Annotated in this window: 57 protein-coding genes, 1 tRNA gene and 4 pseudogenes (1 of these 62 running past the window's edge); 44 read left to right on the top strand and 18 right to left on the bottom strand. The window is 26.6% G+C overall.

Annotated features, from left to right (window positions below; translation table 11 throughout):
• The first annotated feature begins 229 nt into the window (after positions 1–229).
• Positions 230–1,306 (top strand): NAD(P)-dependent alcohol dehydrogenase, encoded by a 1,077-nt coding sequence (locus tag JG676_RS02015; protein WP_200217164.1) that lies wholly within the window; start codon positions 230–232, stop codon positions 1,304–1,306.
• Between the two features lie 112 nt (positions 1,307–1,418).
• On the opposite strand, the gene JG676_RS02020 is transcribed toward JG676_RS02015, so the two are convergent.
• The 5 genes and pseudogenes from JG676_RS02020 to hsdR all read right to left on the bottom strand — a co-directional run bounded on the left by JG676_RS02020 (position 1,419) and on the right by hsdR (position 9,359).
• Positions 1,419–2,912, bottom strand: a complete 1,494-nt coding sequence (locus JG676_RS02020; protein ID WP_200217165.1) for a type I restriction-modification system subunit M — start codon at positions 2,910–2,912, stop codon at positions 1,419–1,421.
• Positions 2,913–3,071: 159 nt separating this feature from the next.
• Positions 3,072–3,362: pseudogene (locus JG676_RS09180) on the bottom strand (Fic/DOC family N-terminal domain-containing protein); the annotation flags it as partial.
• 119 nt (positions 3,363–3,481) lie between these two features.
• The gene (locus JG676_RS02030; protein ID WP_246801780.1) at positions 3,482–4,741 is read right to left on the bottom strand and encodes a restriction endonuclease subunit S; all 1,260 of its coding nucleotides are present in this window, start codon (positions 4,739–4,741) and stop codon (positions 3,482–3,484) included.
• Entirely contained in the window at positions 4,731–7,049 is a 2,319-nt protein-coding gene (locus tag JG676_RS02035) for an AAA family ATPase (RefSeq protein WP_200217166.1), read from the bottom strand. Before JG676_RS02035 ends, JG676_RS02030 begins: the two co-directional genes overlap by 11 nt.
• A gap of 3 nt (positions 7,050–7,052) precedes the next feature.
• Positions 7,053–9,359 (bottom strand): EcoAI/FtnUII family type I restriction enzme subunit R, encoded by a 2,307-nt coding sequence (hsdR, locus tag JG676_RS02040; protein ID WP_246801781.1) that lies wholly within the window; start codon positions 9,357–9,359, stop codon positions 7,053–7,055.
• Positions 9,360–9,705: 346 nt separating this feature from the next.
• Between hsdR and fdhD the strand changes: the two genes are divergently transcribed.
• From fdhD to selD, 5 genes are all read left to right on the top strand, one after another.
• Positions 9,706–10,488, top strand: a complete 783-nt coding sequence (fdhD, locus tag JG676_RS02045; protein ID WP_200169848.1) for a formate dehydrogenase accessory sulfurtransferase FdhD — start codon at positions 9,706–9,708, stop codon at positions 10,486–10,488.
• Entirely contained in the window at positions 10,481–11,218 is a 738-nt protein-coding gene (locus JG676_RS02050) for a winged helix-turn-helix domain-containing protein (protein ID WP_200169849.1), read from the top strand. The genes fdhD and JG676_RS02050 overlap by 8 nt, the downstream gene beginning before the upstream one ends.
• A 72-nt stretch (positions 11,219–11,290) precedes the next feature.
• Positions 11,291–13,393: a methyl-accepting chemotaxis protein gene (locus JG676_RS02055; protein WP_200169850.1), complete on the top strand. Its 2,103-nt coding sequence runs from the start codon at positions 11,291–11,293 to the stop codon at positions 13,391–13,393.
• 86 nt (positions 13,394–13,479) lie between these two features.
• A complete protein-coding gene (gene yedF, locus JG676_RS02060; protein ID WP_200217168.1) occupies positions 13,480–14,052 on the top strand; it encodes a sulfurtransferase-like selenium metabolism protein YedF in 573 nt (190 codons plus the stop codon).
• On the top strand, positions 14,049–15,089 hold the full coding sequence (gene selD / locus JG676_RS02065) for a selenide, water dikinase SelD (RefSeq protein WP_200169852.1): 1,041 nt from the start codon (positions 14,049–14,051) through the stop codon (positions 15,087–15,089). Before yedF (JG676_RS02060) ends, selD begins: the two co-directional genes overlap by 4 nt.
• Positions 15,090–15,254: 165 nt before the next feature.
• Here selD and yedF (JG676_RS02070) read toward each other — a convergent pair whose 3' ends face one another.
• Genes yedF (JG676_RS02070) through yedE form a run of 3 tightly spaced genes read right to left on the bottom strand, consistent with a single transcriptional unit; the run spans position 15,255 to position 17,563 of the window.
• Positions 15,255–15,482: a sulfurtransferase-like selenium metabolism protein YedF gene (gene yedF / locus JG676_RS02070; protein WP_200169853.1), complete on the bottom strand. Its 228-nt coding sequence runs from the start codon at positions 15,480–15,482 to the stop codon at positions 15,255–15,257.
• Positions 15,483–15,521: 39 nt separating this feature from the next.
• Positions 15,522–16,361 carry a pirin family protein gene (locus JG676_RS09185; protein ID WP_373563791.1) on the bottom strand — a complete coding sequence of 280 codons (840 nt, stop codon included), beginning with the start codon at positions 16,359–16,361 and terminating at the stop codon, positions 15,522–15,524.
• Positions 16,361–17,563 (bottom strand): selenium metabolism membrane protein YedE/FdhT, encoded by a 1,203-nt coding sequence (gene yedE / locus JG676_RS02080; protein ID WP_200217170.1) that lies wholly within the window; start codon positions 17,561–17,563, stop codon positions 16,361–16,363. The genes JG676_RS09185 and yedE overlap by 1 nt, the downstream gene beginning before the upstream one ends.
• Positions 17,564–17,742: 179 nt before the next feature.
• Here yedE and JG676_RS02085 point away from each other — a divergent pair.
• The 18 genes from JG676_RS02085 (at position 17,743) to JG676_RS02165 (ending at position 32,821) form a co-directional block, all read left to right on the top strand.
• Positions 17,743–17,840: transfer RNA gene (locus tag JG676_RS02085), tRNA-Sec, on the top strand.
• 19 nt (positions 17,841–17,859) lie between these two features.
• A complete protein-coding gene (locus tag JG676_RS02090) occupies positions 17,860–19,110 on the top strand; it encodes an adenylosuccinate synthase (RefSeq protein WP_200217171.1) in 1,251 nt (416 codons plus the stop codon).
• On the top strand, positions 19,107–19,535 hold the full coding sequence (locus JG676_RS02095; protein WP_200169857.1) for a flagellar export protein FliJ: 429 nt from the start codon (positions 19,107–19,109) through the stop codon (positions 19,533–19,535). The genes JG676_RS02090 and JG676_RS02095 overlap by 4 nt, the downstream gene beginning before the upstream one ends.
• Positions 19,528–20,049, top strand: a complete 522-nt coding sequence (locus tag JG676_RS02100; protein WP_200169858.1) for a MotE family protein — start codon at positions 19,528–19,530, stop codon at positions 20,047–20,049. The genes JG676_RS02095 and JG676_RS02100 overlap by 8 nt, the downstream gene beginning before the upstream one ends.
• A 69-nt stretch (positions 20,050–20,118) precedes the next feature.
• On the top strand, positions 20,119–20,670 hold the full coding sequence (locus tag JG676_RS02105; protein ID WP_200169859.1) for a DUF507 family protein: 552 nt from the start codon (positions 20,119–20,121) through the stop codon (positions 20,668–20,670).
• Positions 20,671–21,789 carry a glutamine-hydrolyzing carbamoyl-phosphate synthase small subunit gene (gene carA, locus JG676_RS02110; RefSeq protein ID WP_200217172.1) on the top strand — a complete coding sequence of 373 codons (1,119 nt, stop codon included), beginning with the start codon at positions 20,671–20,673 and terminating at the stop codon, positions 21,787–21,789.
• A complete protein-coding gene (locus JG676_RS02115; protein WP_200169861.1) occupies positions 21,786–22,442 on the top strand; it encodes a sulfite exporter TauE/SafE family protein in 657 nt (218 codons plus the stop codon). The genes carA and JG676_RS02115 overlap by 4 nt, the downstream gene beginning before the upstream one ends.
• Before the next feature lie 96 nt (positions 22,443–22,538).
• Positions 22,539–24,005 (top strand): cytochrome-c oxidase, cbb3-type subunit I, encoded by a 1,467-nt coding sequence (gene ccoN, locus JG676_RS02120; protein ID WP_200169862.1) that lies wholly within the window; start codon positions 22,539–22,541, stop codon positions 24,003–24,005.
• A 9-nt stretch (positions 24,006–24,014) separates the two neighbouring features.
• Entirely contained in the window at positions 24,015–24,680 is a 666-nt protein-coding gene (ccoO, locus tag JG676_RS02125) for a cytochrome-c oxidase, cbb3-type subunit II (protein ID WP_200169863.1), read from the top strand.
• A gap of 5 nt (positions 24,681–24,685) precedes the next feature.
• Positions 24,686–24,949, top strand: a complete 264-nt coding sequence (locus JG676_RS02130; RefSeq protein ID WP_200169864.1) for a cytochrome c oxidase, cbb3-type, CcoQ subunit — start codon at positions 24,686–24,688, stop codon at positions 24,947–24,949.
• Positions 24,949–25,815, top strand: coding sequence for a cytochrome-c oxidase, cbb3-type subunit III (ccoP, locus tag JG676_RS02135; protein WP_200217173.1), 867 nt, complete (start codon positions 24,949–24,951; stop codon positions 25,813–25,815). Before JG676_RS02130 ends, ccoP begins: the two co-directional genes overlap by 1 nt.
• Entirely contained in the window at positions 25,815–26,036 is a 222-nt protein-coding gene (locus JG676_RS02140) for a DUF4006 family protein (RefSeq protein ID WP_200169866.1), read from the top strand. Before ccoP ends, JG676_RS02140 begins: the two co-directional genes overlap by 1 nt.
• On the top strand, positions 26,029–26,130 hold the full coding sequence (locus tag JG676_RS08905; protein ID WP_234126382.1) for a hypothetical protein: 102 nt from the start codon (positions 26,029–26,031) through the stop codon (positions 26,128–26,130). The genes JG676_RS02140 and JG676_RS08905 overlap by 8 nt, the downstream gene beginning before the upstream one ends.
• Complete coding sequence (locus tag JG676_RS02145) at positions 26,127–26,717, top strand: hypothetical protein (RefSeq protein ID WP_200169867.1); 591 nt, start codon at positions 26,127–26,129, stop codon at positions 26,715–26,717. Before JG676_RS08905 ends, JG676_RS02145 begins: the two co-directional genes overlap by 4 nt.
• Positions 26,710–27,219, top strand: coding sequence for a FixH family protein (locus tag JG676_RS02150; protein WP_200217174.1), 510 nt, complete (start codon positions 26,710–26,712; stop codon positions 27,217–27,219). The genes JG676_RS02145 and JG676_RS02150 overlap by 8 nt, the downstream gene beginning before the upstream one ends.
• Positions 27,219–29,600 (top strand): PD-(D/E)XK nuclease family protein, encoded by a 2,382-nt coding sequence (locus JG676_RS02155; protein WP_200217175.1) that lies wholly within the window; start codon positions 27,219–27,221, stop codon positions 29,598–29,600. The genes JG676_RS02150 and JG676_RS02155 overlap by 1 nt, the downstream gene beginning before the upstream one ends.
• Positions 29,597–32,341 carry a RecB-like helicase gene (locus JG676_RS02160; protein WP_200217176.1) on the top strand — a complete coding sequence of 915 codons (2,745 nt, stop codon included), beginning with the start codon at positions 29,597–29,599 and terminating at the stop codon, positions 32,339–32,341. The genes JG676_RS02155 and JG676_RS02160 overlap by 4 nt, the downstream gene beginning before the upstream one ends.
• 198 nt (positions 32,342–32,539) lie before the next feature.
• On the top strand, positions 32,540–32,821 hold the full coding sequence (locus JG676_RS02165; RefSeq protein WP_200217177.1) for a DUF805 domain-containing protein: 282 nt from the start codon (positions 32,540–32,542) through the stop codon (positions 32,819–32,821).
• A 281-nt stretch (positions 32,822–33,102) separates the two neighbouring features.
• Here JG676_RS02165 and JG676_RS08910 read toward each other — a convergent pair whose 3' ends face one another.
• The 5 genes and pseudogenes from JG676_RS08910 to JG676_RS08925 all read right to left on the bottom strand — a co-directional run bounded on the left by JG676_RS08910 (position 33,103) and on the right by JG676_RS08925 (position 34,164).
• Complete coding sequence (locus tag JG676_RS08910; RefSeq protein ID WP_373563792.1) at positions 33,103–33,222, bottom strand: WG repeat-containing protein; 120 nt, start codon at positions 33,220–33,222, stop codon at positions 33,103–33,105.
• A complete protein-coding gene (locus JG676_RS08915) occupies positions 33,195–33,458 on the bottom strand; it encodes a hypothetical protein (protein WP_246801782.1) in 264 nt (87 codons plus the stop codon). The genes JG676_RS08910 and JG676_RS08915 overlap by 28 nt, the downstream gene beginning before the upstream one ends.
• 150 nt (positions 33,459–33,608) lie before the next feature.
• Positions 33,609–33,680: pseudogene (locus JG676_RS09190) on the bottom strand (WG repeat-containing protein); the annotation flags it as partial.
• Positions 33,681–33,713: 33 nt separating this feature from the next.
• The gene (locus JG676_RS08920; protein ID WP_246801783.1) at positions 33,714–33,989 is read right to left on the bottom strand and encodes a DnaJ domain-containing protein; all 276 of its coding nucleotides are present in this window, start codon (positions 33,987–33,989) and stop codon (positions 33,714–33,716) included.
• Entirely contained in the window at positions 33,937–34,164 is a 228-nt protein-coding gene (locus tag JG676_RS08925) for a hypothetical protein (RefSeq protein ID WP_246801784.1), read from the bottom strand. The genes JG676_RS08920 and JG676_RS08925 overlap by 53 nt, the downstream gene beginning before the upstream one ends.
• A gap of 530 nt (positions 34,165–34,694) precedes the next feature.
• Between JG676_RS08925 and rplM the strand changes: the two genes are divergently transcribed.
• The 17 genes and pseudogenes from rplM to traT all read left to right on the top strand — a co-directional run bounded on the left by rplM (position 34,695) and on the right by traT (position 51,393).
• Positions 34,695–35,120, top strand: a complete 426-nt coding sequence (rplM, locus tag JG676_RS02180; RefSeq protein WP_131163121.1) for a 50S ribosomal protein L13 — start codon at positions 34,695–34,697, stop codon at positions 35,118–35,120.
• 1 nt (position 35,121) lies between these two features.
• The gene (rpsI, locus tag JG676_RS02185) at positions 35,122–35,511 is read left to right on the top strand and encodes a 30S ribosomal protein S9 (protein WP_131163122.1); all 390 of its coding nucleotides are present in this window, start codon (positions 35,122–35,124) and stop codon (positions 35,509–35,511) included.
• Between the two features lie 233 nt (positions 35,512–35,744).
• Positions 35,745–39,302 (top strand): pyruvate:ferredoxin (flavodoxin) oxidoreductase, encoded by a 3,558-nt coding sequence (gene nifJ, locus JG676_RS02190; protein WP_200169875.1) that lies wholly within the window; start codon positions 35,745–35,747, stop codon positions 39,300–39,302.
• A 45-nt stretch (positions 39,303–39,347) separates the two neighbouring features.
• Positions 39,348–39,647 (top strand): transformation system protein, encoded by a 300-nt coding sequence (locus tag JG676_RS02195; RefSeq protein ID WP_200169876.1) that lies wholly within the window; start codon positions 39,348–39,350, stop codon positions 39,645–39,647.
• Positions 39,625–41,040 (top strand): annotated as a pseudogene (gene mshL / locus JG676_RS02200) (pilus (MSHA type) biogenesis protein MshL). Before JG676_RS02195 ends, mshL begins: the two are co-directional and overlap by 23 nt.
• Positions 41,033–41,653 (top strand): ATP-binding protein, encoded by a 621-nt coding sequence (locus JG676_RS02205; protein ID WP_200217178.1) that lies wholly within the window; start codon positions 41,033–41,035, stop codon positions 41,651–41,653. The pseudogene mshL and the gene JG676_RS02205 overlap by 8 nt, the downstream one beginning before the upstream one ends.
• A gap of 1 nt (position 41,654) precedes the next feature.
• The gene (locus JG676_RS02210) at positions 41,655–42,230 is read left to right on the top strand and encodes a transformation system protein (RefSeq protein ID WP_200217179.1); all 576 of its coding nucleotides are present in this window, start codon (positions 41,655–41,657) and stop codon (positions 42,228–42,230) included.
• 78 nt (positions 42,231–42,308) lie between these two features.
• Positions 42,309–43,869, top strand: a pseudogene (locus JG676_RS02215) (GspE/PulE family protein).
• Positions 43,866–45,062, top strand: a complete 1,197-nt coding sequence (locus JG676_RS02220) for a type II secretion system F family protein (RefSeq protein ID WP_200217180.1) — start codon at positions 43,866–43,868, stop codon at positions 45,060–45,062. Before JG676_RS02215 ends, JG676_RS02220 begins: the two are co-directional and overlap by 4 nt.
• 45 nt (positions 45,063–45,107) lie before the next feature.
• Positions 45,108–46,247 carry a pyridoxal phosphate-dependent aminotransferase family protein gene (locus JG676_RS02225; RefSeq protein WP_200217181.1) on the top strand — a complete coding sequence of 380 codons (1,140 nt, stop codon included), beginning with the start codon at positions 45,108–45,110 and terminating at the stop codon, positions 46,245–46,247.
• Positions 46,244–46,855 carry a pimeloyl-ACP methyl esterase BioG family protein gene (locus JG676_RS02230; protein ID WP_200217182.1) on the top strand — a complete coding sequence of 204 codons (612 nt, stop codon included), beginning with the start codon at positions 46,244–46,246 and terminating at the stop codon, positions 46,853–46,855. The genes JG676_RS02225 and JG676_RS02230 overlap by 4 nt, the downstream gene beginning before the upstream one ends.
• Positions 46,852–47,541: a methyltransferase domain-containing protein gene (locus tag JG676_RS02235; protein ID WP_200169883.1), complete on the top strand. Its 690-nt coding sequence runs from the start codon at positions 46,852–46,854 to the stop codon at positions 47,539–47,541. Before JG676_RS02230 ends, JG676_RS02235 begins: the two co-directional genes overlap by 4 nt.
• 44 nt (positions 47,542–47,585) lie before the next feature.
• Complete coding sequence (gene modA, locus JG676_RS02240; protein WP_200169884.1) at positions 47,586–48,320, top strand: molybdate ABC transporter substrate-binding protein; 735 nt, start codon at positions 47,586–47,588, stop codon at positions 48,318–48,320.
• Complete coding sequence (locus JG676_RS02245) at positions 48,317–48,709, top strand: molybdopterin-binding protein (RefSeq protein ID WP_200169885.1); 393 nt, start codon at positions 48,317–48,319, stop codon at positions 48,707–48,709. Before modA ends, JG676_RS02245 begins: the two co-directional genes overlap by 4 nt.
• Positions 48,710–49,393: a molybdate ABC transporter permease subunit gene (gene modB / locus JG676_RS02250; RefSeq protein ID WP_200217183.1), complete on the top strand. Its 684-nt coding sequence runs from the start codon at positions 48,710–48,712 to the stop codon at positions 49,391–49,393. It abuts the gene before it with no gap.
• Positions 49,390–50,268, top strand: a complete 879-nt coding sequence (locus JG676_RS02255; protein WP_200169887.1) for a sulfate/molybdate ABC transporter ATP-binding protein — start codon at positions 49,390–49,392, stop codon at positions 50,266–50,268. Before modB ends, JG676_RS02255 begins: the two co-directional genes overlap by 4 nt.
• A gap of 342 nt (positions 50,269–50,610) precedes the next feature.
• Positions 50,611–51,393, top strand: a complete 783-nt coding sequence (gene traT / locus JG676_RS02260) for a complement resistance protein TraT (protein WP_200217184.1) — start codon at positions 50,611–50,613, stop codon at positions 51,391–51,393.
• On the opposite strand, the gene blaOXA is transcribed toward traT, so the two are convergent.
• Genes blaOXA through surE form a run of 4 tightly spaced genes read right to left on the bottom strand, consistent with a single transcriptional unit; the run spans position 51,390 to position 53,989 of the window.
• Positions 51,390–52,133: a class D beta-lactamase gene (gene blaOXA / locus JG676_RS02265; RefSeq protein ID WP_200217185.1), complete on the bottom strand. Its 744-nt coding sequence runs from the start codon at positions 52,131–52,133 to the stop codon at positions 51,390–51,392. The genes traT and blaOXA overlap by 4 nt on opposite strands.
• The gene (locus tag JG676_RS02270) at positions 52,133–52,579 is read right to left on the bottom strand and encodes a GNAT family N-acetyltransferase (RefSeq protein WP_200217186.1); all 447 of its coding nucleotides are present in this window, start codon (positions 52,577–52,579) and stop codon (positions 52,133–52,135) included. Before JG676_RS02270 ends, blaOXA begins: the two co-directional genes overlap by 1 nt.
• The gene (locus JG676_RS02275; RefSeq protein ID WP_200217187.1) at positions 52,563–53,219 is read right to left on the bottom strand and encodes a ThiF family adenylyltransferase; all 657 of its coding nucleotides are present in this window, start codon (positions 53,217–53,219) and stop codon (positions 52,563–52,565) included. The genes JG676_RS02270 and JG676_RS02275 overlap by 17 nt, the downstream gene beginning before the upstream one ends.
• Positions 53,216–53,989 (bottom strand): 5'/3'-nucleotidase SurE, encoded by a 774-nt coding sequence (surE, locus tag JG676_RS02280; protein ID WP_200217188.1) that lies wholly within the window; start codon positions 53,987–53,989, stop codon positions 53,216–53,218. Before surE ends, JG676_RS02275 begins: the two co-directional genes overlap by 4 nt.
• Positions 53,990–54,128: 139 nt before the next feature.
• On the opposite strand from surE, the gene JG676_RS02285 reads away from it, so the two are divergent.
• The 3 genes from JG676_RS02285 to dcuC all read left to right on the top strand — a co-directional run bounded on the left by JG676_RS02285 (position 54,129) and on the right by dcuC (position 56,994).
• Positions 54,129–54,881 (top strand): extracellular solute-binding protein, encoded by a 753-nt coding sequence (locus JG676_RS02285; protein WP_200217189.1) that lies wholly within the window; start codon positions 54,129–54,131, stop codon positions 54,879–54,881.
• Positions 54,882–54,976: 95 nt separating this feature from the next.
• A complete protein-coding gene (pepE, locus tag JG676_RS02290) occupies positions 54,977–55,681 on the top strand; it encodes a dipeptidase PepE (RefSeq protein WP_200169893.1) in 705 nt (234 codons plus the stop codon).
• A gap of 8 nt (positions 55,682–55,689) precedes the next feature.
• Positions 55,690–56,994: a C4-dicarboxylate transporter DcuC gene (gene dcuC / locus JG676_RS02295; protein WP_200217190.1), complete on the top strand. Its 1,305-nt coding sequence runs from the start codon at positions 55,690–55,692 to the stop codon at positions 56,992–56,994.
• An 18-nt stretch (positions 56,995–57,012) separates the two neighbouring features.
• Here dcuC and pepT read toward each other — a convergent pair whose 3' ends face one another.
• Positions 57,013–57,671: the 3' portion of a peptidase T gene (gene pepT, locus JG676_RS02300; protein ID WP_200217191.1), read on the bottom strand. 574 nt of this gene lie beyond the right edge of the window; 659 of the gene's 1,233 nt are visible here — the last part of the coding sequence; the start codon falls outside the window, past its right edge; its stop codon occupies positions 57,013–57,015.

Consider the following 57,671-nt stretch of genomic DNA (forward strand, 5'->3'; position numbering starts at 1 on the left):
CTATAAAGCTTTAATTCAATTTAAGCTAAAACAATAAGTATAAATAATAAGTATAAGCTATATAGATATAGTATATAAGAATAAATTTAATTATTAAAGATAAAAATTTAAACACTCAATAAAGGAGGCATTAATTACTATAAATAAAAAATTAAGAATGTTTGAATTTATTATAAGTATAAAAGAGTATTAACAAATTTAAAAAATAAAACAATATAAAGGAGATAAAATGAAATATACTATTTTAGATAATGGACGCATACAAAGCAAAGGCTATGCAATGCTTAGTAAAGATGCTAAATTTACACCTTTTGATTTTAGCCGTCATGCCATTGGTGATAATGATATTTTAATTAAAATTTTATATGCTGGAATTTGTCATAGTGATATTCATACTGCAAGAAGTGAGTGGGGTGAAGCTATATATCCTTGCGTTCCAGGACATGAAATAGCTGGAGAAGTTATAGCTGTAGGAAAAAATGTAAGCAAATTTAAAGTAGGTGATTATGCAGGGGTAGGTTGTATGATAAATTCTTGTGGAGAATGTGATGCTTGCAAACGCTCACAAGAGCAATTTTGCGAACAAGGAAAAACAATTTATACTTATAATAGTAAAGATTGCTTCCACAATGATGAAATTACTTATGGAGGCTATTCAAATAATATTGTTGTGAGTGAAAACTTTGCCATTTGTGTACCAAAAGATGCTCCTATGGAAAAAGTTGCACCTTTGCTTTGTGCAGGAATTACTACTTATTCACCTTTAAAATTTTCCAATATCAAAGAAGGCTCAAGTGTAGCTATAGCTGGTTTTGGTGGGCTTGGTATGATGGCTGTAAAATATGCTATTAAAATGGGTGCAAAAGTAAGTGTTTTTGCTAGAAATGAAAATAAAAAAGCTGATGCTTTAGCAATGGGTGTGAGTTCATTTTATACAAGCACTGATAAAAATATCGTAAAAGAAAGATTTGATTTTATTATTTCAACTATACCAACTGCTTATGATCCTGTTGCATATATAGAATTACTTAAATTTGGTGGAGAAATGGCTATTGTTGGACTTCCTCCTTTAGAAAATGAAGTAAATATCAATATAAAAGATCTTATATTTAAAGCTGGAAAAAAAGTTTATGGCTCTTTAATAGGTGGTATTGCTGAAACTCAAGAAATGCTTGACTTTTCACTAAAGCATCAAATTTATCCAGAGATTGAACTTATAAAGCCAAACGAAATTGATAAAGCTTATGAAAATCTTACTTCAGGTAAAGCAAAATTTCGTTATGTGATTGATATGAGTAAAGAATAATTAATATTGATTAAATTTATAAAAATAAACACTCATATGAAATATAAATGATTTAAGCTTAAAGTGCTTAAATCATTTAAAATGCTCTAAAAGGAGCAAAAGTAAAATTACTTTAGACTTTTAGGGTGTTTTGTATTTTTTGTAAAAGCTGATCGGCTTTGTTTTGATTTTCTTTCAGAGTGCTTAAAATTTCTTCCACTTCGCGTAAAGCTTTTTCTTCTTTTAAATTTGGATTTTTAGCACTTAGATCATAATTTCTCTCTTCAAGCTCTTTTATACTGACTAAATAAGAATGAGGAGTAATTTTTCTTTCTTTATGGCATTTTAAAAATTCTTTAAAATGTGCGTATTCTAAAGGTTTGTTTTTAGTGAGTTTAAAAGGTGGTATAAGTTCATAATAATACACCTTATCATCATCTCTACAAATACAACTTTTTCCTTTTGAGAAGAAAAGTACATTGGTTTTTACTGCACTATAAGGCAAAAATACCCCGCTTGGCAAGCTTAAAACACACTCGAGATTAAAATTTTCTAGCAAGTCTTTTTTTACACTTATAAAGGCGTTGGAGTTTTGAAAAAGCACGCCTTCAGGCACGATGATAGCACACCTTCCGTTGTTATTTAAAGATTTTAAGATATGTTGTAAAAATAAAAGCTCAGTAGCATTTGATTTTATAGGAAAATTGTTTTGAATTTGTTCTTTTTCTTTTCCACCAAAAGGAGGATTTGCTAAAATCACTTCATATCTTTCGCTTTGTGTTATATCTGTGATTTTTTTATTTAGAGTGTTAGTTTTGATAATATTAGGGGATTTTACTTCGTGTAAAATCATATTCATCACACCCATTGCATAGCTTAGTGGAGTTTTTTCCTTGCCAAATAATGCTTCATTTTGCAAAAATTCAAGCTCTTCCACACTTAAATTTGCTTTTTTATTTTTAGTCCTATCTTCATACAAAATATGTAAAAAACTTTCCACTAAAAATCCACAACTTCCACACGCAGGATCATAAATCCTTTCTTTTGCCTTAGGATTTATCACTTCAACCATAGCCCTTATCAAAGGACGCGGAGTATAAAATTCCCCACTATTTCCTCCATCGCTTCCCATATCTTTTAAAAGTTTTTCATAAACTTCACCTAAAGCAAATACATCACTTTCTTTGCTAAAACTAAGTTCATCGACTAAATTTATAACTTCTCTTAGAGTGTGTCCGTTGGCTATGCGATTGTCTATAAATTCAAAAATCCCGCCTATTTTATACTCTATACTTTTGAAATTTTCATTATCTTTAAAGCTTTTTAGATAAGGAAAAAGTTCATTATTGACAAAACCAAGCAAATCGCTCCCGCTTAAAGCATTTTTTACATCAAGCTTACCTTCATTTGTTTTGGGTGCAGCCCATACTTTCCAGCTGAATTTTTCTTCTAAAATACTTTTATAATTTTTCGCATCTAACATAGCTTCTAGTTTTAATTCTTCTTCATAATCATCTAAAAATTTTAAAAATAATATCCAGCTAATTTGCTCACTATAATGCATCGCACCGCTTATGCCATCATCGCGTCTTAGTATATCTGTGATTTTGTCGATTTTATTTTGCATTAAAAAATTCCTTTTCTAAAAAGTTTTAAAAGTTCTATATTTATATAATAATTACTTCTACCCATTTTAATACATTCTAATATCCCTAAATTTTAAGATACTTTGAGGCACTTTGCCTAGAAACATCTAATTTTATCAAAAAATCTAATAGCTCATATCCTTTTTTAAAGCACTTTCATAGTCTTTTACTTCTTTTGCTGCCCTTGTGAGTTTGTTCTCATCAATTTGAGATAAAAAAAGCTCATCGTGTGTTGTGATGATATTTTCTATTTCACTTGAATCTTTTGCTTCTTGTAAAATTAAAGCATTGATTAAAATATTTGGGTTTGGAATGCTTTTGCTAAGTCCATTTAGTTCTGCTAATTTTCTTGAAGCTTGGATAATGAGTTGATAAATATCAGCATTTAGCTCTATTTTCAAGGGCAATTTTGGTGGTATAAATTCTTTCATAATTTTTCCATATGTTAAAATTTTTTAAAATTTTTAACATTATAAAAAGATATGTTAAAAAAATTAAAAATTTTTAACATATCAGGTCTTTGTGTTAAAACTTGGCAAATTTTTAACATTTATAATTCTCCCTTAAAAGCCTTATCAAGCAAGGATTGTTTAAGTTCTTGTAGATCTTTTATCTGTGCTTGATAATTTTGCTTTAAATTTTTTATATTTAAAGAAAGTTCATCTAAATATGAAGCAATTTGCTTTTGTTCTTCTAGTGGAGGTATAGCTATAGGGCATTTTTCTAAAACATTTAAATTTAATTTTGCAGTATGTGTTCCTCCGCCAATTTTATTATTGTTAATCCATATTTCAATAAAATGAGAATTTAGAAAATAGACCAAATAATCACTAATTATTGATATTTTAGGTTTTAAAAGTCCTAAGCTAACAAATATACTAAATTCAAATTCTAAATAGACTTTTATGGCTTTTCCTAAAGTTCCAATACGACAAATTAAAATATCCCCAAACTCTGGTTTAGCTCTTTTTGTGAGTTTATTATGTTCTTCTACTGAAATATATTTCACATCGCTTAAATCAAAAAAACCTTTAGAAATATTTTTAACAGATAAAAAAGGAATCCCTGTTTCTATATAGTTGGGTGTTTTGTGCGTCCCATCTGTAATAAAGCATATTTCTCCTAAACTTTTCCATTCCCAACCTTGTGGGAGTTTGTAGTTTTCCTTAGCATTATCTTTTAAAGGGTTAAAAGCTTTTTGTAATGCACTTTGCATTAATTCATCTAAATTTAACAAATCTTGCTCTAAAATTTTTATATTCTCATCTATTTTTGCAAAACTTTCATCTAAAATCCCCACTATCCTTTCTTGTTCTTTGAGCGGTGGTAGTGGGATTTGAATTTGTTTTAATCTTGTAATTGCCAATTTTGGTTGAGCAACTATTTTTGTAGAAGTTTGTATTTGTGTTTTAAATATATTTGATAATGTAAAAAAATACATAAATTTATTGGAAATATTGTTTTGAATATATTCTAGCTTTACAGCATTTTCTGTTAGAATAGCTCCGTTTAATTCTTTGGGAATAATACCGCTTTTTCCAATAGTTCCAGCAATGCTAATATATAGATTATCATCATAAATTTTATAATTTTTTAAAACATTGTAAGTGTTTTCATTGATAAATTTAATATTTTGTAAATTTATAGTCCCATTGTCCTGAAAATCCGCAACTCTTATATAAGCAAATTTTGTATTATTGTCTAATAAATTTTCACCCTTGGGAAGTCTTTTACCTCCTTTGATATTTGCAATTTCTTCAAGCTTTTTAACTTCCCAACCCTGTGGTAAATTTGTCATTTTATTTTGCATTGTCATTTTCTTCTATATCAAGGCTTTTTAATAATGCCTCAAATTGTTCTTTGTCTTTATTTTTAATATTTTCAATAATAATATTAATAACTTTATGTATTTCTAATAAATCTAAAGGCATTTTGGCTCTTTCAATATTTTCTAAATGAGAAAATTCGTTAATTACTCTATTAATTAAAATAGCATTCTCTTCTCCAAAAAAAATATAATATTTTGTCATTAGACTATCATTATTTGGATATTTAAAATACATATAAGTATCTAAAAATTTTCTAATATTATTTGCCAGACTATAATATGAATCTATAGTAATATTTGTGTTGTTATAGTTTTTAAAAATTTGCTCAAATAGATAATTAAATTCAGTTACATACTTACGAATATAATCAGGTAAAATTTTAATATCACTATTGTTTGTTTTTTCTATCAAATACATAAAACTTTTTTTATCATTTTTATCGTATCCTGTTAAACTTTTTAGGTATTTTAGAAAATCTAAATTATGCGTTGATATAAAAAGTTGAGAATATTTGTTATCTTTAATCTTTTTTGCAATTTTAGCTTCTATTAAAGAGAAGATAAAAAATATATGATTGTTATCTAGGCTAGAGATAGGGTCATCTATCCATATTATAGGATTTTTATCTTTAGTTTTTGCATCTTCCAAACTTGCCACAAAATAGCAAAAGGCTACCAAACTACACTCACCCTCACTTAAATTCTTAGCTTGTTTGCCATTCCTTAAAATCTCAAATTCTCCATTTAATTGTCCTTTGTCATCTTTTTTTACTTTTAACTCTAGCATATTATGTCCAAAATATGATTTTAAATATTTGTTTATATTGCTTGTAGAAGTTTCTAGATTACTAAGTTTTTCTTTATATTTTTCTATTCTACTTTCTAAAAGATCTATTTTGTTATTTTGTGTTGCAATACTTTTCTCCAAAGTATTTATATTTTGTTTTAAATTTTGAATTTCATCTTGTATAGCAAAACAATCACTATCTTTAGCAAATTTTGCTACTTCATTCAGTCTTAATTTTTCTCTTGCTTCATCTTGATTTGTTGATAATTTATTTGTGTATTCATCATTTTCTTTGCATAAATTTTCAATTTTATTTAATATTAAAAATATCTCATCTGAAAAATCATTTGTGTTTTCTAATTTTATAGGAGTAAAAACATCTTTTTGTTTTTCTTTTATTTTTTCCTCTATTTTCAATAGCTCTTTGTTATAATTCGCAATATTTGCTCCTAGCTGTTCTTTTAAGGCAATAAAACTATCTTTATAATTAGAATAAAAATTTTCATATTCAATATCTTGCAATATTTTTTTTAATTCTAGTTTATAATTTTCAAAATTATCTAGTAAATCTTTTAATTCTTCTTCAATTTTTTCTTTTTCTCCACTATCATCTTTTATGTTATTTTCAATCCAAACTATTCTTTCTAGTGTTAATGGGTTGTTGCAAAATTTACATTGCTGTGTAGATAAATGTTCTTTATGAAATTTCAAACCTTCTTCTAGCCATTGTCTTAATTCGCTTGTTAAATTTTCTTTAATGATAATTTCTTTTTCAAGAATTTCTGATGAATGTTTTAAAATACCTTGAAAATTATCTTTATTAAAAGTATTGTTGAAATTTGTATTGTGTTTTTCTTTATCTTCTAAGATTTTGATAAATTGATTTTGTTCTTCATTGTTAAGAATATAAGCGTCTTTATTATTTTTAATTATATTTAAATCTTTTTTTAATGCTGTCTTGTTGTATCTATATCCTTTCAAATAATTTGGATTTGTCGCTATCAAGCTAGCTTTTTCTGTAAATTTTTCTTCTAATTTTGTTTCTCTATCATCATTCAAAAACTCTTTTTTATCATTCTCTAATTTTTGCAATTTTTCATTTCTTGTTTTTAAAATTTTCTCTCTTTTTTCAATTATTTCTTTTATATTTTTTTGCTCCTCCCCTATGCTTTTAAAACCTTTTATATTCCCTTTTTTATCATATAGATAATTTAAGTTTTCCTTTACAAAATCGCTATTATAAACCCTAATATCTAGATTAGAATTTGTCACATCATTTTGGGTTAAAAAACTATCATCTTCTAATTTTATTTTAAAATTTCCTTCTAAAAAATCTTCATTATGTTTTTTAAGCTCAAAACTTCTAGCTATTCTTGAAAGTGTGGTTTTACCTGAATAGTTTCTGCCATAAAAGATATTAATTGTTTTAAATTCTTCAAGCTTATCCCATTTAAAATTTTCATAAGAACCAAAATGTATTTCATCAAATTTTAAAATTTTCATTTTTCACCCCGCATAAATCTCCCTTTGCAAATCATCAAAACTTTGTTTTAGAATTTCTAAGCCACCAAATTCATTAGCTAGTTCTCTTACATTGCCCAAAGAACTAAGCTCGATTAAAGGAGTTAGGCCTTCATCGAAATCTTTTATGCCATATTGTCGATATCTATCTAGTAAAAATTCTATAAATTTTATCGCTTTTTCTTTTTGAAAGCGTTTTAAAAACTCGCTATTTTCTACTTGCAAAATGCGCTCTTGTTTTGTTTTAATCTCGCTATTAAAACTCAAGTGTGCTAAAACATCGTATATATCACAATCTTTCTTATCAAAAATTTCACTCAAATCTTTCAAGACATTCTCATCTACTCCATCATTTTCAAGGGATTTTAAAAATTTTTCTCTATTTTTTTGATCACTCCAAATTTCACGCAATTTTGCTTCATCATCATAATACTCACCAAGCTTACCTATTAAAAATTCTAAAAATTCCTTAGTGCCAAGTGGCTTACCTTGTGCTCCTACATAACTTGTTGTGATATCTAAAACTTTGAGTTTTGTGCCTTTTAAGTGTATGGTTATACTCTTTTTTTCTTTGCTTTCTTCTTTTGTTTGTCTTGTATGCTCTTTAATGATTTTTTCTTTTTTATCTTTTTCTTTTAACTCTTCTATTTTTTCACCATCCCATTTTGGATCATAAAATAGCTTGCTAACTCCGACAAAATCAAAAATAGTAAAAAAGTCTTTATCTTCATAAACCCTAGTGCCACGCCCGATGATTTGCTTAAATTCTACTATAGAGCCTATATTTGCTAGCAATACTATATTGCGCACATTTTTTGCATCTACTCCAGTTGTGAGCATTTTAGAGCTTGTAAGGATTACAGGATAGCTTTTATCATTATCTTGAAATAATTTCAGATAATCAAGCCCTATCTTGCCTTCATCGCTTGTAACTCTTACGCAATAATCATCTCTTTTTTCACTCTTAAATTTATCAATAGCTCTTTTTACTTCGCTTGCGTGAGCTTGATTGACACAAAAGATGATAGTTTTATCCATAGGGTTTATAAGCTCTAAAATTTTCTTAGCGATAAAGTCATTATAGTTTGGTAAAAAGATATTTCTTTCAAATTCACTTTGTTTATAAAAGCCTTTTTCAAGCTCACCTTGTATCAAATCATCAGGGTTATAAGTGTAGCCATCGCTTAAAGTTGTTTTTATGAGCTTGACTTTATAAGGCGTTAAAAATCCATCTTCAATGCCACTTTTAAGACTATAATCATAAACACTCTCACCAAAATACTTATAAGTGTCTATGTTTTCTTCTTTTTTTGGAGTAGCGGTTAAACCAAGCTGAGTCGCATAAGAAAAATACTCAAGCACAGCCCTCCAGCTTCCTTCTTCATTTGCTCCACCCCTATGACACTCATCAATGATAATAAGATCAAAAAAGTCTTTTGGATATTGAAGATAAAATTTACTTTCTAGTTCTTCTTGCGTGTTTTCTTGTTCTTTGGAATTTGCAGCTAGACTTTGGTAAATTCCAAAGAATACATTTGCATTGGTGATGATTTTTCCATCATTTTTCTTTATCTCTTCAGCACTGATTGCTTTACAATCACTTTCTATAGGATTAAATTCTCCCAAGGCTTGATCTCTTAAGCTTACTCTATCACATAAAAACAATATCTTAGGTTTTTGATCTTTATTTTCTTTATTCCACCTTGCTTCAAGTAAGCGATAACATAGATTAAAAGCTATGGTCGTCTTACCTGTGCCAGTAGCAAGAGTGAGTAAAATCCTATCTTTGCCATTGATTAAAGCTTCTATGACTTTATCTACGGCTATTTTTTGATAGTATCTTAATGTTTTTTGTGGTAGATATAATTCTCTTTGGGTTAAAAGTTTGTATTGCCATTCTTTTAAGTTTCCATAAATTCTATCAAAAAGTTCGCTTGGGCTTGGAAATTTTTCTATATACTCACCTCTTGAAACTCTTAAATCATACTCATAGATTTTGTCTCCATTAGTACTATAAGCAAAAGGCACATTTAAAATTCTGGCATATTCTATACCTTGAGTTAAACCATCTAACGCATCTTTACTTTGTTTTTTAGCTTCTATAATGGCAAGATTGTTATTTTGAAATTTAAGCAAATAATCTGCAAATTTTCTCTTAGCTCTTTTATTGCCTATAAGTTTGCGTCCATCAGTAAAATAGTAATCTCTTATGATATTTTCTTCTTTCCACGAAGCTAATTTTAATTTTTCATCTATAAGTTTAGATCTTGTATCTTGTTCTGATAGCTGCATTTTTAACCCTAAAATGATTTTATAATGAAAAACATATTTTAACATATTGTAAATAAAAGTCTCAAAGAAAAAAACATAAAAGTTAAATCCAAAATATAAGCAATCTATTAAGTTATGATATGGGTTAAAGAATAATTAATATTGATTAAAAATATACCGCTAATATGAGATTTCTTTGATTGGCGGTATTAAATTTATTTTTTGATTTAAAGATTTTTATCATTTGATTAAATTTTTGATATTAGCCTGAAAGTAAGGCTATTGTTTTTATCAAGAGAGAATATTAACCCTTATTTATTTATACTTTTTTGCTATAATATTTTAAAATTAAATTAAAGAAGTTTTAATGGAGCCTTTATTTACAACGCAGATTTTAAAATATAAAGGCGATGAAGTTTTTACTTGTGATGATACTTTAGTTAGAGAAATTAAGCTTGAAATTTTTGTCAATGATGAAAAGGTGGGAGCTTTGATGGCAACACCTGTAGATGAAAAAGCTTTAGCTATAGGGTATTTAATGAGTGAAAATATCATTGCTAAAACGCAAGATATAAAAAGTATAGAGCTTAAAGATGATGGTATGAGTATCCATATAAAAGCAAAAATTGATAAAAAAAATTTAGCTAAACTCAATGCTCAAGGTGTTGTTATAAGTGGATGTGGTAGAGCTCATACAGCAAATATAGATCCAAAAAGCATAGAAGCAAGTAAGATCGTAAGTTCTATTAAATTTAGTAAAAATGAAATTTTAAAACAGATGAGTGAGTTTTATACTCAATGTGAGCTTTATGAAAAAACAGGTTGTGTGCATACAGCTAAACTTTTTGTAAATGAGAATGTTTTTTTTATAGGAGAAGATATAGCTCAGCACAATACCATAGATAAGGCTTTAGGTAAAGCAAGACTTGAGGGGATAGATTTGAGTCAATGTTTTTTAATGGTAAGCGGAAGACTTAGTTCTGAAATGGTTGCAAAGGCTATAATGCACAAGGTCCCGATTCTTGTTTCAAGAACAGCACCTACTTGTTTAGGTGTGATGATAGCAAGAAAATTTAATTTAACGCTTTGTGGTTTTGCAAGAGAAAATAAAATCAATATTTATAGTGGAGAATCTAGAATTTATGGATAATAAACAAGAAAAAAAAATTATTACTTATATGAAAGAAATGTTAAATAGCAACGAAAGATTAGATTGCGGTACGGCTTTTAAAATTGCTAAGAAATTTTCAAAAACAATTGAAGAGATAGGGCAAATTGCTGATGAAAATAGTATTAAAATCGATAATTGTGAATTAGGACAATTTGGACATTTAGATTTTGAAAAGGCTAAAATTGAAGTTTTAAAATCAATTGAACCTTATCTTGATGAAAAGCGTCGCATTTTTTGTCAAGATGCGAGAGAAATTTCTAAAAAAGGTTGTGGATTAAAAGCGATGCGTTCAGCTTTAAGGACTTATAAAGTTGATGTGAAATATTGCAAACTTGGTTGTTTTAAAGAAAAAAAAGGAAAGCAATTTATAGTTAGAACTAAAACGTGGATTGAAAATGCTGATGGAGATTTGCTTTTTGGTAAAGGTAAAACAGAACTTCTTGAGCTTATAGAACAAACAGGAAGTCTTTTGAGTGCTTCAAAACTTATGGGAATAAATTATAAAAAAGCTTGGATGCATTTACAGATTTTACAAAAAAATTCTCAAGAAATTTTAGTAAGCTCAAAACAAGGACGCTCTAAACAATCCGGAACAAAATTAACTTCTAAGGCTATAGAGCTTATGGAAAATTTTAGTATTTTGCAAAAAGATATAGAAGAATACGCTAATAAACGTTTTAAAGAATTATTTTTCACTAAGAAAAAATAATATTTTAAGCTTTTTTTGTTTTTTGTTAATATATAATTTAAAATTGTAAATATTAGTTTTACTGGAGGAAATATGTTTAAGTCTTTAAATATAGGTTTAAAGCTTGTTTTGTCAGTAGCTGCTATTGTAATATTGGGTTTAGTTATTTTGATTATGCTTATTACTAAACAAGTAAGTAGTAATATCATTAAAGATACTGAAAACATTATCGAATCAAATTCCAAAGGATATGCTACTCATACTCAAGGTATAATTGATGAAATTACCTCTTTAAATAAGAGTGCAGCAAGTACTTTAACAGACATGTTTAGATCAACAGGCAAAGATGATTTAGATATTGATAATATTACAAATATTATTACTAATATCCTTGATAATGGTGCAAATGCTGATATTGCTTATTTATATCTTTTAGATCCACCTGAATATTTTAAAGAAGAAAGTAAATTTTTTAAAACTCAAAGTGGTAAATTTGTTATGCTGTATGAAGATGAAGATGTTAAAAAAGGTGGTATTAAAATACTTCAAGCTACAGATGAAATTATAAATTTTCCAACAACAAAAGATATACTACAAAATGCTCGATATGGAGAGGATAAAATATATAGTAATGCCCCTCTTAAAATAAAATTTGGAGATACTGAGTTTTTTGGAGTAAATATAGCTTCTCCAATTTTTGATAAAAAAGATAAAGTTGTGGGAATTATAGGAATGACTTTAGATTTTGATCAAGTAGCATCATATCTTTTAGACCCAGAATCACAATTATATGATGGAGAATTAAGATTAGTTTTAAATTCTGATGGAGAAATAGCCGTTCATCCAAATAAAAATTTAATCCTTAAAAAACTTCAAGAAGTTAATAACGTAAAAGGAAATGATCAAATTTATCAAGCCATTAAACAAGGTGAAAATCGAATTTATAATAATTATATTTCTACAACCGGACTTGAATCATATGTAAGTATTAGCCCTTTTAAAATTGGAGATAAGTTATGGAGTGTTATGGTTGTATCACCTCAATATTCTGTATTTGAGCCTTTAAAGAAAATACAATTAATGATTATTGGAGCTTCTTTATTTTTTGTTATTTTTGTTTTAGCAGTTGTATATTATTGTGTGCAAAAAATAGTTGGTTCAAGGCTTCCTATTATTTTAAATTCTTTAGAATTGTTTTTCCGCTTTTTAAATCATGAAAAAGTTCAACTTCAAACAATTAAAGTAAGAGCCAATGATGAACTGGGTAAAATGAGTGAAATTATCAATGCAAATATCGAAAAAACAAAAAGTTCTTTAATGCAAGATGAAGATGCTATTAAAGAATCAGCTCAAACAGCAAAAGAAATAGAACTTGGTAATTTAACAGCTAGAATTACTAAAAATCCAGCTAATCCTCAGCTTGTTGAGCTTAAAAATGTATTAAACAAGATGCTTGATGTTTTACAAAATAAAATTGGTTCAAATATGAACGAAATTAACCGTGTTTTTGATAGCTATAAGGCGCTCAATTTCACTACCGAAGTAAAAGATGCCAAAGGTGAAGTTGAAATTACAACTAATATTTTGGGAGAAGAAATCAAAAAAATGCTTATTGCTTCTTCAGATTTTGCTAAAGAATTAGCAAGTCAATCTCAAGAATTAAAAACTTCAATGCATAAATTAACCGAAGGTTCTAATTTACAAGCAAATTCTTTAGAACAATCTGCCGCTGCAGTTGAGCAAATTAGCTCATCAATGCATAGTGTTAGTTCAAAAACAGTTGATGTGGCAAGTCAAGCAGAAGATATTAAAAATATTGTCAGTGTGATTAAAGATATAGCAGATCAAACTAATCTTTTAGCTTTAAATGCTGCTATTGAAGCTGCACGTGCAGGAGAACACGGAAGAGGTTTTGCTGTTGTGGCTGATGAGGTAAGACAATTAGCAGAAAGAACAGGAAAAAGTCTTTCTGAGATTGAGGCAAATATCAATATCCTTGTGCAAAGCGTTAATGAGGTTTCAGAATCTGTTAAAGAGCAAACAGAAGGAATTTCTCAAATTAATGAGGCTATAGCTAAACTTGAAAGCATTACTAAAGAAAATGTTGGAGTAACAAATGCAACAAATGATATCGCTAATCAAGTTGATGAAATTTCAAATGCTATTTTAAATGACGTTAATAAGAAAAAATTCTAATTTTTATCCGCTTTAAATAGCGGATATTTTGATTATTTTAAATTAAAATATTTCTTTAGTTTTTTATATAAACTTTAGGGAAAATTATGAAAATCGATTGTCGTAATCTTGTTTGTCCTGAACCAGTAGTTAAAACCAAAAATGCTTTAGAAAATCTTAATGAAGGTGAAATTTTAGAAATTCTTGTAAATTCTCCTATTTCAAAAAATAATGTATTAAAATTCTTAACTTCTTTACATTTAAATGCAAGTTTTGAAGAGTGTGAAAATGAAATTTGTATTAAAGTTTATAAAAGAAATATCAATTTAAATCATATAAACAATGATGAATATAGTGTTTTATTTTTAAAAGCAGATAAAATAGGAACTGGGGAATTAGGTGAAAATTTACTTGTTGGTTTTTTGGCTAATTTAAAAAATATAAATCATATTCCAAATAAAATTATTTGCGTGAATGAAAGTATTCTAATCAATACAAATGAAAATCATAAAGCTCACAAAGCTATGAAAGAATTAGAAAATTTAGGTGTTGAAATTATAAGTTGTGGAGCTTGTTTAGAATTTTTCAATAAGACAAGAGAGCTTAAAATAGGCAATATTGGCAATGCTTATGAAATTTTAAATGAACTTTTTGGTAAAGCAAAAATTATTACTTTATGATAGGATATATTTTGAAAGAGTATAAAAATCAAAATTTAACTCATTTTGTTAAAGCAGCAGGTTGAGCAGCTAAATTAAACCCGGGTGGTCTTAAAACAATTTTAAATTTTATGCAAAGCTCTCCTTTTTTATTAAGTGGTGTTAATAATAACGAAGATGCAAGTGTATATAAGCTAAACGATGATTTAGCTTTAGTGCAAACTTTAGATTTTATCACTCCTATAGTAGATAGTGCATATCACTTTGGTGCTATAGCGGCTGCAAATGCTTTAAGTGATGTTTTTGCTATGGGTGCAGAAGTAATTAATGCTTTAAATATCGTAGGTTTTGATAGTAAAAATCACTCTTTAGACATTTTGAAAGAAATTTTAGAAGGAGCAAATGATAAAGTTAAAGAATGCGGAGGGTTGATTACTGGTGGTCATACTATAGAAAGTAATGAGCTTTTTTTTGGTCTTAGTGTTACTGGTAAGGTGTATCCTAATAAATTTATAGCTAATAATACTTCTAAAATAGGAGATATAATTATCCTAACTAAGCCATTAGGAACAGGTATTTTAAGTACAGCTTTAAAAGCTAAGCTTTTAAAAGCAGAATATTTAAATGATATGCTTGAAAGTATGATGAGTTTAAATTTAAAAGCTGCTCAGGTTGCTTTAAAATTTAAAATAAATGCTATGAGCGATGTTACAGGATTTGGACTTTTAGGACATTTAAAAGAGATGATAAATGATCAAATCAGTTTTGAAATTTTTAAAGGTCAAATTCCTTATTTAAATGGAGTAAAAGAGTATTTTGATATGGGATTAATTTCAGGAGGAGCTTATAAAAATTTTGAATTTATTAAAAATTTATACCCTTACATAAAAGAAGAATATCTTATATTATGCGATCCTCAAACTTCTGGTGGGCTTTTGATTGCTATCAATGAAAGTGAAGCTTTAAAACTTTTAAAAAATTTAAAAGATGAAGGTATTGAAGCTAGTATCATAGCAAGAGTTTTATCAAAGCAAAAAGATAGTTTTATTTTTAATTAAGTTTTTAACTAAATGATATTTTTATCAAGAATAAAGTATAAAATTTTATTAGAAGTTTGTTTTGATATCTTAATATAATAAAAAATATATTAAAAAAAGAAAACTATAATTAAATGGTATTTAGATTCGATGATAAATTTAAATAATATAAAAGCTTGAGAAATTTTAAGGTTTTTGGATTAAAAACCTTAAAGTAGGTCCATTTTGTTCGATTTTAAGCACATTAAAACCACGATTTTGGGCATCTTTAGGTATAGAATTAATGCTTTGTGGGCAATCACATAAAACTTCTAATATCTCACCACTTTTAAGTTGTGGTAAAACTTCTAAAGTGGCAATAGCTGGATAAGGACAAGCCTCGCCTTCTAAATTTAATGTGTAATTTATAATCATTTTTATCCTTTTAATAAAAATATATAAATAATTTTTAAATTAATAATTAGTATTTGTTTTTAAAAAAGTTCCATTTCTTAGCTCTTCAAAAGCCAAATTTAACTCTTCTTTGGTATTCATAACTATAGGCCCACCCCATTCACAAGGCTCATTTAAAGGTGTAGAACTCATAAAAAGAATTTGAGCTTTTTTATCCGTGCTTTTTAGTTCAAAATACTCTCCTAAACTAAGTTTTACTGCTGTTTTTTCTTTCACTAATTGATCATTAATATAAGCGTCTCCTTGTAGTAAAAAAAGCATAACAAAATAGTCTTTTTTTGTATGAATGATTTGTGTTGTATTAGGATTTAAGTGAATGTCATAATAATCAAAAGGCAAAAATTGGCTTTTATATCCATTTATACCTTGATATTCTCCTGCTAAAATTCTCATTTTAGCATTTTCTAAATCAAGTTCTTTAATTTCATCTTCTTTAATGCTCTTATAAAATGGAGAACTCATTTTATCTTTTTTAGGTAGATTAAGCCATAGTTGTATTCCTAACATTCTTTTAGATGGATGTAAAATTTCTTCGTGTAAAATTCCACTTCCAGCACTCATCCATTGCACCTGCCCATTGTGTATAGTATCTGTATTTCCTAAACTATCCTTGTGAGTCATTGATCCTTCATAAACATAACTTATAGTTTCAATACCTCTATGTGGATGCATAGGAAAGCTTGCTTTATAGTCATTAAAATCTGTGCTATCAAAACAATCAAGCATTAAAATTGGATCAAATTCTTTTATAGTTTGTGGTCCTAAAACTCTTATAAGTTTTACTCCGGCACCGTCTATAGTTTCTTTTCCATATACAAGTTTTTCTATCTCTCTTTGTATTAATTATCCTTATTAAAAAAGTATTGTTTATATGTTATAGTCCAAATAAAAAGTGATAAAAATAATACAAGGCTTATAATCAAACCTTCTAAATTCCCAAAAGTATTTAATAGATTGATTTTTACACCTTTTATAAAATAATGAGGCAATAAATCATAACTTAATGCTAAAATCATAGTTCCTGCAATATTGGCAATGCCTACTATTACAAAATGAATTTGCCCTTCAAAAGCCCTATAGGTCCAACCACATTCACAACCTCCTGCAAAGACTATGCCAAAACCAAACAAAAAAGCCCCTAACATAAGAGCAGGTGAAATTTCTATTATTTTACTTGTATGTCCTTGCAAGATAAAAGCAAAAGCTATAATATTAGCAAGCATCATTGCAATTAATGCTGCTTTTATTGCATTATCTCTTTTGAATAAAAATAAATCTCTAAAGCAAGAAGTAAAACAAATTTGACCTTTGGCAACTAAAAAACCAAAAATAAAACCAAAAATTAAAGCTAAAGTTAAAAGACTTTTTCTATTTTGAAGACTAATATCTCCATTTATAAAAAAAAGATAAATTATTAAAAATAAAAATATTATAAATAATATTATTCCTAATAAAAAATAAAATTTTGCAAGTAAGGTGTTGTTTTTTAAAACTTTGTCTTCTTTATCAACGCGTATTAATCTAGCTTTTGGTTTAAAAAAAGAAATATTGCAAATTTTTACACCTATATAAATACCTAAAATCATAAAAAAAGTAAAAACCCAAGTATGAAGTGAAAAATAAGGAAGTCCAGTAAAAAAGTTAGCAAGATTACATCCAAAGGCTAGTCTAGCACCATAACCTGAGAGAATTCCGCCTATAATAGCTTGAAAAACACGTATTTTACTAGCCGGAAAGCGAATTTTGATTTTATTAGATAAAAGTGCTGCTATAAAACAGCCTATAAACATACCAAGAATCATAACTCCATCAGTTCTTGTTAAGATATTGCCTTCTAGATTTTGTTTTTGATAATATGAATATCCATCTAAATTTAAACCTAAAAATTCTAAAAATTCTCCACCCAATCGTGTAAATTCTCCAGTAACAGCCCATACATTACCGAAAATTCCAAAATATACAGCACTTAAAATTCCAAGCAAAATAAAAACGCGTGTATTATCCCAAAAAGAAATTAAATATTTTTCTTTAAAAGAATTCATAAGAAGATTCCTAATTGTAATTATCAAAACCTTGATACTTAAGAGAAAAATTATAATTTAAATTAGTAAAATTGTCAAAAATATAATTAAACTTTTTATAGCATTAATTTAATTTTGTTTTTATAATTTAACTACATATTTTAATAATATTTTGTTTTTTATTTAGTTATAATAACAATGGAAGATAAGCGTATCTGGTGATCGCCACTGACTTCAAATCAGATGAAAGGGTAGCTGGCTATTCTTTGGGGAGTTCGATTCTCTCATCTTCTCGCCATACAAATAAGGATAAAAAAATGAGTAAAGCAGATATTGTTGTTGGTGTGCAGTGGGGCGATGAGGGAAAAGGTAAAATTGTTGATAAATTATGTGAAAATTATGATTTTGTTTGTAGAAGTGCAGGAGGGCATAACGCAGGTCATACAATATGGGTAAATGGAATTCGTTATGCACTTCATCTTATACCCTCTGGAATTTTGCATCCAAGGAGTATTAATATTATCGGAAATGGTGTTGTTGTTTCCCCTGAGGTTCTTATCACAGAAATGGCACAATTTGATAATTTAAAAGGAAGATTATATATTAGCGATAAAGCACATTTAAATTTAAAACATCATTCTTTAATTGACATTGCTAAAGAGAAATTAAAAGGTAAAGATGCTATTGGAACAACAGGTAAAGGTATAGGTCCATCTTATGCAGATAAGATTAATCGTAATGGTCATAGAATGGGAGAGCTTTTAAATCCAAGAAGATTGTGTGATGATTTAATAAAATATTTTAATGAAAACAAAATTTTCTTAGAATTTTTAAATGTAGAAATTCCAACAGAAAAAGATTTGTTTGATGATTTAAAGCGTTTTAGTGAGATTTTATCTCCTTATATTACAGATACCACAAGAATGCTTTGGAGAGCTTTAGATGAAGATAAAAAAGTTCTTTTAGAAGGAGCTCAAGGTTCTATGCTTGACATAGATCATGGAACCTATCCTTACGTTACAAGTTCAAATACCATTTCAGCAGGAGCACTTACAGGACTTGGTTTAAATCCTAAAGAAGTAGGATCAATTATAGGTATTATTAAAGCTTATGCTACAAGAGTTGGAAATGGAGCTTTTCCAACAGAAGATAAAACTCAAGATGGTGAAAAAATTGCTCAAATTGGTAAAGAAATTGGTGTAAGCACTGGACGTAAAAGACGTTGTGGATGGTTTGATGCTATAGCTGTTAAATATGCAGCAAGATTAAATGGACTTGATTTTTTAGCTTTAACAAAATTAGACGTTTTAGATGGTTTTGAGAAAATTAAAATTTGTAAAGCTTATGAATATAATGGTGAAATTATAGATTATATGCCAAATGATTTAGAAAATGCCAAGCCTGTTTATGAAGAATTAAAAGGTTGGGATAAAGTTTTTGGAATAAAAGATTATGATTTGTTACCTAAAGAGGCTAAAGAATATATAGCAAGATTAGAAGAGCTTGTAGGAGTTAAAGTGAAATTTATCTCTACAAGTCCTGAAAGAGATGATACTATTATTCTATGAAGAGTAAATATAGCTCAATCGTTGATGTAAGAAAACAACAACTTGATAAAGCTGAGTTAAATTTAAGTCAAGCTAAACAAAGAAAATTAGAAAATGAAAGAAAATTTGAACTTTCTAGGCAAGAATTTTATGATTTAAATATCTTGCCCAAATCAGGAAATACCCAAGAATTAAGATCAAAACTTCAAATGGCTAATATTGCAAAAGAAGCTTTAAAAAGGGCAAAAGAAAAAGTAGAATTATCAAAAAAAGAAATAATTCATTATGAGTTTTTATATAAAAAGGCTCATTTGGATTATGAAAAAATAAAAATTTTAAATGCACAAGAAGTAAAAAAGAAGCTTAAAGAAATACAAAAAGCAGAAGAGAAATTTCTTGATGAATTAGCTATAAGTAGATTTGTTAAAAAGGAAAAAGATGAATAAAATAATATTTTTAAGTTTTTTATTGGTTTTATCTTTACAAGCAGTTCCTCAAAACTGCGAACAATATTTTGAATCAAAAAAAGCTCAACTTGAACTTCAAACAAAAGAATTTGATGAAGCAAGACAATCTTTAGAAGCTTTTAAAGCTTCTTTTGAGGCATTGCAAAAAGAAAAAATGCAAGAATTAGCTACAAAAGAAGCAGAAGTTAATGCAACTTTAGCACAAATTGATAATTTAAAAAAAGAAAATGCTAGACTCTTAGAAGAGAAACAAAAAATATTAGATACTATTAATGAAAAAACAGAAGGAAGAGTAAAAGAAATTTACTCTCAAATGAAAGATGCAGCTGTTGCTAATGTGTTAAGTCAAATGGATGCTGAAGATGCGAGTAAAATTATGCTTTCTTTAGATTCGAGAAAAATTTCAGGGATACTTTCAAAAATGGATCCTCAAAAAGCATCTGAGCTTACTTTACTCCTTAAAAATATGGATAATAATACAAGTTCAAATTAAAACTTGTTTTAATATTCTTTTACCTAAAATAAGTTATCATTTTAAAATTATTTTTAAAAGGTTTAAAGAATGCGTATAAAATTACCACATATTCCTTATATCGCTAATAAAATCACATTAGACATTGTCCATTGTTCTTTTATTGAAATTAAAGATCAATTGGAAAAAATTAATTTATGTATAAAAAATGTTTTAGAAAATGATGTATTAAACGAAAGAAAATTGGATGAAAAAGTAAAAAAAATCCTAGAAGAGCAAGAAGAAGAAATAGAATTTATGCAAATAGATCGTAAAAATATGTTTTGGCTTATAAAAAAAAGATTAGCAAATGAATTTGGGGTTATTTTAAATTTGGAAGATAGGCATAATAATCTAGCACACGAGATTTTAAGTGAATTAATTGATAACGATTATATAAATTTTCTTGTTTCTGAAAATAGGGTTAAAAATTTAATTTTTTCAAGCATAGAAGAATATTTAAAAATTTACGAAGAAATTGAAGATGAGGTTTATGAAAAAATAAGTAATTATAAAACCAAACCTATTCCAGGAAGTGAAGAATACGAACTTATTTTTGAAAAACTTTATCAAGAAGAACTTAGAAAAAAAGGAATGTTTTAAATGAAGGCTTATGTGTATTTAGAAAATGGTATTTTTTTAAATGCTAAAGCTTTTGGAGTAAGTGGGACTTTTTTAGGAGAGCTTGTTTTTAATACTTCTTTAACAGGATATCAAGAAATTATTTCAGATCCTTCATATGCTGGACAATTTATTGTTTTTTCTATGCCAGAAATTGGTATAGTAGGGGTAAATGATGATGATAATGAAAGTGATGAAATTTTTGCTAGCGGTATAATTATTAGAGAATTAAATAATTATTTTTCCAATTTTAGAGCCAAAGAAAGCTTACAAGCTTATCTTAAAAAGCATAATAAAATAGGTATTTATGATATAGATACAAGATTTTTAGTAAAAATGATAAGAGATAATGGGAACTTAAGAGCTATTATCTCAACAGAAATTTCAAATAAAGAAGAATTAAAAGAAAAGTTAAATTCAAGTGCTAAGTTTGAACAGATTAATTTTGTTGAAAATGTAAGTACTAAAAAAGTATATTCCTATAAAAAAGGTGCTTGGAATCATAATGCTCAAAAATTTAATTCTCCTCAAAAAAATTCTAAAAAACTTGCTGTTATTGATTATGGAGTGAAAAAAAATATTCTTAATGAGCTTGTTGAAGTAGGTTTTGAAGTTGATGTTTTTCCTTATAATACTAAAGCTAAAGATTTAATTGCTTTATACGAGCAAAAAAAAATTCACGGAATATTTCTTTCTAATGGTCCAGGTGAGCCAAAAATTTTAAAAAATGAAATATTAGAAATTAAAAAACTCATAGAAGCTAAAATACCAATACTTGGAATTTGTTTAGGACATCAGCTTTTAAGCAATGCTTTTGGTTATGAAACTTATAAAATGAAATTTGGTCAACATGGAGCTAATCATCCTGTATTAAATTTAGAAAGCAAAAAGATCGAAATTACTGCTCAAAATCATAATTATAATGTTCCAGAAGAACTTTGTGAAGTGGCAATCATTACGCATAGAAATTTATTTGGAGATAATGTAGAGGGTGTTAGATATAAAGATTATCCTATTATTTCAGTTCAACACCATCCAGAAAGTTCATCAGGACCTCACGAGAGTAAATATATTTTTAAAGAATTTTTGAATTTAATGTGAATTTAGATCTTTTAATCTTTATAGGTATTGCTTTTTTATCAAGCTTTGGGCATTGTTATTCAATGTGCGGAGGCTTTATTTTGCTTTTTTTAAATTTAAACAAAAAAGCAAAAAATTTATTTATTCTTCAAATTATTTTTCATTCTTTTAGAATTTTAACTTATATTTTTTTAGGCGTTATATTTAGTTTGATTGGAAATTTTTTTATTATTAATACAACAATTCAAAGCTTATTTTTTTTTATTATAGGTTTATTAATGATTTTTTTAGGTTTTGCTTTGATATTTAGAGGTAAAATTTTATTTTTAATTGAGAATCATATTTTATATGAAAAATTTATAATAAAGATATTTCAACGAGCTAAAACTTACAAAGGCATAAAATCAGCTATATTTCTAGGTTTTTTTAACGGCTTTATACCTTGTGGTCTAGTTTATTTTTTTATAGCTTCAGCTATGAGTAGACAAAATATTCTAGAAAGTGCTTTGATCATGTTTATTTTTGGACTTTCTACTTTACCAGCTTTATTTCTTTTTTCTTTAATAGCTAAATTTTTAAGTGATTTTTTTAGAAATATTTTTAATTATATTGCTTATATTGCCATCATTTTTTATGGATTATATTTATCTTTTATGGGTTTTAAAAATTTTTAATTTTGTAACAAATCATTAACTATTTTAATTTTTTAAGAAAAAATCTATTGTTATTATTTTATAATAATTAATTATTAAAAATTCTAAGGAGAATTGATGCATCCAGGTAATATGTTAAATTACGATTATACGGTTGCTAAATATTTTATGTTTACTACTATAATTTTTGGGATAGTTGGAATGGCTATAGGAACTCTAATAGCTTTTCAAATGGCATATCCTAATTTAAATTATTTAGCAGGAGAATATGCTACATTTTCAAGATTAAGACCTTTGCATACTTCAGGGGTTATCTTTGGTTTTATGCTTTCTGGTATTTGGGCAACTTGGTATTATATAGGACAACGTGTTCTTAAAGTTAGTATGGCAGAATCTCGTTTTTTAATGGCTATAGGTAAAATACATTTTTACCTCTATGTTTTAACTATGCTTATTGCCATTATTTCTTTATTTGCGGGAGTTACAACTTCTAAAGAATATGCTGAACTTGAATGGCCACTTGATATTATGGTTGTTTTAGTTTGGGTCTTGTGGGGTGTTAGTATTTTTGGTCTTATTGGAATTCGTAGAGAAAAAACCCTTTATATATCTCTTTGGTATTATATTGCAACCTTCTTAGGTATAGCAATGCTTTATCTCTTTAACAATATGGCTGTTCCTACATATTTTGTTTCTGGTATGGGAAAATGGTGGCATAGTGTTTCTATGTATGCTGGAACAAACGATGCTTTAGTTCAATGGTGGTATGGGCATAATGCAGTTGCTTTTGTCTTTACTGTAGGAATTATTGCTCAAATTTATTATTTTTTACCAAAAGAAAGTGGACAACCTATTTTTTCGTATAAGCTTTCTTTATTTGCATTTTGGGGCTTAATGTTTGTTTATCTTTGGGCTGGAGGACACCATTTGCTTTATTCTACTGTTCCTGATTGGATGCAAACTATGGGTTCTATTTTTTCTGTTATACTTATATTACCTTCTTGGGGATCAGCGATTAATATTTTACTTACTATGAAAGGTGAATGGGAGCAATTAAGAGAAAGTCCATTGATTAAATTTATGATTCTTGCTTCAACCTTTTATATGTTTTCAACGCTTGAAGGTCCTATTCTTTCTATAAAATCTGTAAATGCTTTAGCTCATTTTACTGATTGGATTCCTGGCCATGTTCATGATGGAACATTAGGTTGGGTTGGTTTTATGACTATGGCAGCACTTTATCATATGACTCCTAGAATTTTTAAAAGAGAGCTTTATAGCAAATCTTTAATGGAGGCTCAATTTTGGATACAAACAATAGGAATTGTGCTTTATTTTAGTTCGATGTGGATAGCAGGTATTACACAAGGAATGATGTGGAGAGCTACCGATGAATATGGAAATCTTCTTTATGCTTTCATAGATACTGTTGAAGCTATTATTCCTTATTATTGGATTAGAGCTATTGGAGGATTATTGTATTTGGTAGGATTTTTTATGTTTGTTTATAATATTTATAAATCAATTACTTGTGGCAAAGTGCTTAATAAAGAGCCTAAAAATGCTTCACCTATGGCAATATAAGGAGAAAAAATGTTTAGTTGGTTAGAAAAAAATCCATTCTTTTTTGCTGTAGCGGTTTTCATTGTAATTGCTTATGCTGGAATCATAGAAGTTTTACCAAATTTTGCAGAAAGTGCAAGACCAATTGAGGGTAAAAAACCTTATTCTGTTTTACAACTTGCAGGAAGAGCGATTTATATTAAAGAAAGTTGTAATGCATGTCATTCTCAGCTTATTCGTCCTTTCAAGTCTGAAACAGATCGTTACGGGATGTATTCTTTAAGCGGTGAATTCGCTTATGATAGACCTTTTCTTTGGGGATCAAAAAGAACAGGACCAGATCTTGCACGTGTAGGGAATTATAGAACTACAGATTGGCATGAAAATCATATGTTAGATCCAACTTCCGTGGTTCCTGGATCTATTATGCCTTCTTATAAACATATGTTTACTAATGATGCAGATATAGAAACAGCTTATGCTGAAGCTTTAACTGTTAAAAAAGTTTTTAATGTTCCTTATGATAAAGAAGGACAAACTAAACTTGGAACTTGGGAAGAAGCGCAAGAAGAAGTTAAACTTGAAGCTAAGAGTATAGTAGATGAGATGAAAGATCAAGAAGTAAAAGATGCTTTTGCTAGAGGGGAAATAAAAGAAATTGTAGCTTTAATTGCTTACTTAAATAGTTTAAAGTAAAAATTATGAAAGATTTAATAATAATATTTGATGTTTTTAAAAATCTTATTACTTTTAACTTATCTGCCATTTCTAAGTCTGAATGGCAGATTTTTCAAGGTTATGGATTTTTTGTATTTGTTGTTTTTTTAGCTATTGTTTTGTATGCATATTATTTTCATCTTTATAAAAAAGAAAAGATAGGCGAAAGAAATTATGAACAATATGCAAAACTTGCTTTGAATGATGATATTAATGATAGTGTTTTAGAAAGTAAAAGGAGTGCTTAATGCAATGGTTAAATTTAGAAGATAATATTAATCTTTTATCTTTAATAGGTGCAATCTTAATTATTTTAATTACTTTAATAGTTGTAAATAGAATTTTTAAGCAAATTAAAGAGAAAAAGAAAGAAGATTTGGAATTAAGTGAGCATAGTTGGGATGATATAAAAGAATATAAAAATAATATTCCTATAGGATGGTTAGTTGTTTATGTTTTAACTATTGTTTGGGGTATATGGTATTTTTTATGGGGGTATCCTTTAAATTCGTATTCAAGAATAGGTGAATATAACGAAGAAGTAGCTTTACATAATGCTAAATTTGAAGAAAAATTTAAAAATTTAAGCGAACAAGATAGAATCACTATGGGTGAGAATATATTTTTAGTCCAATGTGCAGCATGTCACGGAATTACAGCAGATGGAATGAATGGAAAAGCTCAAAATTTAAATATCTGGGGTTCAGAAGAAGGTATAGTTGAAACAATAAAAACTGGATCTAAAGGAATGAATTTTTCAGGTGGAGAAATGCCAGCTGCTTCTGATTTAGGCATAGAAGATGAGGATATAAAAGCAATTGCTGCTTATGTTGCTAAAGAGCTTTCTGCTATTAAAAAAACAAGTAATGAAGATTTAGTAGCAAAAGGCAAAGAAGCTTATGCAAGTTGTGCAGCATGTCACGGAGAAGATGGAAAAGGACAAGATGGAGCTTTTCCTGATCTAACAAAATATGGTTCAGCTTCTTTTGTTGTAGATGTGTTAAATAGCGGTAAAAAAGGTTTTATTGGTTCTATGCCATCATTTCTATCTTTAAATGATATTCAAAAACAAGCCGTTGGTGAATATGTAATTTCTCTTTCAAGGGGTGAATAATGGAAAATATAAAAAGATCAGTATTTTCATTATCTGGAGTAAGTGGTTTATTGATTGCAACTTTACTTTTAATTATCATTTTAGTTGTTCTTACGATATGGGGGATTAAAGCGCAACAAGAAGTTATGCAAAAACCATATACTTTGAAAAATACACAAGAAATTAAAATGCTAGGTTCTAAGGTTGAAGATTTTAAAGCAATAAAGGAAAATAATGAATAAGGTTTTAGAATATTTAGTGGTTATTGGTCTTTTTGTTACAGCGGCTATTACAGCTTGGTCTGTTTTAAGTATCAATCATCTTAATATAGGATGAGAGTACTTTTAAAAGGCATTTTTTTTGCCTTTTTATTCTTTTTTCCTTATAAAATTTTTGCTTTTGATGCAATTATTTTAAATGAAAATGTTTTAAATGATAAAGTGATTAAAGAAATAAATCTTATAGGAAAAGAGCTTTATGATAAAACAGGTATTTTCGTAGGTGTTGCTATAGCAGATCAAACCCCTTTTGAAGACTTATTTAAACTTCAAGAACAGCTTGTTAAACCCAATGTTTTATTAATGCTTTCAAAAATTTCACATAAAGTTGATATTATAGGAACTAAAGATTCTTTGCTTTTTTTTGATAAAAATAAGGTTTTAAGTCCTTATCCTAGCACAGGAACTATATTGCCCATTCTTGTTTCTAATAAAGGAAAAGATATTTATAACGCTGCTGTTTTAAATGGATATGCTGATATTTGTGATAAAATCGCAAAATATTTCAATCTAGAGCTTGAAAATTCTATAGGCAATGCAAATCGTGATACTATAAATATTTTAAGAATTTTAATTTATGGGTTTATTTGTTTTTCATTGCTTTATTTTGTGCAAAGAAAAATGAAGAGGAAGAAAAATGGTTAAAAAAACTTTTTGGCCTTATGGAATTTTACTTTCTATATTAGCTATTATTATAGCTTGTATTGCAACAATCATTATAGCAAGTGATTATCCTGTATATGAGGATAATTTTTATTTTGATACCTATCAAAATGTAGAATCAAATTTTAATAAAATTCAAAATAATCAAAAACAATTTGATGAAAATTTTAAATTATATATTAAGGATAAAGAAAGTTTTATATATAAAAATAAATCAATTTATTATATCAATGAAGGGCAAAATGAATTTAGAATTTTTATTAAAAATTTAAAAAATTATGATTTAAATAAACTTCAAATCAAAGCCTTGCTCTCACGTCCGCATACAAACAAAAGCGATGAAAAATTGCAAGTAAAATTAGATGCTAATGAATTAGTTTTTGATTTTGATATTAAAGAAAAAGGCAATTGGCAATTATTTTTAAAAATTACTCAAAATGAAAATAGTATAGGTTTTTTTAAATTCTTTTTGCAAACTAAATAATGAGACTTTTTGTATTTAGCTCTTTAAGAGCTTTAAGAAAATATTATGAGGAAAAGTTAAAAGAAAACACTTTAGTAGATCCAGCTATGAGTATAGCTGAGTTTATGCAAAAATTAGTTTTTTCTGAGCATTTTGAAGCTACGCGTTATGAGTGTTTGCTTTTGATGCAAAAAGCCTGTGAGCAAACTAAAAATTTAGAACAGAGTTTAAAAATACCAAGTAATTTTTTTGCATTTTTAAAAAATAATGCTTATTTATTTAGTTTTTTTAAAGAGTTAAGCTTAGAAAAAAAAGATATTAGCGAATTAAAATTTCACGATGCTTATGCACAATATGATGAACATTTGCAAATTTTAGAAGAACTTTTTAAAAACTATTTAACCTTATTAAAAGAACATAATTTATATGATGAAATTTCTTTGCCTTTAAATTATAAAATTAATGTTGATTTTTTAAAAAATTACAATGAAATCATTTTTGATTTTCAAGGATTTTTAAATGCTTTTGAGGTTGAGCTTTTATTAGAAGCTAAAAAACTAATTCCTATTAAAGTGCAATTTAATTGCACTAAGTTTAATAAAGATTTTTTAAGCTCTCTTAGCTTTTTACAAGGGTTTAATTTTAAAGAAAATTATTCTTATTTATTTGATTTAAATCAAAATCAAATTTTAAAAGAATACTCTTTTTTAAAAGAAAATAAAATTAGCTATAAAAGTTTTAATTTAAGAACTTTACAAGCAGCTTTTGTTTTTGAAAAAATTAATACTTTTTTAAAAGCAGGTATTAGTGCAAAAGATATTGTAGTGATTACACCTGATGAAAAATTTGTAGATATTTTAAGATTGTATGATAAAAATAATGTTTTAAATTTCGCAAGCGGAGAGAGTATTAAAAATACACATTTTTATCACAAATTAAGAACTCTTTATGAAAGTGCTAAAGATGATGAGTTTGAATATAAAATAAATGATGATTTTTATAATGAGCAAAACTTAAATAAACATTTGTGCAATTTGTATTTTTTTTCCAGTGTAGATTTTCAAGAATTTAAAAAACTTTTTAATGAAAATATTTCTTTTGAATTTTTTGAAAATTTTATATCTCAATTATTAGAAAATAGTGAAAATGAATTAAAAGATTATGTTATCAAAGAGCTTATTTTTATCAAAGAGCTTATTAAAACTCATAAGCTAAACTTTGCACAAATTTTAGAATTATTTTTTATGCAAATTGATAATATAAAATTAAGCAGTGTGGGTGGTGGAGAAGTTACCGTTATGGGTCTTTTAGAAAGTAGGGGGCTTAGCTTTGATGGGGTGATTATAGTTGATTTTAATGATGATTTTATCCCAAAAAGAGTTTCAAGTGAATTATTTTTAAATAACGAAATCCGTAAAAAAGCAGGACTGATTACACATAATCAAAGAGAAAATCTACAAAGACATTATTATTATACATTAATAGCTAAAGCAAAATTAGTAGGTATTTCTTTTATAGAAAATGAAGAAAAAATCAAATCAAGATTCTTAAATGAACTCGAATTTACTTTATATGAAGATAAAATTTATAGCAATAATGCTTATTTAAAATATTTTCATACCTATCGATGCTCTTTCAATCTTGAGCCTATTACACACATAAAAGCTAAACATAATTATTTTAAAGAAAATCTATCTTATTCAAGGCTTCATCTTTTGATTAATTATGGCTTAGATTATTATTATAAATATGTTTTATGCTTAAAAGAGCCAAAAAATTTAAATGATACACTCAAAGCAAATGAATTTGGAAGTTTTATCCATAAAGCTTTAGAAATTTATTACACTCAAATTTCAAACAATCATTTTGATTATGAAGCTTTTATGCAAGTGGTTAAAAATATAAAGCAAAACAACATAGATGCATTAAATCTTGCTCTCATTGAGGCTATATTTAAAGAATTTCAAATACTTGAAAATGAACATTTTAAACAAGGTTATATTGTAAAAGAACGCGAATTCCCTTTACTAAGGGAATTTATCACAGATAATGGAGTAAAAATTAATACCTTTGGACGCTTAGATAGGATAGATTGTAATGATGAAGAAAAAATGATTATAGATTATAAAAGCGGAAAAGCAGATGATAAATCCTATCAACTTGCTTTTTATAAGTTTTTATTAGAGGGTAAATATCCATTAGAAAATATAAAAGCTTGTTTTTATGATTTAAAAAATATTAAGATTATAAATGAGAATGCTCAAAGTAAAAGTGTGCAAGAGCTTGAAGATTTATTTAGCAAGCTTGCCAAAGAGCCTTTAGAAAAAGAATTTTACAATCAAAAAAATGACAATATTTATAGTCCTTATACTATGCTTTATAAAAAGGAGTTTAAGCTTTGAGTTCTAAGTTTGAACCTTTTTTAGCCCTAGAAGCTAGTGCAGGAAGTGGAAAAACCTTTGCTTTAAGTGTGCGTTTTGTCGCATTAGTTTTAATGGGTGCTAAAATCAATGAAATTTTAGCACTTACTTTTACCAACAAAGCTACAAGTGAGATGAAAGAAAGAGTTTTTAAGACTTTTTTAGAATTTGATATGCTTGAAAATGGTGAAGATAAAGCGGAATGTAAAGAACTCATGAAAATGCTAGATAAAAGCAAAGATGAACTTATGGCTTTAAGAGAAAAATATAAAGAAGATTTTTTAAGATCAAAACTTAATATCTACACTTTTGATAGTTTTTTCTCTCAAATTATTCGATCTTTTGCTTTAAATTTAGGCTTTATGAGTGATTTTGAAATCATACAAAGTCAAGATAGTTATAAAAATTTTATCAGTAAATTAAATAAAGAAGAATTAAATACTTTAGCATATTACATAATCCAAACTAAAAGTAAAAGTGATTTTTTGAAAAATCTTGAGAGTTTATATGAAAAATCTTGTGAGATTAAAACTATTAAAAACGTTCATTTTCCAAGCAAAACTTCTTTAGAAGAAAGTCTTAATAAATTTATAACTTATGCAAAAACTTTAAGCACTGATAAAAATTATCAAAAAAATTTTAATTTTGAAAATATAGAAGATTTTTTTACCAAGCCTATTATTTGTAATTTAGAAAAAAAATACTTTGAAAAAATCATTGATAGTGAGTTTTTGCAAAAAAGAGCTGAGTTTTTACAAAAGGTAAAAGAGTATTTTATCCAAATGGAAAATTATCGCATCAATATACTTGCTAAGCTTTTAGCGCATTTTAAAGAAGCAAGAAATGAAGATAATATTAAGCAAAATGCTTTAACTTTCTCAGATATAGCCTTAAAATGCTATGAGTTAATTAGTGATGAGGCAAATAAAGACTTAATTTATTTTAGGCTTGATGGCTATATTTCACATTTATTAATCGATGAATTTCAAGATACCAATGTTTTACAATATCAAATTTTAAAGCCTATTATAGCTGAACTTGTTTCAGGTGAGGGTGTGAAAAAGAATAGAAGTTTTTTTTATGTAGGGGATAAAAAACAAAGTATATATAGTTTTAGAGGAGGTAAAAAGGAGCTTTTTGATAAACTTTTAAAAGATTTTCCACAAATTAAATTAGAACATTTAGATACAAACTATCGCAGTAAAAAACTTATAGTTGATTATGTAAATGAAGTCTTTAAAGATAAATTCTTTGATAGCTTTAATAGATCTAGTTTTACTTTGCAAAAGAGTGTTAAAGAAGGGGGATATGTAGAAATTTTACAAAATCAAATTGCTTCAAAAAGCACTTTGTATCAAGCAAGTGGTAAGGAAGTTTTAAAGATTATTCAAAAACTTTTAGAAAAAGGAATTAAACTTAGTGAAATTTGTATTTTAGTATGGATTAATAAAGACGCTACTTTAATGAAAGAATTTCTTGAAGAAAATGGCATTAAAGCTTATACACAAAGTAGTGTTACTTTAATGGATTGTATTAGTGTAAGGGTGCTTTTTGAATATGCTAAAGCTTGTGTGTTCAAAGATGAATTTAGTTTATATTTTGTAAATAGTATTTTAGAAAAAGATCTTACTTATACTGAGCTTGATTTAAATCGTAGCGTGGGTGAAATTTTAAAATATTTAGTTCATATCTTACAACTTGATTTAAGTGATATAAATTTAATCGCGTATTTAGAGTATGCTAGCACTTTTGATAATTTTATAGATTTTTTATTTTATCCTTGCGAATTAAAATCTTTACAAGCCCAAGATGATGGAGTAAGTATTATGACTGTGCACAAATCCAAAGGGCTTGAATTTGAAAATTTAATCGTCCTTGATAGACTTAGCAAAGGTAGCAATGAGGCTCAAACTTTGATGTTTGAATATGATTTAGAACAAGGTTGGGAAGTAAAATACAGACATAGTGTAAGAAAATATCTAGAAGATGAAAACTATAATTCTTTTTTAATGAAAAGAGAAAAACTTCAAGCAGAAGATGAGGTAAATTGTTTATATGTAGCATTAACTAGGGCTAAAAATTCTCTTTTTATTATAAAAAATGATGAAAGTTTTAAAACTTTTAAAAGTTATTTTAAAGACTATGAAGAAAAACAAATTGGCATTTTAGAAAATAAAGTTCAACATCAAGAAAAAAGTTTAAAAAATTTAGAACAAATTGAAGAATTTGAACAATTTCAAAAGGTAAATTTACAAGAGGTTAAAATAAAAAGCCAACTTTTTAGCAAGCAAATTCATTTTGGTTTAGCTTTGCATGAATTTTTACAATATTTTGATTTTAATACAAAAAATAATTATGAATTTTGCAAACAAATGATATATAAAAAATATCGCTTTTTCTTAGATGATGAAAGTTTTAAAGATCTTTTTAAAAGGCTTACTATGCTTTTAGAAAATGAAAATTTTAATAAACTTTTATCGCAAAAAACACTATTAAAAGAGCAAATCATCACTTATAATGGCGAGCAAAAACAACTAGATATGTTAGCACTTAGTGATGATGAAGCTATCATTATAGATTATAAAACAGGTTTAAATTTAAATGAACATAAAAAACAAGTTTTACTTTATAAAGAAGCCATAGAAAAAATCTTAGCTAAGACTTCTACTAAAGCATTTTTGGTATATGTTTTAAAAGATAAAGTGGAAATTATAAAAATATAAAAAAATATATAAATAGACCACAATAAAAAGTTTTTTTAATACTCCAAATAATGATTTTTAATCAACAAAAACAGAAATTTATTGACAAATTATATATAATTTATATTATTAGTAAGGAGTAGAGTTTTGGATTATTATTTAAAATGTATTAAAAATTATGCAAATTTTAATGGCAGAGCAACGCGTAAAGAGTATTAGATGTTTGCATTATATAATTTTATCATTTTATTTATTTTTGCTATTTTGGCAAATTATATCTCTAATTTTTTTGCGATAATACTTGGTTTATATTTCATATTTACATTTTTACCAAATTTAGCTGTAAATGCTAGAAGATTACATGATATTAATCTTAGCGGATGGTGGCAACTTATAGGATTGATTCCATATGTATACATTGTTCTTATCATACTTTTTTGTCTTAAAGGTAATGATAATGCAAATAGATTTGGCTTAAATCCATTGCAAGAAATAGAGTAATTTTAAAAAAGTTAAAATATTTTTATTTTAACTTTTAAAAACTGTTCAAATTGCAAAGATTAAAATTATAAACCAATTTATCGAATTTAAATTCTATTATAATCTTCCCCTTTTATCTATAAAACTATATTTTCCATTTTAGCTAATTACAAGTTTAAATTTTAAAACATAAAAAACAAGTTTTACTTTATAAAGAAGCCATAGAAAAAATCTTAGCTAAGACTGTCGAAAGCATTTTTGGTATATGTTTTAAAATAAGAGAAGGTTGAGATAATATCTCTTTAATAATAATATATCGCATCAAATTTAGGTTCAATCACAAACTTCCCATTTTTATCTATAAGACCCCATTTCCCATTTAATTTAACTCCAGCTAATCCTTCCCTAAACTCATAATAAATTTAGGCTCAATTGCAATTTTTCCACTTTTATCTATAAAACCCCATTTATTATTTGACCTTATTATTGAATGTTTAGATATAAATATATTAAAGCAAGCTTCGTTATTTCCTTCATCGCATTTTCTTGATAGATATTTTAAGTATTTTACAGCTAGATTCGTCATTGTTATGACATTTTTTTCAAGGCTATTTATATAAATTCTGCTATATTTTCCACCATAAAAATACTGATACACACTTGCTGAAGCTATCAAAAATAAAATCACTACACTAGCTATGAATTTATTTTTGTGCTTTATGATGAATTCTTTTCTTTGTTTTAGTTTCTTTTCTCTTTTTTCTTAGGCTATTTTTCTTTCTTCTTCGATTTTTCTTTTTCTTTCTTGTTATAATTTCTCTTTGGCTTTTGGATCGTATAAATTATTATTTCCGCATTCTTTGCAGAATTTAGCTATATCTAAATTTTCTTTATGACATTTATTGCATAAGCATTATATACCTCTTGCTTTTTTGATGATTTCATAAGCTAGATTGATTTTTCTCATCATTTCTTGAGCTATTTTTAAGAGCTTGGGAGGAATTTCTTTAGAATTAAGACTATCATAATGATACTCCTTGGCTAATTTTCTATAATTTTTTTTGATAGTTTCAAAATCGTCATTGATTTGACATTGTAAAATTTCATAAGCTTGTTCTAAAGTGATTTTAAATTCTTTATCTTCTTGTTTTTGGTAATTTTTTTGTTTGTTTTTTTTGATTAAAATCATAAATTTGCTCATATCTTAGTTTTATTTCTCTAAAGCTTATAAGATTTAATCTAAGTCCTATGATGATATTTTCCATTAAGGTACTTTCATTTGCACTTATTTTTTTATCAAAATATATAAGATCAAGTAGCAAACAAATCAAAAAATTTGCTTCTTTTGCATTTAAAATACGCATACTAGAGCAAAGTTATCGATACTTCTATCTTTATTTCTCTTGCTTAAAAATCCTTGCATAAGTACTTCTAAATCCATTATACTCTTTAGAGTAAAACAAATCTATTTTATCAAGCAAAGAAGATATAAATTTGGATAATTCTTTTGTGATGATTCTATTACTACTTTTGCCATTTTTGCTAAAAATGCTATTATAATGGTAGGATTTTTATTATAATATAATCAAATCTTTGTTTAGTTGAATGACTTAACTCAGCTCCACAATATACAAAATTTTGCATCTTTTTCTAGGACACTTTTAAAACAAAATTTGCAAGTTATTAAATCTTGTAATTTAAATTTTGAAAATAACAAAATAAAACCTTATTTTTAAATAAAATAAAATTTATTTTAACTATAAATTACTTAAATAATGATATTTTAAAAATTTAATTTTAGTTATTTACAAAGCTTTAGATATTCTTAAATTAAGTTATTTATAAGTTTATTTTAATATAATCACAATTTAAAATTTTTGGCAAAGGTAAAATAATGACAAAGATAACAAAGCCAAACGAAGTAAAACGTGAATGGATCGTTTTAGATGCTGAAGGAAAGCGTTTTGGTCGTCTTTTAACAGAAGTAGCGACTATATTAAGAGGTAAAAATAAACCTTGTTATACTCCAAATGTTGATTGTGGAGATTATGTTATAATCATCAATGCTTCTAAGGCAGTTTTTACAGGAGCTAATAAAGCAGAAGATAAACTTTATCACAGACATTCAGGATATTTTGGAAGTGTAAAAAGTGAAAAATTTGGTGATTTATTAGCAAAAAATCCTGCAAAATTATACAAATTAGCAGTTAGAGGTATGCTTCCTAAAACAAATTTAGGAAGAGCAATGCTTAAAAAATTAAAAATTTATGCGGGTAGTGAGCATCCGCATACAGCACAGCTTGCTAAAGAAGGAAAATAATATGGCAACAATTTATGCAACAGGAAAAAGAAAAACAGCTATTGCAAAAGTTTGGTTAAAATCAGGAAGCGGAAAAATTAGTGTAAATGGTATCGATTTAAATACTTGGCTTGGTGGACACGAGTCGATTAAACTTAAAGTAGTTCAACCTTTATTGGTTACTAAGCAAGAAACTTCTATGGATATTCGTGCTATAACTTTAGGTGGGGGATATAGTGCTCAAGCTGAAGCTTTAAGACACGGAATTTCAAAAGCTTTAGCAGCTATGGATGCAGACTTTAGAGCCTTGCTTAAACCAAAAGGCTTGCTTACTAGAGATAGTAGAAGCGTTGAGCGTAAAAAATACGGACGCAGAAAAGCAAGAAGAAGTCCGCAATTTTCTAAACGTTAATAATTTTAAAACATTATTATTTAAAATTATTAGTTATATTCAATTAGTATTATTAAATTTAATACTAATTGATTTTTAATATACTATTAATATTTTTTAAATAACTACAAAGTTAAAACTTCAATTTTATACTCTATTAAAGCTTTTTTAATTTATTTTTAATTTTTGTTAAACGCCTTTTAAGAGAATTAATAGTAAATTTTTTACAAAATATAAAATTAAGGAAGGTCTTAATGAGTAAAGTAATGAAAACAATGGATGGAAATGAAGCAGCTGCTTACGCTGCTTATGCATTTACTGAAGTAGCAGGAATTTATCCTATTACTCCAAGTTCTCCTATGGCTGATTATACTGATATATGGGCATCTCAAGGAAAAAAGAATTTATTTGGTGTTCCTGTTAAAATTGTTGAAATGCAAAGTGAAGCTGGTGCTGCCGGATCAGTTCATGGATCTTTACAAATGGGAGTTTTAACAACGACTTATACAGCTTCTCAAGGTTTACTTCTTAAAATTCCAAATATGTATAAAATAGCTGGTCAGCTTTTACCAGGTGTAATCCACGTTGCAGCAAGGGCTTTAGCTTCTCAAGCACTTTCAATTTTTGGAGATCATCAAGATATCTATGCTGCAAGACAAATAGGTTTTGCTATGCTTTGTTCACACTCTGTTCAAGAAACAATGGATTTAGCAGGTGTTGCTCATTTAGCTGCAATTAAAGGTCGTATTCCATTTTTACATTTTTTTGATGGTTTTAGAACAAGTCATGAAATTCAAAAAATAGAAGTTATGGATTATGCACATTTTGATCGTTTGCTAGATAGAAAAGCTCTTTTAGAATTTAGAAATGCAGCTTTAAATCCTGAAAATCCTAAAACACGTGGAACAGCGCAAAATGATGATGTTTATTTCCAAACTAGAGAATTAAATAATCGCTTTTATGACGCCCTGCCAGATGTTGTTAATGAATATATGCAAGAAATTACCAAAATCACAGGTAGAGAGTATAAACCTTTTGTTTATTATGGTGATGAAAATCCAGATAGAATTATTGTTGCTATGGGTTCATCTACTCAGACTATCGAAGAAGTTGTTGATCATTTAAATTCAAAAGGAGAAAAAGTAGGTCTTTTAAAAGTTTATCTTTATAGACCATTTAGTTTAAAATATTTCTTCAATGTTATGCCAAAATCTGTTAAAAAAATAGCAGTGCTTGATAGAACTAAAGAGCCAGGAAGTTTAGGAGAGCCTCTTTATTTAGATGTTAAATCTGCTTTCTATGGAAAAGAAAATAGTCCTATCATAGTAGGCGGTCGTTATGGACTTTCTTCAAAAGATGTGGATCCTGCACAAATTATTACAGTGTTTGAGAATTTAAAACAAGATAAACCAAAAGATGGTTTTACAATCGGTATTGTAGATGATGTAACACATACGTCACTTCCTTGTGGAGAAAAAATTTCTTTAAGTGATGAAAGCACAATAGAATGTTTATTTTATGGTCTTGGTGCTGATGGAACCGTTGGAGCAAATAAAAATTCTATTAAAATTATCGGAGATAAAACAGATTTTTATGCTCAAGCTTATTTTGCTTATGATTCTAAAAAATCTGGTGGTTATACTAGAAGCCATTTAAGATTCTCTAAAAAACCTATTCGTTCAACTTATCTTGTTTCTACTCCTCACTTCATAGCTTGTTCGGTAGCAGCTTATCTAGAAATTTATGATGTTTTAGCAGGGATAAGAAAAGGAGGAACTTTCCTTTTAAATAGTATTTGGAATGCTGAAGAAACTATAAGACAACTTCCTAATAAAGTTAAAAAAACTTTAGCAGAAAAAGAAATTAATTTTTATATTATTAATGCAACTAAACTTGCAAGAGATATAGGACTTGGAAATAGAACTAATACTATTATGCAATCTGCTTTTTTCAAATTAGCAAATATTATCCCTTTTGAAGATGCACAAAAATATATGAAAGAATTTGCTTATAAATCATATAATAAAAAAGGTGATGCTATTGTAGAAATGAATTATAAGGCTATTGACGTTGGAGCTGATGGTCTTGTAAAAATAGAAATTGATCCTTCTTGGAAAAATCTTGATATTAGCGAGAAAGAAGGAGTTAGTGCTTATAAAGGAACTGAATTTGTAGAAAAAATCGTTAAACCTATGAATGCTGCCAAGGGTGATGATTTGCCTGTTTCAGCATTTTTAGGTTATGAAGATGGAAGTTTTGAGCATGGAACTACAGAGTATGAAAAAAGAGGTGTTGGTGTAATGGTTCCTAGATGGATAGAAGCAAATTGTATCCAATGTAATCAATGTGCTTCTGTTTGTCCTCACGCAGTAATTCGTCCATTTTTAATTGATGATAATGAAATGAGTAAGGCTCCAAGAGGGGTAAAAGAACATGCCTTAGAGGCTAAGGGAACAAAAGGTGAAAAACTTAGCTTTAAAATTCAAGTTTCACCACTTGATTGTACAGGTTGTGAGCTTTGTGTTCATGAATGTCCTACTAAAGAAAAATCTTTAGTTATGGTTCCACTTCAAGAAGAAATAGATTTTGGTGAGCAAGAAAATGCTGATTATCTTTTTAAAGAAATTGTTTATAAAGATCATATCTTAAATAAAGAAAGCACTAAAGGAGCTCAATTTTCTCAACCATTATTTGAATTCCATGGAGCTTGTCCAGGATGTGGAGAAACTCCATATATCACTTTAATCACAAGATTATTTGGTGAAAGAATGGTTATAGCTAATGCAACAGGTTGTAGTTCTATTTATGGAGGTTCAGCTCCTTCTACTCCTTATAGAAAAAGTGTTAAAAATGGTCATGGTCCAGCTTGGGCGAATTCTTTATTTGAAGATAATGCAGAATTTGGTCTTGGAATGAAGATTGCAACAGAAAATACACGCAATAGAATTGAGCATATTATGAATGAAAATATGCAAAATGTTCCAAATTCTTTATCTGCTCTTTTTAAAGAATGGATAGCAAATAAAAATGATAGCATTCTTTCTTTTGAAGCTAGAAATAAATTAATTCCAATTTTAGAGCAAAATAAAGACATTAAAGCTGTAAAAGAAATTTTAGAGCTTAAGCAATTTTTAGGAAAAAAATCTCAATGGATTTTCGGTGGAGATGGTTGGGCCTATGATATAGGTTATGGCGGGCTTGATCATGTTTTAGCAAGTGGAGAAAATATTAATGTTTTAGTTTTAGATACTGAAGTATATTCAAATACTGGAGGTCAAAGTTCTAAAGCTTCAAGAACGGGTGCGGTAGCACAATTTGCAGCAGCAGGAAAACCTATACAGAAAAAAGATCTAGGGCAAATTGCTATGACTTATGGTTATATTTTTGTTGCACAAGTAAATTCAAATGCAAATTACAATCATTTAATTAAAGCATTAATAGCTGCTGAGGCTTATGATGGTCCTTCTTTAGTTATTTGTTATTCTCCTTGTATAGCTCATGGTATCAAAGGTGGTCTTGGATATTCAGGAGAGCAAGGTGAGCTTGCTACAAAATGTGGATATTGGCCTATTTATACTTTTGATCCACGTTTAGAAGAAGAAGGCAAAAATCCTTTAAATATAGCAAGCAAAGAGCCAGATTGGGATTTATATGAGCAATTTTTAATGAATGAAGTGCGTTATAATTCTCTTAAAAAAGCTAATCCTGATCACGCTAAAGAATTATTTGAGCGCAATAAAAAAGATGCACAAAGAAGATATAGACAATTAAAACGTATTGCAATGTCTGATTTTAGCAACGAAAAAGAGTAAAAATTTTTGAAAAATCTTTTTTACTTTTTTCTATTTTTTACTGCAGTGTCAGCAAGTTCAGATTTTGAAGCTTATTTTGATTCTTTAAACAAAAAAGAATCAAAATTTAATTTCTCTAGTCTTCAAAATCCTTTTTTTAATCCAAATTTTAATGAGATTCAAAATTTAAAAATTCAAGCTATTTTTTTAAATAAAGTTAAAATTAATAATACATGGTATAAAGAAGAAGATAAAATTAATGAAGCAAAAATTAAAAAAATAAAATCTGATAGAATTATACTTGAGTATGATGGGTTTGATATAGTAGCAAAGCTACGTACAAATGATAAAATTTATATTGATTAAATTTTTAATCTTTACTTCTTTTGTTTATGCAATTGATTGCCAAAAAAGACTTTTTAATATAAAATCTAGCGAGAATTTAACTATAAAAGAAAGCTTAGAAGAACTTTCAGATTATTGTTCATTTAGTATTATTGTTAAAGATAAATTAGCTAAAGAAAAACTTTTACAAACTCAAATAATCAATATAAATCAAATGACCTTGGAAGAAATTTTTAAATTTTTTCTTGAAGATAATGATTTAAATTATAATTTTAATGGAAAAATTTTAAAAATATCAGCCATTGAAACAAAAATGTTTAAAATTAGTTATATAAGTTCTATACGAGAAGGACAAAGTATTACAAAAGCTTCAGTAGATGCTAAGCCAAAACAAGCTGAATATATCCAAAATGAAGATATAGAAGATAATATGATTAAAAGTATGGAAAAATTTGATTTTTGGAAAAATATCGAACAAGAAATTACAGCACTTTTGTACAATACTTATGATGAAATAGAAGTTAAAAAACCTATTATTAATTCTAATGCTGGAATTATTATAGTAAGTGGAATAAGGACTCAATTATTAAAAGTTAAAGATTATTTGCAAAAACTTGAACAAAGACTTAAAAAGCAAGTTATTATTGAGTAAGTATTATTGCTGTATCTTTAAACAAAAGCCATTCTAGTGGAATTAATTGGCAAAAATTTAATATAGATTTTAGTTCTAAAACCAATGATGGAAAAAATTCTTTTATAGGAGTTGAAAATAACAAAGGTTTTGTTAAAAATTTAGGTTTTAGGGCTGATTTAAATTTTGATTCTATTTTAAATTTTCTTTCTCAAAATGGAAAAACGAAAGTTTTATCAAATCCCAAACTTATGGCATTAAATAATCAACAAGCCATTATTTCTATCGGAGATACAATCAATTATCAAGTAAAAGATACATCCAAAGGGACTGAAAATGGAACAACAGTAAGTGAAAGTTTTAGTAATTATTCTATTTTTATAGGAATTTTACTCAATATCCTACCAGAAATTTCTGATGATGGCAAAATAATGCTTAGAATTAATCCAAGTTTAAGTGATTTTAAATATCTAGAAGATAATCAAAGACAAAAAGAACCAAGAACTATAGCACCTGATACCATACAAAAAAAAGCTTTCAACTGTTGTACAAGTTGAAAATAATCAAACACTTATTTTAGGAGGTTTAATCAGTCATAATCAAAATAAAGATGAAAATGAAGTTAATTTCTTTTCAAAAATTCCTTTAATAGGAGAGTTTTTTAAATCAAGTGATGAGCTTTCTAGTATAAATGAAATAGTATTTATTATAACACCTATTTTAGTAGAAAATTCTATAAATACCCCAAGTTTAAAAGAGTTAGGATTTAAACATTATGAATGATGTTATTAACATTAAAAATCAAGATTATATTTTAAATCGTATAAAAGAAGAGCTTTTAAAACAAAAAAGTTTTATATTGTTGCTTGGTAAAAGTGGTAGTGGAAAAAGTGTTTTACTCCAAAAATTAGCTAAAAATTTTAAAAATTTAAAATTTAATGGAATTTTTAAAAATAAAGAAGAATTTGAAGAGTTTTTAAAACCTTATATCAATAAAAAAGAAAATATTGTTGTTTTTCTTGATGAAATAAGTATATATGATAATGATTTTTTAGAGCTTATAAGAATTTATAGTGATTTAAATATAAGTTTTGTTTTAAGCTCATACAAAAAGCCTTTAATTTTTAAAAAAGAGCATTTTAAAAGCCGTATTCATTTTGAGTTTTATCTTAAAGAATTAAACTTAGATGAACTTAGAGCTTATATCAGTGATAAATTTAATATTAGCTTGTGCAAAAGCGATCTTAAACTGATAAAAAAATATTATAGTGCTAATTTAAGAAATATTGATAAAGTAATTAAAGGTTTTAAAGAATTTAAAAATTTCTTTAAAAATAGTAAAAAAGAAAATTATCTTTTAAAGCTTAGCCTGTTTGAAAATAATTTGTTAGGTTAAAATGCAAGAGCGTGTAAAAAAACTTGAATTAGAATATAAAAAATTCTTAATTAAAAAATATTTGAAGTATTTTTTATCTTTAATATTTTGTTTATCTTTAATATTTTGTTCTTATTTTATTTTTAATGAAATTCAAAAAAAAGAAGTTTTATTAAAACAAGTATTAAAAGAAAAACAAGATTTAGTATCAAAACTTCAAAAAGCTAAAATACAAGAAGAAAAAAATAAAATTATTAAAGAAAAACTTCGAGAAACAAATTTAAATCAATTTGAAAAGAAACAAGAATTGCAATTTGAAATTTCATCTATGATTTACAATTTATCAGTTTTAAAAAATGAATTTTACAAATCTCCTAGTTTTGACAAAGCTTTACTTTTATCAAAAATGTATTATCAAAACAAAGATTATGAAAAATCTATTTTTTGGTCTTTAAAGGCAAATGAGATAGATAAAAATCATAAAGAACCTTGGTTTTTATTTATTAAAGCTAAGGAAGCTTTAGGTGAAAATGATGAGGCAAAAAGAGCTTTAGAAACTTATAAATTTTATTATGAAATAGAAGTTGATAAATTTTAGGACTTATATTTGGAAAAAGAATTTTTAGAAAAATTAAAACTATTGGGTTTTAAAGAAGAGAATTTGGATTTTGAAAATATTAAATTTAAAGAATTTTTATTTAATTCTTATGTAAAAGATGAAATTAGCATTGATGAGCTTTGTTTAAATTTGAATATAGATTATAATGATTTTTTAAAATCTTTGGCTAATTTTTATAATCTTGATTTTTTTGAATGGAAAGAATTTGATGATAAGCTTAAAGTATCGCTTTCTCATGAAATTTTATTAAATTATCAAATTTTACCTTTTAAAATAGATGATAAATTTATTTATATAGCTTCTTTTAAACCTTGTTCGTTAGAAGTTTTAGAAAAAATTCAGAGATTTTTTAAAGATAAATTTGTAAAAAATATTTTAGTTAATCACATTGAATTAAAAGCTAAATTGCAAAAACTTAAAATTTTAGCACGACTTCAAGAACTAAGCTTAAAATTAAAAGAAGAGTTAGCCAATAATATAAAAAAAGATGATAAAAGTTCTATTAATCAAATTTTTGATTTTTTAATTTATGAATCCATTAAATTTTGTGCCAGTGATATACATATAGAAGCAAGGGAAAAAGATGCTTTAATAAGATTTCGTATTGATGGAATGCTTAATTATTTTTGTATTTTAGATAAAGAGATTTATCAGGCTTTAGTTTTTTATATCAAATTTTTAGCTAATTTAAATGTAGCAGAATTTAGAAAAGCTCAAGATGGAAATTTTGAGTTTGAAATTGATAAAGAGCATTATGATTTTAGAATTTCAACTCTTCCTTTAATGTATGGAGAAAGTGTTGTTATAAGAGTTTTAAAACACGATTTAAATTTATTAGATCTTAATAATTTGAGTTTTAATAAATTAGAATTAGCACTACTTCATAAAAATATTAATTTTCCACATGGTATGATTTTATTAACTGGTCCTACTGGGAGTGGAAAAAGCACTACTTTATATGCTTGTTTAAATGAAATTAAGTCCATAGAAAAAAAGATCATTACTATTGAAGATCCTATCGAATACAAAATGTCTCTTGTCCAGCAAATTTTATTAAATCCTAAAGCAGGACTTGATTTTCATAATGCTTTAAGGTCTATTTTAAGACAAGATCCTGATATTATTATGATAGGTGAGATTAGAGATGAGCAAAGTCTTGACATAGCTATTAAATCAGCTTTAACTGGACATTTAATTTTAAGCACTTTGCATACAAATAATGCTATTTCAACTCTTACGCGTTTAATAGATATGAATGTAAAACCTTATCTTTTAGCCTCTAGTTTAAATTTAATTATTGCTCAAAGACTACTTAGAAAACTTTGTCCTTATTGCAAAAGACAAAGTGATAAAAAATATAAAGAATTTGATGGTATTTTCTATGAAAGCAAGGGTTGTGAATATTGTAATTATAGTGGTTTTTTTTGGAAGACAAATGGTTGTTGAGGTTTTAGATATAAATGATGATATAAAAGAACTTATTAGAATGAATAAAGGAGAAAAACAAATTTTAGAATGTGCAAGAAATAATGGCTTTAAAAATATGTTTGAAAATGCTCTAGAAAAGGCTAAAGAAGGTCTTATAAGTTTAAATGAGATTATAAGAGTTTTAGGATGAAAATTTATGAGCTTAGCTTTTTGAAAAATGGAGTAAAAGCTAAAAAAATAATTAAAGCTAAAAATCTTAATACAGCTCAATATTTAGCCTTAAAACAAAATTTAAATATCTTAGAGCTAACAGAACTCAAAAAAGAAAGTTTTAGTTTTTTTAAAATTTCAAACCAAGATTTTATTTTATTTTTTAAAGAATTTTCTTTTTTACTTGAAGCAGGTTTGAGTGTTTTAGAGGCTTTAGCGGAGCTTGAAAAAAGTTCTTTTAAAAAAGAACTTAAAAAAACAATAAAAACTATAGATGAAAATTTAAATTTAGGACAAAGCTTAAGTGAGGCTTTTAAAAATTCTCATTTTAACTTAAGTCATAGTGAATTAGCTCTTATAAAATTAGCTGAAAATACTGGAAAACTTTCTTATATTTTCAATCAAATTGTTTTAATAAGACAAAAAATCACAAAAGCAAAAAAATCTTTTACCAAGTCAATTAGATATCCTTTAATAGTGTTAATATCTATTTTTATTTCTTTTATCTTTTTAATTTTATTTGTTATTCCGGAATTTAAAGATTTATTTGATAATTTTAATATAAAACTTCCTTTAATCACGCAAATTTTACTTCAAACTTATGATTTTTTACATTCTTATTTTTTTCTTATTTTAGTTTTAGTTTTTATATTTATGTGTTTATTTGTGATTTTTTATAAAAAATTTTATTTTTTTACTTTAATGAGTGATTATTTTTTTCTTAAAATTCCAATTATTTCCAAACTTATTTTATATTATCAAAATTATCATTTTTTTAGTGTTTTTTCTTTACTTTTAAAAAGTGGAATTTCTTTAAATAAAGCTTTAGAATTTGCTATTTTTGGAGTAAAAAATGAATTTTTAAAAAATAAATTAACTCAAATTTTATCTTTACTCGAGCAAGGTTTAGAATTAAGCGAAGCTTTTAGAAGGGTTAAAATTTTTGATCCTTTGGTTATTTCTATGTTAAATATTGCTATGAAAAGTTCTAAACTTGATATTTTAAGTGAGCAAATTGCTTTATTTTATGAAACTAAACAAGAAAACATAATGGAAAAAATATTAAGTTTGATAGAGCCTTTTATGACTTTATTTGTAGCTTGTTTAGTGCTTTTATTAGCCTTGGGTATATTTTTGCCTTTGTGGGAAATTAATAATATTCACTCTTTTTAAGAGTTAAATAAGATATAATTTAATTTTTAGATTTTAGGGAACAAAATGCTTGATGATATTTTTACCACTCTTAAACAAAATTATAATTTTAGAGTTTTATCTCATTTAAAACACGATAATTGTTTTGTTTATAAAGAAGGAAAAAAACTCTTAAATTTAGCGTCAAATGATTATTTGGCTTTATCTTATGATAAAAATTTAATAGAAGAATTTTTAGATAATTTAAAAGAAAAATATAAGTATTTTTCTAGTTCAAGCTCAAGAAGTTTAAGTGGAAATTTTGAAATTTATGAAGAATTTGAAGAATATCTAAAAATGCAATTTCAAGGATTTGAAGTTTTACATTTTAATAGTGGCTATCATTTGAATTTATCTTGCATAGCTGCTCTTGCAAGTGTGCCTAAAACACTTTTTTTAGCAGATAAATTTATCCACGCAAGTATGGTAGATGGTCTTTTGCTTGGAAAAGCACATTTTTTTAGATTTAAACATAAGGATATAAAAGCTTTAGAAAATTTAATACAAATTCATTATGATAAATATGACAATATTATTATTTTAAGTGAAGCTTTATTTAGTATGGATGGAGATTTTAGCGATTTAAAAGCTTTATGTGCTTTAAAACAACGCTATAAAAAAATCAAACTTTATATAGATGAAGCTCATAGTGTAGGTTGTTTTAATGATAATGGTTTGGGATTAGTTAAACATTTGGGATTTGATAAAGAGATAGATTTCTTAGTTTTTACTTTTGGCAAAGCTGTAGCTTCAATGGGGGCTTGTATTATAACACATAAAGAATTTAAGGATTTTTTTATCAATAAAGCTAGAGCTTTTATTTATTCTACAGCTTTAGCACCTATTAATGTGGCTTTTACTCTTTTTATTTTTAAAAAAATGAAAGAATTTAAAGAAAAAAGAGAAAATTTACATAATTTAGCTTTTCTTTTCAAAGAAAAATTTGCACAAAAAAAATATGAAATTTTAGGGGATGCGTATATTATTTCTTTAGTTTTAGGTGATAATCTTAAGGCTTTAAATATTGCTCAAATTTTAGAAAATCAAGGTTTTTTTGCTCCTGCTATTAAAGAGCCTACTGTGCCAAAAAATACTGCTAGAATTCGTTTTTCTTTACACGCGGGCTTAAGATTGGATGATATTGAAAGGATAATAAATATTTTATGAAATATGAATTTTTACATCAAAATTCACATTCAAATGAGTTGATTTTATTTTTTGGAGGTTTTGCTTCTCATCCTAGTCATTTTTCGCATTTAAAATCAAGTAAAAATGTTTTAATGTGTTTTGATTATGAGGATTTAAGTTTTAAATTTGATTTGAATGTTTTTGATAAAATTACTCTTATAGCTTTTTCTATGGGGGTTTGTGTAGCTTCAAAATTTTTAAAAAATTATAAGTTTGATAAAAAAATTGCTATTAATGGCACTAATTTAGGCATAGATGAGATAAAAGGTATTCATCCTATTATCTTTAATAAAAATATTAAAAAATTTAATTTAGAAAATTTTAAACAATCTTTATTTAAAGAAAAAATAAATTTAGCTAAAGATTTTATCTTTAAAGAAGAAAATTCTTTAAAAAATGAACTTAAAGAACTTTTAGAATTTGCTCTAAAAAATAAAGAAGATAATTTTGTTTGGGATAAAATTTATTCAAGCGAAAAAGATGAAATTTTTCCACAAAATGCTTTAAAAAATAGTTTTAAAGCCTTGATTTTTTTAGATGAACCTCATTTTTCTTTTTTTCATTTTAAATCTTGGGATGAATTTTGAATTTTTTAAAACCTAAAGTTGTTTATAAAGAACAAGCTAAAGTTCAAGAATTTATGGCTAACAAGCTTTGTTTAAAACTTTTGAATTTAAAAAGAAATTATTTTCGTAGAGTATTTGAATTTGGCTGTGCTAGGGCAGAACTTAGTCAAAAACTTGAAAAAATTATTTCTTTTGATGAATATATTAAAAATGATATTTTAGATTATGGAGTTGATTTTAAGGTAGAAATTTTTGATATGAATGAAATTGCTTCTCATCCTTTAAGCGAGCAGAAATTTGATCTTATAATTTCCAATGCAACTTTACAATGGCTTGATTTAAAACATATTTTGCCAATTCTTAGTAAAATGTTAGATGAAAAAGGTATTTTACTACTTTCAACTTTTGGAGAAAGAAATTTAGAGCAAATTACTCAAAGTACGGGTTTTTCTTTAAAGTATTATAGTGTATTAGAATTAGAGCAAATTTTTAAACAATATTTTTTAAATGTTGAAATTAAAGAAGAGTTTAAAACTTTAGAATTTAAAACTCCTTTAGAAGTTTTTAAACATTTAAAACTTAGCGGAGTAAATTCTTTGGGATATTATTTTTTAGGGAAAGATTTTTTAAAAGAATTTGAACAAAAATTTCATAATTGTTTAACTTATCACCCAATTTTTATTTTATGCAAAAAATACATAAAATAAAAATTTTATGTTATAATGTTTTAAATTTTTAAAAAAGGGAATTAATGGTAAGAATAATTTTTTTGGCTATTTTCTTTTGTGTTTTAAATTTAAATGCAGAAAAAATTAGTGTATTTGTAGCATCAAGTGCCTCTAAAGCAATGGGTGAAATTAGAGAAGAGTTTTTGAAAAAATATCCAAATAATGAAGTAGATCTTGTTTTTGGAGCTTCTGGTAAGTATTATCAACTTTTAAAACAGGGTAGAGAATTTGATTTATTTTTTTCAGCTGATGAAAAATATGCATTAGAGATACAAAAAGATAATAATGCTTTAACACCGCCAAAAATCTATGCATTAGGTGTTGTTGTGCTTTATTCTTTAAATGAAGATTTATTAAAAGATGGAATTAAAAATTTAGATAAAAAAGAAATCAAACACTTAAGTATAGCTAATCCAAAATTAGCTCCTTATGGTGTAGCTTCAATTGAAATTCTTAAAAATCTTAATCTTTATGAAGCTCTTAAAGATAAAATTATATTAGGTGATAATATTTCTCAACCTGTAATGCACGTTGATAGTGGCGTAGCAGATGTTGCTTTGGTTGCTTACTCTTTGGTTTCTAAAGATCCAAAAGGGAAAGTTGCCTTTATAGATAGTAAGCTTTACACTCCTTTAAAACAATCATTTGTAATTACAAAATATGCAAAAGATAAGGATCTTGCTTTTAAATTTAGTGATTTTGTTTTAAGTGATGAAGGAAAAACAATTATTAAAAAATATGGTTTTAATACTTTATGAATATTTTAAAAGCAAAAGTACTTGATATCTTTTATAAAGATGATATTGCAATGATAAAACTCGATGTTAAAGATGAAATTTTTAACGTTTTAATGCTTGATTTTAATTCTTTAGATCATTTAAAACCTAATTCTTGTGTAGAATTACTTTTTAAAGAGCATGAGCTTAGTTTTGGAGAGTTAAATACCAAAATCAGTATAGAAAATGTCTTTAAAGCAAAACTTATAAGAATTAAAAAAGGTGCAATTCTTTGGCATATATTTTTTGATTTTAAAGGTTTTTTGATTAGTTCTATTATTAGTGCTAAAAAAGCACAGGAGTTGAATTTAAATGAAAATGAAGAAAAGCTTTGTTTTGTAAAAGCAAACGATATAATTTTGAGAACTTAAATGTTTGATAATGATTTTTTACAAACTTTATGGCTTACTTTTAAGTTAGCTTTTATTACAAGTTTTATTTTATTTTTTATAGGTATAGCTTTAGCTTATCTTTTTGCTTTTGTAAATTTTAAATTTAAAAGTATTTTTCAAGTTTTGGTTTCAATGCCTTTAATTTTACCTCCTAGTGTTTTGGGCTTTTATCTTTTAACCACTTTTTCGCCTAATAGTTTTTTAGGAAATTTTTTAAAAGAATATTTTAATATCTCTTTAGTTTTTAGCTTTGAAGGTCTTGTTTTGGCTTCTGTGATTTTTTCTTTACCTTTTATGGTGAATCCTTTGCAAAGTTCTTTTTCTTCTATAAATTCTAATTTAATCCTTGCTTCTTATACTTTAGGAAAAAGTAAATTTATTACTTTTTTAAGGGTGATTTTACCTAATTCAAAATTGGGAATTTTTACAGGTTTTATTATGGCTTTTGCACATACTATAGGAGAATTTGGTGTTGTAATGATGATAGGAGGGCATAAGAAAGGAGAAACTTTAGTTGCAAGTATAGCTATTTATGATGAACTTGAAGCATTAAATTATTCTTTGGCTCATCAATACGCTTTTACCCTTTTTATTTTTTCTTTTTTAATACTTTTAAGTATTTATTTTATTAATAAAAAATTTATATCACAGGTTAATTTATGATAAAAATTAATATTAAGCATACAATTAAAACTTCCAAAAAAGATATTCATTTGGAATTTAAAGCTGATATTAAAAAAGGATCTATAAGTGCTATTTTTGGAGAAAGTGGAGCTGGAAAAACAACTTTATTAAAAATTATATCAGGGCTTATAAAGCCTGATTTTGGTTATTTAAAAGTAGATGATGAAATTTATTTTGATAGTACTAAAAATATTAATTTAGCTATACAAAAAAGAAAAATCGGTTTTATGTTTCAAGATTATGCTTTATTTCCCAATATGAATGTTAAAGAAAATCTTTGTTTTGCCACTAAAGATAAAGCAAGAGTAAATGAACTTTTAGAACTTATGAATTTAAAAGAGTTTGAAAAATCTTATCCAAAAGAACTTTCAGGAGGACAAGCTCAAAGAGTAGCTTTAGCAAGAGCTTTAGCAATGAATCCTAAAATTTTACTTTTAGATGAGCCTTTGAGTGCATTAGATTTTAAAATGAGAGCTTTTTTACAAGATGAGCTTTGTAAAATTTTAAATCATTTTAAAATTACTACTTTATTAGTAAGTCATAATTTGGCTGAAATTTATAAGTTAAGTGATCAAATTTTAGAATTAAAAGAAGGCAAGATAGTAAAAGATATAAGCACAAAAGATTTTTTTACTCATTCAAATATTAGTGCAAAATTGCGTTTAAGTGCCATTTTACTTGATATTAAAAAAAGTGATATTTTGGTTATTTTAACACTTTTGCTTAATAAAGATCTTATAAAAATAACTCTAAGTGAGGAAGAATTTTTAAAAGATTATAAAGATATTAAAATAGGTGATACATTGATACTTTCTATAAAAGCTTTTAATCCTATTATAGTTGGAAAAATTTAAGGTTTTATCAAAAAATTCTTTAGAAAGCTGATAAAAATAATTTATTTTTCATATTTCATAGTTTCTGTTTTTTGCAATGATTTGTATCTTTGATATAAATTAAAATTTTATTTTTTTAAATATCATTCTTATTTTAAAAAATAAAAAAACTAATTAACATAGATTATTTCATTTAAATTAAAAAAGGCTTTTAGGACTATTTATTTTTTAAAGTAAAATTTTAGAAGAAAATCTGCATAAAATCATATAAAAACTCAAATCTTTTATAAAATAATTAATTTGAAAGTTTTATGAGTTATACTAAGAATAACACAAAAGCAAAATAATACCTTAAGGAAAGTAATGAAAATAAATAAATTTATTTTAAGGGCAGGATTAGGTGGTGTTTTAGCAGCAAGCTTATTAACAGGTTGTTTAACAACTACTTTGCAAACTAATGCAACAATGAGTCAAAGTATTTTTCTTGATCCTGTAGTCAAGGAAAAAAGAGTTGTATTTTTAAATATTAAAAATACAAGCGGTCATAATGTAAATTTAGAACCTAAATTAAGAAGCGTATTAGAAGCTAAAGGGTATAAAATTGTAGATGATCCTGATAAGGCAACTTATATTTTAAGTACTAATATTTTATATTGTGATAAAAAACAAGAAAATAATGCAGTAGGTGGTGTCGTTACAGGAGGTGCTACAGGTGTAGCAATTAGTGGTTATAATGGTGGTGGTGCAGGAGGTATGGTTACTGCCGGTGCTGCCGGTGCTTTAGCAGGAGGACTTTTAGGTAAGCTTACAGAAGATACTATTTATCAAATGCAAGTTGATATTAATATTAAACAAAAAGCAGATGGTAAAGTTTTAACTTCTAATGGTAATGTTAGCGGACAAGCTAATGTAAGAGATTCTCAAAGTTCAGGTTTTTTAAATAGCTTTGGTGGAAATGTTCGCAGTGATAAGGTAGGACATTTAAATTCAAATCAAATCAATAATACACAACAAACCTATGAAGCTAAATATATAGAAAAAAATACTATTATTTTTGCAGAAGCCGTAAAAACAGGACTTAAGCTTCCTGAAGCTACACCAATTTTAGAAGATAAAATTGCAAATCAAATTGCAGGGTTATTTTAGTTTGATATGATTGCTAGATATTTTTCTAGCAATTCTTCTCTTATTTTAAGATCTTTAAAATCTTTTATATCAACATTTAAGGCAAAAGAGTAAATTTGTTTTTTTGTTTTTATAAAACCTACTATCCAAGCTATATTTTGTTTATCATTAAAACCTGTTTTTCCATAAAGAATAAAATTGTCATTTTCTTTTAATTTTATTATATTGATTAATTCTTCTTGTATTGCTTTTGGATAAGCAAGTTTTAAATTAGCTAGTTTAAAAAGTAAAACAGCTTGTTCTTTTGCACTAATTTTTAAGGAATTGTCTAGCCAAAAATTATCAATTTTAGAAATTTTTTTATTACCATAGTTTAATAAATTTAAATTTTCTTGCATTCTTTTAATGCCTATTTTTCTAGCAAGTTCTTTAAAAGCTGTTACTTGAGAACGTTTCATAGCAGAGCTTAAATTTGCATCATTTGCCCAAGATTTTAAAAAAACTTTTTCTCCTTTATAGTGATAAAAAATTTCTTCTGTGTTTTTAACTATTTTTAAATTTAAAGCAATTAAAGCATTAAAAATTTTAAAAGTTGAAGCAGGAGAAAAAGCTTTATTGGCTCTTTTAAAATCATTGCTTAAAAAGTTTTTGCCATTATAAATTATAAAAACCCCACTTGTATTTTGCTCTTTAAAAAAATCAGATAAATTTTCTGCTTTTAAAAAAATAATAAATAAAAACATAAGCCAAATTTTTCTCATTAAATTTCCTTTTTCATTAAAAAATTTTTTAAAATTTGATCATTTCTTTTAACTTCATTTTCTCTTACAATTTTAAAGTTATTTTTTAAGAAAAAATCTTTAGCACTCAAAGATGCAAAAGTATAAATTTCTTTATATAAATAATTTTTTAAAGCAAAATCAAGTAAATTCTGTGCTAAACCTTGTTTGATAAAATTAGGATGAGTAAAAAGTAAATCAAGTATTTTTTGACAATTTATTATACTTATAAAACTTGCAATTTTACCTTCTTTTTCATAAATAAAAACATCATTGTTTTTAAATTTTTCTTCCCATTTTTCTTTATCAATTTTAATCCACATTTTAATTTGTTTTTGTGTATAGTCTTTTAAACAAAGTGTTTTTACGCTTTGTTTAAAAAGTATTATACAGGTATTTAAATCTTTAATACTAGCTTTTCTTATCAAGAATTTTCCTTAAAGCTAAAGAAGCTAAAGCTAAACCAAACGAAGCTGTAACTCCCATAAAAGATCCAAGGTTTTTGCAATTAGGATTTTCATCTGAGAAAACCACTTCAAAATCTCCTTTAAATTCTGATTTTCTTAGTTCATAACGAAATTTTTTTGCTAAAGCATCACCATATGTTTTAAAGATACTTGCTGTTTTAATACGCGTTGGATCAAGTTTTCTAGCTCCACCTGTAGAAGAAACAAATATTTGATTTTTAAAATTTATAGCATTAGCTAAAGCGACTTTAGCAGGTATATCATCAATAGCATCAATAATAAGATCAAATTTACTTAAATCAAAATTTTTCAAAAAAGTATGATCAATTTTTGTAACTATGCCTTTAGCATTATAAATTCTTTCAAAAACTTTTGCTTTGTATTCATCTATAAATTCGCTATGAAGTTGGCGATTTTGGTTGGTGATTTCAAATTTATCAGCATCAATTAAAGTAAGATTTGTAAAACCTGTTCGAAAAAGAGTATCGACACATATACCACCTACACCACCAAGTCCACAAACTAAAATTTTTGTTTTAGAAAATTGCTCGAATTTCTCTTCTCCTAAAAGCCATTTTATGCGTGTAAATCTATCATTCATTTTTTTCCTTTAAGCCATTTTTTGGTGTTTTTTAATTTTTTATATGCTGTTAAATCAAGCATAATAGGAGTAATAGTTGCATAGCCTTGTTTTAAAAGAACTATATCGCTATTTTTTTCTTTTTCATGTTTTAAATTGGCGCTTGCAAGCCAAAAATATTTTACTCCCCTAGGATTTGTATTAGAATGAGCTTTGTAAGTGTAAACTCTTTTTCCTGCTTTACAAATTTTTAAACCTTTATATGAAATTTTTGAAGATGGAAAATTAATATTTAAAAATTCTTTTTTACTTAATGGAAAACCTTTATCAAAAATATTTTTTATAAGTTTTTTGGTTATTTTTAAAGCATTTTTATAATCAAGTTTTTCATTTTTTTTATAAAACTGCGAAAGCGCTATAGCTGGAATTCCTTGCAATACTGCTTCCATAGCTCCTGCACAAGTCCCAGAATAAGTAATATCTTCTCCTACATTAGCCCCTTTATTTATCCCGCTAATTACAAGATCAGGCAATCTTTTTTTATATAAAGTATGAAGTGCTAAATAAATGCAATCAGCGGGAGTGCCATCATCAAGCTTATAAAATCTTTTTTTAATCTTAATAAAGCGAAGAGGTTTTGTAAGGGTAATGGAGTGAGCACAAGCAGATTTTTCGGAAGAAGGTGCAACTATGGTAATTTTGGCTTTAAATTCTTTTTTAAGCATTTTTATAAGTTTTTTTAAACCTTCGCTTTCGTAACCATCATCATTGGTTATTAAAATTCTTTTCATTAAAATAATTTATCCTTAAAAATTTTTCAGACTGATTTTAACATTAAGTTTATAAAAACTCTCTTTTTTATAACTGAATTACTTTTCGTTATTAATTTATTATTACAATTAAAATCCATAAAAAATATAAAGGAAATAAATGAAAAAAATTATTAATTTATTTGGTGCTATTGCTTTGGCTTTAAGTGTTGCTAATGCTGATATTAACCTTTACGGTCCAGGGGGTCCTCATACAGCTTTAAAAGATGTTGGAGCTAAATATACAGAAAAAACGGGTGTTAAAGTAAATGTTAATTTCGGTCCTCAAGCAACTTGGTTTGAGAAAGCAAAAAATGATGCTGATATTTTATTTGGAGCTTCAGATCAATCAGCTTTAGCTATAGCAAGTGATTTTGGTGAAGAATTTAATATAAAAAATATCAAGCCATTGTATTTTAGAGAAGCTATCATTCTGACTCAAAAAGGAAATCCTTTAAATATTAAAGGTTTAAAAGATTTAGCTAAAAAAGAAGTAAGAATTGTTGTTCCAGAAGGAGCGGGTAAAAGTAATACTTCAGGAACAGGTGTTTGGGAAGATATGATAGGAAGAACTAAAAATATCAAAATGATACAAGATTTTAGAAAAAATATTGTAGCTTTTGTTCCAAATAGTGGAAGCGCTAAAAAACTTTTTGCAGAAAATAAAGCAGATGCTTGGATAACTTGGATTGATTGGTCAAAAAGCAATCCAGACATAGGAACTGCAGTGCAAATAGAAAAAGATTTAGTTATATATAGAACTTTTAATGTTGTTGCAAGAGAAAATTCAAATCAAGAAGTAAAAGATTTTATCACTTTTTTAAGTTCTAAAGAAGCAAAAGAAATTTTTAAAAAATATGGATGGAAAGAATAAATTTCATCTATTAAAAAATTATTTATAGATTTAATCCTTTTTTGATAAGCCATTTTGCTATAATTGCTTTTTATAAATTTTTAAAGGATTTTTTTATGTTAAATCTTTTGCTTTTAAGTAGTTCTAGCTATAAGGATACAGGCTATTTAACACATGCAAAATCTTTTATAGAAGATTTTTTACAAGAATGTGATATTAAGGATGAATCTATACTTTTTATTCCTTATGCAGGAGTGAGAAGAAGTAATGAAGAATATGAAATAAAAGTAAAAGAAAGTTTAAATAAAAACAATATTGTCTCAATACATCATTTTGCAAATTTAAAAGAAGCAATCTTAAAGGCTAAAGTTTTTTTAGTGGGTGGTGGAAATACTTTTATGCTTTTATCTAAGCTTTATGAATATGATTTACTTGAAATTTTAAAAAAACGTATCCAAGATGGCGCTTGTTATATAGGATGGAGTGCAGGATCTAATATAGCTGGAAAAAGCATTAAAACAACTAATGACATGCCAATAATTATGCCAAAAAGTTTTGATGCTTTAAATGTTTTTCCATATCAAATAAATCCTCATTTTATAAGTGGTAAAATTCAAGGTCATAATGGAGAGAGTAGAGAAGAGAGATTAGAAGAATTTTTAATAGCAAATCCTAAAGATGAAATTTATGCTATTCCTGAAGGTTCAGCTTTAAGAGTGCAAGGGAATAAAATAAAAATTATAGGCTATAATCCTGTGCTTAAATTAAGCTATCCTATGAAAAGCACAATTTTAGAACTCAATCAAGAATATAATTTTTAAGGATTAAAATGCAAACATTTTATCTTTTTGCCTCAATCTTAGGGACAATAGTAGCTATTATTTTACTTATTAAAAAGGTAGAAACAAAAACTGTTTTAATTGGCGTTGGTTTTGTTCTTTGTTTAATTTCTTTAAAACCCGTTGATGCTTTAAATGCCTTTACAACAGCTATGACTAAAGCTTCTTTACTTAAAGCTATTTGTGCTAGTATGGGTTTTGCTTTTGTGATGAAATTTACTAAGTGTGATGTGCATTTAGTAAGATTACTTACCGCACCTTTGAAAAATTTAGGTTTTTTCTTAATTCCTATAGCCTTTATCATTACATTTTTTATTTCTATTGCAATTCCTTCAGCAGCAGGATGTGCTGCAGCCGTTGGCGCAACGTTGATCCCCCTTTTAATGGCATCAGGTGTTAAGCCTGCTATGGCTGCAACTGCTGTTGTAAGTGGAACTTTAGGCGGTGTTTTAAGTCCTGGAACTTCTCATAATAGTATTGTGGCAAATATGAGTGGTTTTTCTGTTCCTCAAGTTATAGGTGTTCAGCTTAATAATGCTATAGTTGCTGGTATTATAGTTTGCATCTCTTTAATCATTATGGCTTTAATTTTTAAAGATTATACAAAAGGTATTGTTTATGAGGTTAAAACTCAAGATAATCATGAAACAATGATACAAAAAGTAAATATTTTATATGCTTTAATGCCTTTAGTACCTATTGTTATTTTGGTTATTGGGGCAAGTGATTTGTCAAAATATCAATTTTTAAGTCCTTTTTTAGAATGGACCACTAAGATTGGTGTTGCAGAAGCTATGCTTTTAGGGGCGATTTTAGCAATATTTATTACAATGAGTAAGCCAAGTGAAATTTGTAAAGAATTTTTTAGCGGTATGGGAAACTCTTATGCTAATGTTGTAGGTATTATCATAGCAGCAAGTGTTTTTGTAGCTGGACTTAAAGCATGTGGAGCTATTGATGCAGTGATTGAATTTTTAAAAAATGAACAACATTATGTGAGTATAGGTGGAACCTTTATACCTTTTTTAATGGCTATAGTTACAGGATCTAGCGATGCTCCCACTATAGCTTTTAATGAGTCAATTACTATCCATGCTGCAACTTTAGGCTTTGATCAAGTAAAATTAGGAACTGCTGTTACGATAGCAGGGGTATTAGGACGGGTTATGTCCCCAATTTTAGCAGCAAATATTATAGTTGCTGCTATAGCAGGAACTAATACCATAGAAATTGTTAAAAGAACAGCTTTAGGATCAATTATTTCTCTTTTTGTAATAGCATTTATTATGCTTTAATTTTAAAGCATAATAAATTTAAGAATTTTTACTTGCTAAAATGATGATTTCTTGTAAAACCTTACTTGCTGCTTTTAAAGATTTTACCGGTAGATATTCGTAAATAGAGTGAAAATTATGTGCTCCTGTAAAGATATTAGGGCAAGGTAAGCCTTTTTGTGATAAAACAGCTCCGTCATATCCGCCACGCATTGGTATAATCTTTGCTTTGATATTTAAATTTTCATAAGCTTTTAAGGCTAGTTTTATGGGTAAGGCATCTTCACTTTTTAGAGAATTAAACACATTTTTATATCTATCATTTAATTTTATATTAATTTTTTCATCTCCCCAAAGTTTCTTACAAGCATCGCTTAAATTTTTTAAAAACTGCATTCTTTGTTTGTATTTTTCATCATCAAATTCTCTTACATCCATCTTTAAAATAGTTTTTGTACTATTTCCTTTTAATTCTTTTACCCAAAAATATCCTTCTTTATTCTCTGTATATTCAGGCGCTTCACCACTCGGGAGCATAGAAATGAATTGATGAGCTAAAATTAAAGAATTTACAAGCTTATTTTTTGCACTCATAGGATGCGCTGAAATACCTTTAAAGATTATTTCTACATCTCCTGCATTCCAGTTTTCATACATAAATTCTCCTATGCCGCAACAATCTAAGCAATACCCAAAAT

This window comes from Campylobacter sp. 2018MI34 (genome assembly GCF_016598975.1).
In the GTDB taxonomy this organism is placed as follows: domain Bacteria; phylum Campylobacterota; class Campylobacteria; order Campylobacterales; family Campylobacteraceae; genus Campylobacter_D.

Bases quoted from the DNA above. Each gene is read 5' to 3' on its own strand.
- JG676_RS02255 (WP_200169887.1), top strand. From the start codon at position 49,390: ATGATAAAAATTAATATTAAGCATACAATTAAAACTTCCAAAAAAGAT.
- JG676_RS02090 (WP_200217171.1), top strand. From the start codon at position 17,860: ATGAGTAAAGCAGATATTGTTGTTGGTGTGCAGTGGGGCGATGAGGGA.
- nifJ (WP_200169875.1), top strand. From the start codon at position 35,745: ATGAGTAAAGTAATGAAAACAATGGATGGAAATGAAGCAGCTGCTTAC.
- fdhD (WP_200169848.1), top strand. From the start codon at position 9,706: ATGGAGCCTTTATTTACAACGCAGATTTTAAAATATAAAGGCGATGAA.
- rpsI (WP_131163122.1), top strand. From the start codon at position 35,122: ATGGCAACAATTTATGCAACAGGAAAAAGAAAAACAGCTATTGCAAAA.
- JG676_RS02140 (WP_200169866.1), top strand. From the start codon at position 25,815: ATGGAAAATATAAAAAGATCAGTATTTTCATTATCTGGAGTAAGTGGT.
- JG676_RS02205 (WP_200217178.1), top strand. From the start codon at position 41,033: ATGAATGATGTTATTAACATTAAAAATCAAGATTATATTTTAAATCGT.
- pepE (WP_200169893.1), top strand. From the start codon at position 54,977: ATGTTAAATCTTTTGCTTTTAAGTAGTTCTAGCTATAAGGATACAGGC.
- dcuC (WP_200217190.1), top strand. From the start codon at position 55,690: ATGCAAACATTTTATCTTTTTGCCTCAATCTTAGGGACAATAGTAGCT.
- ccoN (WP_200169862.1), top strand. From the start codon at position 22,539: ATGCATCCAGGTAATATGTTAAATTACGATTATACGGTTGCTAAATAT.
- JG676_RS02105 (WP_200169859.1), top strand. From the start codon at position 20,119: ATGCGTATAAAATTACCACATATTCCTTATATCGCTAATAAAATCACA.
- ccoO (WP_200169863.1), top strand. From the start codon at position 24,015: ATGTTTAGTTGGTTAGAAAAAAATCCATTCTTTTTTGCTGTAGCGGTT.
- traT (WP_200217184.1), top strand. From the start codon at position 50,611: ATGAAAATAAATAAATTTATTTTAAGGGCAGGATTAGGTGGTGTTTTA.
- JG676_RS02245 (WP_200169885.1), top strand. From the start codon at position 48,317: ATGAATATTTTAAAAGCAAAAGTACTTGATATCTTTTATAAAGATGAT.
- JG676_RS02220 (WP_200217180.1), top strand. From the start codon at position 43,866: ATGAAAATTTATGAGCTTAGCTTTTTGAAAAATGGAGTAAAAGCTAAA.
- modB (WP_200217183.1), top strand. From the start codon at position 48,710: ATGTTTGATAATGATTTTTTACAAACTTTATGGCTTACTTTTAAGTTA.
- surE (WP_200217188.1), bottom strand. From the start codon at position 53,989: ATGAAAAGAATTTTAATAACCAATGATGATGGTTACGAAAGCGAAGGT.
- JG676_RS02225 (WP_200217181.1), top strand. From the start codon at position 45,108: ATGCTTGATGATATTTTTACCACTCTTAAACAAAATTATAATTTTAGA.
- JG676_RS02020 (WP_200217165.1), bottom strand. From the start codon at position 2,912: ATGCAAAATAAAATCGACAAAATCACAGATATACTAAGACGCGATGAT.
- yedF (WP_200217168.1), top strand. From the start codon at position 13,480: ATGAAAATCGATTGTCGTAATCTTGTTTGTCCTGAACCAGTAGTTAAA.
- yedE (WP_200217170.1), bottom strand. From the start codon at position 17,563: ATGAATTCTTTTAAAGAAAAATATTTAATTTCTTTTTGGGATAATACA.
- JG676_RS02150 (WP_200217174.1), top strand. From the start codon at position 26,710: ATGGTTAAAAAAACTTTTTGGCCTTATGGAATTTTACTTTCTATATTA.
- rplM (WP_131163121.1), top strand. From the start codon at position 34,695: ATGACAAAGATAACAAAGCCAAACGAAGTAAAACGTGAATGGATCGTT.
- JG676_RS02100 (WP_200169858.1), top strand. From the start codon at position 19,528: ATGAATAAAATAATATTTTTAAGTTTTTTATTGGTTTTATCTTTACAA.
- JG676_RS02285 (WP_200217189.1), top strand. From the start codon at position 54,129: ATGAAAAAAATTATTAATTTATTTGGTGCTATTGCTTTGGCTTTAAGT.
- JG676_RS02210 (WP_200217179.1), top strand. From the start codon at position 41,655: ATGCAAGAGCGTGTAAAAAAACTTGAATTAGAATATAAAAAATTCTTA.
- modA (WP_200169884.1), top strand. From the start codon at position 47,586: ATGGTAAGAATAATTTTTTTGGCTATTTTCTTTTGTGTTTTAAATTTA.
- JG676_RS08905 (WP_234126382.1), top strand. From the start codon at position 26,029: ATGAATAAGGTTTTAGAATATTTAGTGGTTATTGGTCTTTTTGTTACA.
- JG676_RS02130 (WP_200169864.1), top strand. From the start codon at position 24,686: ATGAAAGATTTAATAATAATATTTGATGTTTTTAAAAATCTTATTACT.
- JG676_RS02095 (WP_200169857.1), top strand. From the start codon at position 19,107: ATGAAGAGTAAATATAGCTCAATCGTTGATGTAAGAAAACAACAACTT.
- JG676_RS08920 (WP_246801783.1), bottom strand. From the start codon at position 33,989: ATGATTTTAATCAAAAAAAACAAACAAAAAAATTACCAAAAACAAGAA.
- JG676_RS02055 (WP_200169850.1), top strand. From the start codon at position 11,291: ATGTTTAAGTCTTTAAATATAGGTTTAAAGCTTGTTTTGTCAGTAGCT.
- hsdR (WP_246801781.1), bottom strand. From the start codon at position 9,359: ATGCAGCTATCAGAACAAGATACAAGATCTAAACTTATAGATGAAAAA.
- JG676_RS02050 (WP_200169849.1), top strand. From the start codon at position 10,481: ATGGATAATAAACAAGAAAAAAAAATTATTACTTATATGAAAGAAATG.
- JG676_RS02145 (WP_200169867.1), top strand. From the start codon at position 26,127: ATGAGAGTACTTTTAAAAGGCATTTTTTTTGCCTTTTTATTCTTTTTT.
- JG676_RS02015 (WP_200217164.1), top strand. From the start codon at position 230: ATGAAATATACTATTTTAGATAATGGACGCATACAAAGCAAAGGCTAT.
- JG676_RS02275 (WP_200217187.1), bottom strand. From the start codon at position 53,219: ATGAATGATAGATTTACACGCATAAAATGGCTTTTAGGAGAAGAGAAA.
- JG676_RS02165 (WP_200217177.1), top strand. From the start codon at position 32,540: ATGTTTGCATTATATAATTTTATCATTTTATTTATTTTTGCTATTTTG.
- JG676_RS02035 (WP_200217166.1), bottom strand. From the start codon at position 7,049: ATGAAAATTTTAAAATTTGATGAAATACATTTTGGTTCTTATGAAAAT.
- JG676_RS02155 (WP_200217175.1), top strand. From the start codon at position 27,219: ATGAGACTTTTTGTATTTAGCTCTTTAAGAGCTTTAAGAAAATATTAT.
- carA (WP_200217172.1), top strand. From the start codon at position 20,671: ATGAAGGCTTATGTGTATTTAGAAAATGGTATTTTTTTAAATGCTAAA.
- JG676_RS08925 (WP_246801784.1), bottom strand. From the start codon at position 34,164: ATGCGTATTTTAAATGCAAAAGAAGCAAATTTTTTGATTTGTTTGCTA.
- ccoP (WP_200217173.1), top strand. From the start codon at position 24,949: ATGCAATGGTTAAATTTAGAAGATAATATTAATCTTTTATCTTTAATA.
- JG676_RS02030 (WP_246801780.1), bottom strand. From the start codon at position 4,741: ATGCAAAATAAAATGACAAATTTACCACAGGGTTGGGAAGTTAAAAAG.
- blaOXA (WP_200217185.1), bottom strand. From the start codon at position 52,133: ATGAGAAAAATTTGGCTTATGTTTTTATTTATTATTTTTTTAAAAGCA.
- JG676_RS02230 (WP_200217182.1), top strand. From the start codon at position 46,244: ATGAAATATGAATTTTTACATCAAAATTCACATTCAAATGAGTTGATT.
- yedF (WP_200169853.1), bottom strand. From the start codon at position 15,482: ATGATTATAAATTACACATTAAATTTAGAAGGCGAGGCTTGTCCTTAT.